This is a genomic window from Flavobacterium endoglycinae, from assembly GCF_017352115.1.
Taxonomy (GTDB): domain Bacteria; phylum Bacteroidota; class Bacteroidia; order Flavobacteriales; family Flavobacteriaceae; genus Flavobacterium; species Flavobacterium endoglycinae.
The window spans coordinates 4,265,001-4,322,671 of the sequence record NZ_CP071448.1; the positions used below are offsets into that span (position 1 = coordinate 4,265,001).

Genomic DNA, 57,671 nt, shown 5'->3' on the forward strand with positions numbered 1-57,671 from the left:
CTTGTCTCTGGTTCCTACTGTAAATGAAACTTTTACTCGTATTCCTATTGGTCATCCTTTAGCTAAGGATATTACTGATCCTGTAATTGGTAAAACGCTTTTAATTCTGCTTTTGCTTTTTATAGCAGGTTCATTTTATCAATTTATCAAGCAAAAAAGAATCAATAAATCAGTTGTAATTTCATAAAGTTATAATACTGCAATTTTACCAGTTTGTACTTCACCTGAATTTGTAACTATTTTATAGATATAAATTCCGGTGGCAGTATTTTTAAGTCTGATGCTGCTGTTTTTTAATAACAATGGAGAAGTAAAAACAGTTTGCCCATTCATATCATACAGATAGAATTTTGCTTCGTGCTCTTTTTGGGTTTCAATATTTAATTCTTCATTTTTGGTTAATATTGTAGGGTATACAAAAAACAAATCATCAGCTAAGTAATTAGTATCAAAAACTAAGGAGCTTATTATATGGTTGTTTTTTAAAATGATGTTTATTTTATATTTGTTCGTGCCTTTTATTGGTGTGGTATCTAGAAAAGAAAGTGTTTTGGAATCGATGTCGTCTATTGTACCAATAACTTCTTCGGAAGTAGTAAGCATTTTTATTATTTCGATTTTGCTGATATTGTACAAGCTGAAAAGACTAGTACTAACCTTTATTTTGTTTTCCTCAAAAACTTCAGCTAAAGCGGTTTCAAAATAACAATTTGAATTATCAGAATATTGTAATGTTGATTCACTTTTTATTCCTTCAGTATTGTTAAAAACAGGAACAACGGTATAGATATTTCCATCGGTGTATACGTAATCAGCGTTTGTTATTTGTTCTTTAAATTCTAAATGATCTCCGACAAGCTGATAAATGTTAAACGCAGTAACATCCGAAGGTTTATACCAATTAATTTCAGTTGTGCCATCGCAAACTAAGGCAGTTGTGATGTCTAAATCATAAGAAACTGTAAAGTCATCAGAAATATAATCAGTGTTATCGATGGTCATTTTCAATTTTGCTTTTGAGAATTTCTTTTCTGACGGTGTGTAAGCAAATTGGCCACTGTTGAGATTTACATTATTCGAGAGAATTTCCCAGTTTTGCCCGTTATCGTAAGTTATTGACAATTTTCCAAGATTTTCGGAAAATGAAGAATTCCATTTGAAAGGCGAAATTGTTTTACCGTCGTATGGGAAATTATCATGGCTTACAGGATAATTCCATTCAAATTGATTTTCTAGTTCGTATTCGTAAACAATACTATAATCCTGAGATGCATTTGCAATGTATGATCCAATAATTGAAATCGTATAAAGTCCAGAGGAAGGATTTTCTACAGTTATTTGTTCAATATTATTAATCTTGTCTTTTCCTTTTGTTGCTTGTTGTTCTGGGGAGTCAGGATTTAAAATCCATGGAAAAAAAACGTGATTTTCAGGCGATATAACTTCTAAATCTAAATCATTCACTAAACTAATATTACTGTTAATAGGAGCTGGTAAATCATTCCATACCAGCGTGATTTTTAAATTTTTTGCATTTGACGGAAGTGTGATATTATGAGAATTCGTTTGACCAGATGCTAGATTATCAGATATAATTCTATTGTCAGTAATCGTCTTGAGACATTTATCTGCATTAATATTTCCATAACCATACTTAAAATCGGGACCAATATTACCTAAGTCTTTTGCACTATTGATTAAAATGGCTTTTACTTGTGAGTTGGTTAAAGCTGTATTGTTTAGATTTTTGTAATGTTGTTTCATTAATGTTATAATTCCTGTAACTAAAGCTGTAGAATTTGAAGTTCCTTGTGTGCTAAATGCTACTAGTTCAGGTTTTATTCTGCCATCATACGCTGGACCTTTTGATGAAAAGGGCATAATTATTTCATTTTGATCAATGCAGCCTATTGTAATGCTGTTTTTGGACTGCTTGAAATTACCTGTAAGTGATTTATAACCTTCGACTCCTAAATTTCCAGAAGAAAAGCAATGTGTCAAATTAGGATTTAAGTGCAATTGTTCATCGTACGCATTAGCTAGCGAACCGTAAAAATTTTCAATTACTGTTCCGTAAGAGTGATTTTGAGTGACAGCACCTTCTAAAGTGGTTATTTCATCAGGATAGATATTCAAAAAATCAGATGATTGCAATTTTGCTCTTGGGGCGACTCCTTTCCCTAAGGCAGAACTATTTCCTAATCCAGAAGCAATTGTAGCCATATCTGTTGCGTGACTTGATACAATAGAAGATTGTGTTGACGAAGAAACGTGCTTATTTACGAGATCAATATCATTTACATTAAAAAGATCATCTTTGATCGAAATTATTTGATTGTCGCCTGTTAAAAGAGGAAAATTAGCATTTGCTTTGTTGATATAGTTGATGGTAAAATTTTGGTCTATTATTTTGGATTCTGCTTTTGGAAGCAATGATTCTAGTGAAATCGAAGAAACACTATTCAAAACTATTACTTTATCTGTAATTTTTTGAGAATCACTTTTTAAGAGTACAAGATTATTATCCAGTATTTTAATATCAGAAATGTTTACTGATTTTAGATCTGCAATTAAAGTCGTAATGCTATCAGAAGCAATTACATATGTGTTTTCTTTTTTGCTATTGGAGAAATTTGAGGGTAATTTCCATAGATTATTTACTTCAAGTAGTTCTGTACTAATGCGTTTCGATTTAAGATTTTCATTTTCAACAATGCAAAAAACAGTATCAAGTTTTTTTATAATCTTGTATTTGTTGTCGTATGCAATTTTTAAAGTGGTTAAATAGTATTTTTCAGATTTTGTTTCACTTTCCTTTTTTAGATACTGTTGCCATTTCTCAGAATTTTGTGAAAAACAGATTGTGCATATCATAAAAAAAAGAAATATAATTCGTGTTTTCATTTATCTGTTTTTACTATTTATAATTTGTGGCTAAATCAAATTTATTAAATTATTTGTAAAAAAAATATGATTTTTCATTTGGCATAGAAGTTGAGTTTTTTTATTGTTCAATTTTAAAGGAAATTTAAAATTTTAAGGTAAATTTTAGAAGTCATTAGACGAAAATCACCTTTTAAATGAAATTTTAACATATAATACAGTTTTTTACGTGAGTTCTTGATTCTAGAGGCTTCATAAGAATTATCGCATAATTATTTAAAAATATTAACACGATTAAATTTAATAAAATGTGTTAAAAATGTTAAATTATTTATTTTGTAAGTATTTTAATATCAAAAATAATATAAATTTGATGTTAAATATTACTAAATATTTTGTAAAGACCCCTATTTATCAAATTACATTTTTAACAATCAAAAAAATTATTATGGAAAAATTTAAATCAATTTTAGCGTTCGTATTTACAGCGCTAGTACTAATGTCATGCAATAAAGAAGATGAGGCAGTTCAGTCAAATGATGCGTCTCTAAAAGTAACACAAGATGTGTTAGATAAAATAAGTTCACTATCACTAAACAACAAAGATGTGCAGGTGATCAAAAATACAAATCTGGATGGTACTACAGAAGATGCATTCTTGATTGAAGGGTGCATTGTTATGACAAAAGATCAATTAAATAAAATGGATCTTCATGGAGGTATTACAACAGAACAATACCGGACCACGAATTTAGTTTCTGCTCCAAGAACGATTAAAGTTGTTGGATTAACAGGAACTGGTACATCAGCATTGAGTACCAATATGCGTGCAGGACTTCAGGCTGCTATTAATAGATACAATAATTTAGGATTGTCTATTAATTTTACGTTGACTTTTAGCTCAAGCACTTCTGGTGCTAATATTGTTGTAAGAAGACAAACCGGTTCTGCCGGTGGAGTAGCCGGATTCCCTTCTGGTGGAGCGCCTTACAATTCAGTTACTTTATATTCTGGTTTAGATACTTATTCAACTGGTGTAAATGCACACGTTGCGGCTCACGAAATTGGTCACTGTATTGGTTTACGTCATACAGACTGGTTCAGCCGTCAAAGCTGTGGACAAAATTCAAATGAAGGAACAGCTGGTGTTGGCGCTGTTCATATTCCAGGTACGCCTACAGGGTATGATTCAACATCTTATATGAGAGCGTGCTTTGGCTCAAATGAGACAGGAGCTTTCAATTCTAACGATGTTACTGCTCTGAATTATTTATATTAAAAAAAACTGAATTGGAGTGCTCTTTACAAAATATAAAAGTGGCTGCTTCATAATTGTGAAGCAGCCTCCTTTTATTGAACATTTGCATTCTTTTTGGTTTCAAGTTGTATTTTAAATTTCCCCCAATATGGATTTTCTGCCATTTGAGAATGCCCAATTACCAAAATGTAAGTGCCTTTCTGCTTAACGTCTATTTTTAATTCCGATCCAAAAGGTCCATCTGAAGTTTTATCAGGAAAAATGATTTGATTAAAACGGATGTTGGCTTTTTCAGTTTCAGGAATAATTTTTCCGTTTAATTCACCATCATATTCATTCTTGAATTTAACATATAGTCTTGGATGGATGGAATCTAATGATGCTTCGGCTTCAAATACCTCTTTATCATTCTTAGAATTCATAAAAATAGTATCACCGTTTTGTGTATTTTCTTCTTTAACTTCCTTTACAACGTTGGGTTCAGTTGTTTTGACAGGAATGCTGGTTTTCTCTTTTTGCTGACATGAAAAAAGAAAAAGTGATGTCAATAATATTACAAGCTTTTTCATAATTAATACTTTTTGTCTAATCCAAATTTACTTTCTATATTCTCTTTTTTGTTATATAATCATTTCAAAAAGTTATCAGTTTATTATTTTAAGAAACAGCTGATAAGGCTAGAAAAATGAAGTAAGGAGATCTTAAGTAATTTAAAAATGAAATTTCTAGTCGCGATTGGCGCTGTTCGCTTGTCTGATTACTTTTGGATCTGTTAGATTAAAACGATACACAAAACTTAAACGATATCTTGCTGCATTTGGAATGCTGTTTTCTTTAATAACATAATCATCTCCGGTGGTAATGCTTTTATTCTGACGAAGATTAAAAGCATTTGTAACGTCAAAAACAATAGTTGCTTTGTCTTTCAGCAATAATTTACTTAATCCAAAATCAATCGATTGTAAAGCTTGGTTTGTAGTTTGTGCATTACGTTTTGCACTGCGGAAGTTATAACGCCCCTGAAAACTAAATTTAGAAGGCAGTTTGATTTGCGAGCTTAAACGTCCTGTAAAATTTTCACTGCTGTAATCGAGGTTTTCTCCCATATAATTTCCTTTTTGTTTGAAATGATAGTAATTTATTTCAGCATTAATCTGAAGCCATTTATACGGATTGTATAACGTCGATAATTCAACACCGCTTCGTATTTCGTAATCAATATTGATAGGTGTTGTTAAGAAGATATCATCTTGACGATACGTAAAATCTTGAATATAACCTTTTTCATATTGATAGTAAACCGAAGGATTCAAAGTAAATGTTTGCCAAGTTTTAAGAAACGCCATTTCAAACGCATCTGTATAAGAAGGATTCAGATCTGGATTTCCAATGTATTGTGCATTTAAATCCGTGATTTCATTAAAGGGATATAAAGCATATAATGAAGGACGTCTTATACGTTTGCTGTAATTTAACTGCAAAGTCGAAGCATCAAACTTATAGCTCAAATTAACTGTTGGAAATAGCTTATTATAATTTTTCTCATCATTATAGGTGTTTTTGAGATCTTTAATGGATATATCAGTAAACTCCGTTCTTAAACCCAGCATATAATTAAATGCGTTGATTTTGTCGCTGAATTGTGCATAAGCTCCTGTTATGGTTTCATTGTAATTTAAGTCATTATCAATATTCTGGTAAATAATCCAGTCATTATTTTGTTGTTCTTCGGCTAAATAATCGCTGGAAACTTTTCGGATTTCAGTCTTAATTCCAAATTCTAAAATAGCAGTGCTGTCAATTGGCTGAATGAAATCACTCTTGGCAAGAAAATCTTTGCTGTTTCCTGTTGATCTGGTTCGTATGCTTGGATAAATGAAGGCCTCTGGGAGCAAACGTTGTGTAGAAAGATTCCATTTTTTATCGCTGTTCCACCAATCATATTGAACATCAATAGTCCATTTTTTTGCTTTATGTATAAACGTTCGGGTATAATTAAATTCAAACTGGCTGTAATCGCGTTTTTCTAATGATTTTCCGTGTCGTGTCAAAAGACTATCTGGTTCAGTATTGTTTGGATTGCTTCTGTAATTGTAAAACAAATCAGTTTTATCATTATCATGTGTAGCATTCTTTAAAAAAGCTGCCGTAATAGTTTGATGTTCATTAATAAAATAATCAGCTCCAAAATAAAGTAATTTGCCATCATCGTGACGATCTTCATTTTGTTTGCGATCCATATAATTTGGAGAACTATTGGTGTTGGTTGACTGATTGGTGGTATACATACCTTCATAATCACTGGAACGAATGCTGAAATTAGAAAAAATATTGATTTTGTTTGATTTGTAGTTAATACTCGGATTCAGCCGGCTATCGTTTGGCGAACCTGCCACTAATCGAACCTGACCGCTAAAACCGCTTTTTTTGTTTTTTTTCAATATAATATTAATGATACCGGCAGAACCTGCAGCATCATATCTCGATGAAGGATTGGTAATCACTTCTATTCGTTCAATTTGGTCAGCGGCAATCTGATCGAGTGCATTGTTTTGGGTAAGACCAGATTGTCTTCCGTTAATTAATACCAAAACATTGCTATTACCTCTTAGACTTATGGCTCCAGCTGGACTTACAGCAACAGAAGGAACTCCGTTTAGGACATCGTGTGCAGAACCATTTTGCGAAAGCACATCTTTACCAACTTCAAAAACCTTTTTATCGAGTTTTAAACTAATGTTCGATTTTTGGCCATTAACTTCGACTGTTTTTAATTGCACGGCATCGGTAATTAAATTAATAGTTCCTAATTCAATTTTAGATTTTCCGGCGATGATTTCCAAAGGTTGAGCATAATTTTGATATCCTGTATAACTAAAAGAGATTGTTGCGGGATGCGTTAAAATCCCTTCCAGATTGAAAACACCGTGATCGTCTGTAACACCTGCAGTGATTGTTTTTGAGGTGTTGTCTTGAACTGTTATCGTTACATATGCCAATGCTTCTTGGGTTGCATGGTCTTGAACTTTACCAGAAATGGAGGTTTGCTGTCCTATTCCCCAAAGAGGAATACATAAAATTAAAAAACTGATGATTGACTGTTTCATTTTTTGATTGATTTGATACTACAAGATTAGCAGATAAAAGAAAGGGCAGTTTCTGAAAACATGCAAACGGCTCTATAGACTTCTCAAATGCATTTTTCAATTGGATATTTATTTTATCTTTATCTTATGTATAAATCTTACTTTTTCAGCGTTTTACTTCTTCTGATTTTTAGCTCGTGTACGTATTACAAGGACTACGTTACATCCGATGTGACCTATGAAGTGGACTACGATCACCAACAGATGGATTGGGGAAAACCTGAGCGTTCCAGCTTTAAATTCCAAACAAATGTGGAGATACAAAAGCGTAAAAAAAATTCTGAATATTTAGGGCTTCAGATTAACGCTTTCGGTGCTTTTGATGTGTATTGGGATGGTGTTTTAGTGGGGAGAAATGGTCAAATGGCAAAATCAGGACATGCAGAAGTGCCCGGAACAGAAACAACCTATTATCAGATACCAAAAAAGTTATCTAATCTGGGAATGCACACTGTTTCTTTAATGGGTACACAAGTTTACAATAGAGAGGCTGAACGTCGTATAGATGTAAAACTTAAGGATTATTTGCTCCTTCATCGTTCACCGCTAGTTGTGGTTTCCTTTATGAATATTATGGCTGGTGGTTTTCTCATTGCCGCTATTTATTATTTTTTTCTGTATGTAAATAGTACTCGAAAAGAATTGGCAGTTTTGCTTTTCGGAATTATTTGTCTGCTCTTCTTCTGTTTGTTAATCATCGAATATGTTAAGTATTATTTAGACATTCCGTATAACCAATTTTATACCCGTTTAAAAATCATCGGCTGGCTCACTTTTTCCATTTCAATGCTTGTGCCGTGGTATTTTATGCTGCAATTTGAATTTAAAAGAAAGAAGCTGATTTTAGGTCTTTTATTTCTTACTCTTTTAGCAGTTTATATTGGTTATTATGGTCATTATGATGTTTCTGCGGCATATTTTACCATTACTGCCCGATTTTTTTCTATTGTAATTGCTTTTGATGCGGCAATTAAAAGGAAAAAAGGCGGGTTAATTGTTGTTGCGGGCTTATTGGCGGGTGTTATGGTAAATTATTTTATGTTTTACGATTTCGGATTGTTTATTGCTTTTACCATTTTAGTGCTTTGCATGCTTTATCTGCACACGATACGTGCAAAGGCGATAGAAGAAGCTCATAATGCATCGTTGCTGCTTTCTTCAAGATTGCAATTAGAATTGGTGAAGAAAAATATCCAGCCTCATTTTCTTCGGAATACTTTAACCTCGTTAATTGACTGGATTGAAGAATCGCCAAAAGAAGGGGTAGTTTTTATTCGTGCTCTTTCAGAAGAATTTGATATTATGAATGATATAGCCGAAGATACCCTTATACCCATTAGGCAAGAAATTGATTTATGCCGAAGACATTTGGAAATAATGTCTTTTCGCAAAGAAATTTGTTACGAATGGCAGGAAGAAGGAATTAATGAAAACGAAACTATTCCGCCAGCTGTTTTTCATACGATTATTGAAAATGGAATCACCCACAGTCTTCCCCCAAAGCAAGGCTGTATTGTATTCTGTTTAAAATTTAGCAAAGAGAAACATTTTAAACAATATACTTTATTGACTTTTGCCCAAAATCGACAGACTAAAAAAAATAAGCAAACGGGAACAGGTTTTAAATATATTAAAGCCAGATTGACTGAAAGTTATGGCGAAAATTGGTCTTTTGAATCTTATGCTGTAGAAAAAGGCTGGGAAACTATCATTAAAATTTTTGATATCAAATGAAGATTCTAATAATTGAAGATGAAGCACGCATTGCGAAAAGAATTGAAAGAATGACACGTGATTTTTTTGATAAAAACGTGCAGATTCTGCTTTCCGATTCTCTTGAAAATGGACTTTCGATTATTGAGCAAAATTCAATTGATCTGCTCTTGTTAGATTTAAATTTGAATGGGGAAGATGGTTTTGAAATTCTGCAGACATTTGTTGCCGGCCCATTTCAAACCATTATTATTTCGGCTTATACAGATAAAGCGATTACTGCTTTTAATTATGGTGTTTTGGATTTTGTACCGAAACCTTTTGATCAAAACAGATTGGCGCAAGCTTTTACACGTTATACTGTTCAAGGAAAACAATCCAGCGGTAATGCGCGTTTTTTAGCCGTAAGAAAAGCAAAGACTTTCAAACTTATTCCTATTTCTGAAATCGTATACATAAAAGGAGCCGGAATTTATACCGAATTGCATTTGGCAAATACTAAAATTGAACTGCATGATAAATCACTTGAAGCGTTAGAAAAACTACTTCCTGAAACCTTTGAAAGAATACATAAATCTTATATACTCTGCTGGGAACAAGCCGAGAAAATTGTAGTAGAAGCAGGCGGGAAGTACAGTATGCAATTGAAGAACGGAGAATTACTGCCAATTGGCCGTTCTAAGTATAAAGAAATTAAAAATAAGTTGGTTTGATGGGGTGATCGTGTTTAAAAGAATCGTAATGCAAAAAACGCATTAACTAATAAAAAAATAGCATTTTTAGACATCAGCTTTTTGCCTAGTTTTATCCCTAGAAAAAAATCAAACTACAACACTGCAAATGATAACAACCCAAAATCTTCTAATAAGACCTTATAAACTCGAAGATTCAGAATACTTTTTTAAAAGCATAACTAATAATCGTGAATATTTGTATGATTACTTTGCCAACATGATAAAAATTAATGACAGTTTGGAGTCAGCAAAAAGATATATGGAGCAGAAAGTTATAGATTGGAAAGAAAACAAAAATTACGCTTGTGGTATATTTTTAAAAGAAAACAACGAATTTATAGGTCATATATCAGTGAGAGAGATTGATTGGAGGATACCCAAAGGTGAACTGGCTTATTTTATTTTTGAAAAACATAGTGGCAATAATTATGGAGCCGAAGCATTAATTGCGTTTAAAAATTGGTGTTTTGCAAAGAAAAAGTTTAACAGACTTTTTATGAAAATTGCCGAAGAAAACATTGCCAGTATTAAAGTTGCTGAACGTTCAGGATTTGTATATGAAGGACTTTTAAAAAAAGACTACAGAAAAAGAGAAGAGAACTTAACAGATATGAAAATATATGGATATACAGAAGATCTTAAACTTATAAGAACGACTTCCCAAAATACAGATTTCGCAAATTTAATTGTAAAATTAGATGAGAACTTAGCAAGCCGAAATGGTGATATGCAGGAGTACTTTAATCAATTTAATAAGGTTGATGCTATAAAGCACGTCATTATTGCTTATATAAACGGTGTTGCAGTAGGTTGCGGGGCAATAAAACAGTTTGACAGCGAATCTGTTGAAGTAAAGCGTATGTTTGTTTCTGACGAATATAGAGGAAGAGGAGTAGCCTATACAATTTTAAAAGAACTCGAAACTTGGGCTAAAGAATTACATTATACATCTGCCGTTTTAGAAACCAGCAATGTGCAGACTGAAGCAGTAGCCTTATACACTAAAAGTGCCTATCGTGTTACGGAAAATTACGGACAATATGCTGGAATAGAAACTAGTATTTGTTTTAAAAAAGAATTATAAGAAAGTTTTAAATTAATCAGAACTTCGATGCTTTTATGAACTATACAGCATCGAAGTTTTGATTATATTGATCTTAAATCTCTAAATGCTATTGTGCATCCCAAGAAGCACTTGGATAATAAATAGAGCTTGTTACAGGAGCTGTCCAGTAACTTTGGCTTCCACCGCGGAAAGTATGAAGGCTTACTGCATTTACATTTCGTTTAGAATCGTTGGTTACCCAGCGAATTTTTTGATTTAATATTTCGGTGCCATTTACATAATATTTTACATATCCATCTGTATTTGAACCCGTATTTAATTTAACCGATATCTGGCAGTTATAAGTAACACCTTCTTGTATGTAGTATTTTTTTCCAAAATCATTTCCATACTGTCCAGGCTGATCTCTATAATACACATAAGGCTGAAGATAAGCGCCGCTTCCTTTAGCAGTATTTGAGCCATTTGGGCAGTACCACATAAATCTCGCACTACCGCCATTACCATCCCATCCCGGATCACCACCCGTATTTTGGTCACCAATTAAAATACCATATCCGCATTTACCGCCTCGGCTCCAGTAAAATCCATTGTTAAATTTCATTTGAAACCAAACGGTGTAAACACCTGTAGACCAAACGCCGTAAGAAGTACATAATCCACCAGGACATGACAATGTATTTGTTTGTAAGGTAATTGTTCTGGCGCCGGCGCTGCCGGCCAAAGCGGCACTAGCCTCAGCGGCTTTGTTGGCGAGTTGTGGTGCTTCTTTTTGAGCAGCACCAGATTGTGGCTCATTTAAATCTTGTTCCTTTTCACAGGAATTAAACACTAATGCTGTAATAAATAGCAAACTTGATAATTTTAAGAATTTCTTCATTTTTAAAATTTTAAAGGTTAGTAAATAATTAATAATTAGTAAATAATAGATATGCAAATAAAATCAGTGGTTTGATTTTAGATGTTCTTACAATTTGACAGAACGTAAGGTTGTGGTTATTTTGTTGTTTATTAATGCTTTAAGTTATGATTGCAGCGATCAATAATTAACGTTACAAAGTTGATTATTAATAGTTTGTAAGAGGAGTAATAAAGTCCGTTTTTACGTACACAAAAATCCTGAGTATGCATTTTACATGGATTTTTAAGACTTTCAAAAAGATATTTGCACAAAAATGTATTGACAAATTAAAGCGTGTTTAAAAAAGATTTAAAGTATTGATCCTTAAATAGAAGTAGTTATTTGCAGAATTGGTCTCATAAAAAAAAGCGAGTTAAACTTACTTAACTCGCTTTTACTTTTTGAATGTCTTAATCTCTTGATTTAATTAACATAAATATTAAATTTTACTCTCGTCCTCAACAGCATCCTGCCATTTATCCCAAACTTTAACGCTTTCATTATAACCATCATAACCAAAGTTTTGGCTTAACTGGCCTTTAATATTAGCCGTTATTGCATAGTTTGGAATTGGCCAGTAATTATTACGTTTGTCCATACTGTAAAACTTTACACCAGGAGCAATAGAAATACCTGATGGATATTTGTTATAAAGGGTGTAGTGAACAATACGCTGCCACCAGTAACTTCCTCCAGCTGCATCTTTTCCAGATTGTTTATCCCAATTGTTTACGCTGTAAGTATGTCCCCATTCATCAGGTTTACCGCTTAGAGCCAGACAGTGCGAAATACGTTTTAATTCTACATTTCTCCATTCTTCTGTATAAAGCTCTCGTCCTCTTTCTGCACAAATATCACCAATAGTTACCGTGCTGTACATTTGCGATGCTTTTGCTCTGGCTCTAACCACATTTACATCTTGAGCCGCTCCAGAAACATTACCTTGATAAAAACGTGCCTCTGCTCGCAATAAATAGGTTTCTGCCAAACGATAAATGTACATGTGTGCACTTGCTCCAGCTGTTGCTCCTTGAAAATCATTTGCTGCTGGATTTCCTTCGGCTACCACATCATGATAAAAGATTTTATAATGAGGAAAATCAAACCAATCCCTAATTGAATCTTTTGCTAATAATGAACCGTTTGCGGCTTTCATTCTAAAATTGGTATTGTAGAATGCAGATGTTTTATCATTGTATTTAAGATCTTCCATATTTACCCAGTTTCCCACTGTGCTGTTATGTCTAAGGTCTATTTTATCCTCAACATTGTTTACCACCCACATAGGAGTCTGTGAATAGTAAGAACCGCTGATAGTACCAATACCACGTCCAAGCGCTCTTTGATAATCAAATCTGGCTTCATATTTAGCATTGTTTAAAGGATAACGTTCTGCTGCTTTTTTACCATCAGGAGTAACTAAATTCGCATCGTTCCAGTTAGGACCATAAATTCGCATAGAAGCAAATGCCAAAAATGATTGTGCTCCGCCATTTGGCGCTACCAATATTGCTTCGGTATTAGCAGCAATAACTTTGTTTTCAGGTCGGTGTAAATCCCATACAACATTTCGGGTAATAGGCCATGCAGTAGGGTTTCCTCCCGGATCAAAAATTCCAAAATTATTCTGCATTAAAGCATAACCTGACTGGTTAATTAAAATATTAGCTTGCGCTTCTGCATCAGCAAATCTGCCAGATGCCAAATAACATTTAATTAAAAGCTGACGACAGGCGCCTTTGCTAATCATACCCACATAACCTAGTTTTGACTGCTCTGGAACCCATTCTACCGCTTTTTCCATATCGGCTGTAATCATTTCTATAATTGCTTCTTTTTTTGTGGAAGAATAATTTTGCTTTGGAACTGATAAAACTTTAGTAATTAATGGAATGTCTCCAAATTGATAAACTAAATGAAGATAACGGAATGCTCTATGAAAATAAGCCTGCCCAATATATTTGTTTTTAACTTCTTCAGATAATCCTTTTACATTGCCAATGTATGTTAATACCGTATTGGCAGATTTAATTCCAGAATATCCTTCATCCCAGAAAAAACCAAGATAAATGGATTCACCGCCTGCATCTCTTCTAAAATCTCCAGTTGGAACAATAGTATTAGCATAATCAGCAATTGTTGGACTCGTATCTGTTTTTCCATATTGTGCCATATCAGAAAAAATATATTCTGTACCCATAGGCACGCTCACGCCTGAAAATCCAAAGTGAACGTAATAATTACGCAGCTGTTTGTCGCACTGTGCTAAAGTTGCCTGAAGTCCAGATTCTGTAGAAAATGTTGTTTCAGGTTCGTAAAATGAAAGCGGATCTTGTTCGAGAAAATCTTTTGAACAAGCACTAAATAAAGCTGTCAATGCAAGTAAAGGCAGCAGTTTTTTATACTTATTTTTTATACTTATTTTCATAATTGATATTTTTTAAAGTGATACGTTAAGTCCTAAATTAAACATTCTGGTAGCCAGTCCACCTGTTTCAGGATCACCAAAATATTTCCATTCTTTAGAAGCAGACCATGTTGCTGCGTTTTGAACCGAAGCATAAATTTTTAGATTTCTGATGTGTATGCGTTCTATTAAATCTTTTGGTAAAGAATACGCCAATGAAATATTGGCAACACGAATAAAACTGCGGTCATACAATCTTTGCGTTCCAGCTCCGGCTGGTCCTTTTGCATCAAGACGAGCCCAATCGTTAGTAGGATTATCTACTGTCCAATACGGATTTACAAATGAATTGAAATTGAATTTATACAAACTGCTTGCGTTAAAATTGTTCATATACGTATTACTAAGCGATTTGTGTCCAAGGTTAGCGTAGGTATCAATCGCTAAATCCCAGTTTTTATAAATCTTAAATTCATTACGTAGCGATGCATTAATAGGAGGAGTTCTTACCCCTAAAAACTGTTTGTCTTTTTCGTTATAAACGGGTGTGCCATCGGCTTTGTCATCTCCCGTATAACTGTTTTCCACTTTTGGATCACCAGGACGCTGTCCATATTTTAAAGCTTCCTGCCATTCATCTTTCTGCCAGATTCCAATTACCTTATAATCCCAGATTTGAGAGATCGGTCTGCCAATAAACCATCCATTAGTTTTGTCATCAGATTCCTTTCTGCCTACTACATTGCCATTAGCATCTTTAACATCTTCCATATTGCCATACAATGACTTAATAGTGTTTTTGTTGTAAGCAAAACCAGCTGTAGTACGCCATTCAAAATTCGGGCGCTTCATGTTTAGAGTGCTAAGACTAATTTCAATACCTTGATTTTGTACTTCTCCAAGATTTGTGGTGATAGATGAAAATCCAGAAAAACCGGGTAAACGCTGATTCATAATCATATCATGAGTAAGCATTTTGTAAACGTCTATGGTACCTGTAATACGATCATTTAAGAAACCAAAATCAAGTCCAATATTCGTTGCTTCGGTTTTTTCCCATTCCAGATTTGGATTTGCCATACGGTCAAGGGCTAAATATTTCACTTCCCAAGGCGTTCCGGTAGTACTTATATATCCCATCGTCGCACCACTTCCTGATCCTAAGTTTGCCAAAGACAGGTATGGGTTTTCAAGTGATCTATTTCCGTTTGTTCCCCACGATAATCGTAACTTTCCAGTACTTAAAGGTTCCCAATTGAGCCATTTTTCATTTTTAAAACTCCATGCAAATGCCAGAGAAGGGAATATCGCATAAGGATTTGAAGCCCCAAATGCTGAATATCCATCACGACGAATACTTGCTGTTAGCATATAACGATTGTCATACGAATAGAAAAGTCTCGCCATTAATGCATCTGCCGTTTCATGAGTATCATTGGCTCTAAGCGAACTATTCGCCATGGTTGCATTTGCGACATTGTGGAATCCTAAAGCATCTGAAGGCTGAATATTGTTTGCAGTCATTCCATCTGACCAATAACGACGTTCTTCGGCTTCCTGAACAAAAGTTGCTACAATATGATGTTTGGCAGCAATTGTATAATCCCACGCTAATGTATTATTTAAGTTGTAATCAAATCGTGTAGAACTATTTCTGTTTACGCCATGCGTAGCTGCCGCCCAGTTTGGATTGGCAGTCGATTCAAAATAACGGTCATGGAAAAATTGATAACGAGGCGCTATATTAAATGAATACGTGATGCCAAGCGGAAGAGTTACCTTTGTAGTAAAAATGGTATTGAAAGTAGTATAACCAGTTTCTTTCTCCATAAACTGGCGATCGTAATAATAGTTATAATTCTGCCCTGAAATATTTTTACCCATTGGCTGCCTCTCATAGTTGCCATTTTCATCTCTAAAATTTCCAAATGGACTCGTTCTCATCATATTATTTTGTCCAGATTCAGTACCTAAAGAAGGCATGATATTTCCATCGGTACGATCTTGAAAATTAATATTGGCTCCAATGTCAAGCCAGCTCGCAATTTTACTATCCACTTTCATATTGGCGCGGACTTGTGAAAAATCATCTCCCACAATAGCTCCTTGTGCATCTAAATATCCAACAGATAAATAATAATTTACGTTGTCGCCAGCTCCAGAAACACTCATATTGCTATCACGATTTATTCCGGTTCTAAAAGTACTGTTACTCCAATCGTGTGTTTTATTATCTAGAAAGTTCGGCATAAGCGCAGTGTCGATACCTAAGCGAAGTCCCCACACTTCTTTTAAACTTTTGCCTTGAGTTAAATTAGCCGGCTGATATGCCAACCATTGTTCTTGCGTAATGCCATATTTTCCTAAATCTTCAGGGTTTGAAAAATAGCCAACTTTACCCACCTGACCTACCATATAAGGTCCGTATTCGCCCGTTGCAGTATTTCCGCCATACGTTGCGGCAGTTTCCCAATCTTCACGAAATTTCAAATATCCTTCAGGAGAATATACGTTGCGGTAAGCACTTTTAGTATTAATCGTAGTGTTAATGCTCACATTGATAACAGGTTTACCTTTCTTTCCTTTTTTGGTTGAAATAACAATAACTCCCGCAGCTGCTTTAGAACCATATACTGATGTTGCCGATGCATCTTTTAAAATATCGATCTGTCCGATATCGTCTGGATTAATTTCTGAAAGTTCACCATAAAACTGCATTCCATCTAAAATAATAAGGGGCGAATTATGATTTGCACCATCAGGATTATAAACAGAAGTCTGCCCGCGGATTTGTAAACTTCCTCCGCCTTTCGCACTCGGATCATAACCAACCCTTACACCCGGAACACCTCTTAAGATATCCTGAACCGTCTGCGGATTTTGATTTGCGAGTTTATCGGGCGTAACCTGAACGATAGATCCTGTTAGGTCTTTTTTCTTCATTTTACCATATCCTACAACCACTACCTCGTCTAGTGAAGCTGTAGCTCTTTGCATTTTTACAGTAATGGAAGATTCTCCTTTTAACGTAATCTCTTTTGTTTCATACCCTAAAAAAGAGATTACAAGTACCGCATTTTCTTGCGCTACTTTTAAAGTAAATTTTCCGTCAAAATCTGTTAAGGCAGCATTTTTACTTCCTTTTTCTAAAATAGTTACACCTGGCAGCGGCATACCATTTTCATCATTAACCTGCCCGTTGATGGTTTTTTGTTCTAGTACATTTTTTGGGCTGGTTGAGCTCTCTGAACTAATTGCATAGACATCAGCCTGAGATAAAGAAAACAATACACAAAGTATGGTTATTTTCTTTTTCAAATTGAAGCGGGATTTGCAATCAGGATCTTTTTTAATCCTAATAAGATTTGTCATTTTTGGTTTTCATTTTTGGTTAAATAATTAGTTAGTGGTGAAAATCACGGCAATTGTGGATAAAATAGATTAGTGATTAACGTCTGCAAAAATGATTAATAATGAGTCTTATAAGGAGTAATAAAATACGATTTATGGGTACCAAAAGTATTGGATGTGAGATTTATTTGTTTTAAATCTTAAAAATTTATATTTTAAAAAATAGAAATCTTAAAAAGATAAATAACCTGTATAATTACTATTGAAGATTAAAAGAGAACTTCAAAACCAAAAAAACTCGCGTACTACAATTAAAAATCAGCAACACATTTATAATTATAAAGAAGCAGTAATTATAGAAATAGAAAGATTCTTTTTATTAAATTTATACGATTAAAATTCCACAATATGAGATTGTTACTTGTTTTTATAGTCTTTCTTTTGTTGTGGCGTAATTATAAATAATTTATGTTGTAAAAAGTTCTTGGTATAGATTTTATCTATTCTGTAAGAAATATTTATGATTCAGATCGTATATCTTCATTTTCATTAGTTTGTAATTTAGTAAAAAATAAAAATTTTCAACTATGGATAATCAATCAAATGACATCAGCAAATGCCCTTTTCATAATGGGAGCATGGACAAGCAAGCAGCTTCAGGCACAAAAAATCGTGACTGGTGGCCTAAACAATTAAAAGTAAATATCCTGAGACAAAATTCGTCATTGTCAAACCCGTTGAATAAGGATTTTGATTATGCAGAAGCTTTCAAAAGTCTAGATCTTGAAGCAGTAAAGAAAGATTTACATGCTCTTATGACTGATTCGCAAGATTGGTGGCCTGCTGATTTTGGTCACTACGGAGGACTTTTTATAAGAATGGCTTGGCATAGTGCCGGTACTTATAGAGTGCACGACGGGCGAGGCGGAGCAGGAGCGGGGCAGCAGCGATTTGCACCTCTTAATAGCTGGCCTGATAATGTCAGTTTGGATAAAGCCAGAAGATTACTTTGGCCAATAAAACAAAAGTATGGACAAAAAATTTCTTGGGCAGATCTAATGATTTTAACTGGAAATGTTGCTTTAGAATCAATGGGTTTTAAAACATTTGGTTTTGCTGGAGGACGTGCCGATGTTTGGGAAGCTGACGAATCTGTATACTGGGGATCTGAAACAACATGGTTAGGAGGCGACGAACGTTATAAAGATGGTTCTGAAGGAGTACCAAAAGATCATGGAGTGGTTTCTTCAGATGATGATGCAGATGGAGATATTCACAGTAGAAATCTTGAAAAACCACTTGCAGCAGTGCAGATGGGACTTATATATGTAAATCCAGAAGGACCAGATGGAAATCCAGATCCTATTGCTGCCGCAAGAGATATTAGAGATACTTTTGGACGAATGGCAATGAATGATGAAGAAACAGTCGCCTTAATTGCTGGAGGGCATACATTTGGTAAAACACACGGAGCAGCTTCTTCTGATCACGTAGATGCAGAGCCTGAAGCAGCTGGATTAGAATTACAAGGATTCGGATGGAAAAATAGTTACGGTTCTGGAAAAGGTCCAGATGCTATTACCAGCGGACTTGAAGTTACTTGGACCAAAACACCAACGCAGTGGAGTAATAACTTTTTTGAAAACTTATTTGGTTTTGAATGGGAACTTTCTAAAAGTCCTGCGGGTGCGCATCAATGGGTCGCAAAAAATGCTGAAGCAATTATTCCAGATGCTTTTGATGCCAACAAAAAACACCTGCCAACAATGCTTACTACGGATTTATCATTACGATTAGATCCAGCTTACGAGAAAATATCCCGTCGCTTTTTAGAAAATCCAGACCAGTTTGCAGATGCCTTTGCTAGAGCATGGTTTAAATTGACACATCGTGATATGGGACCTCGCGCTCTATATTTAGGGCCTGAAGTACCAGCAGAAGAACTATTGTGGCAAGACCCTATTCCAGAAGTAAATCATATACTAGTAGATGCTCAAGATGTTGCTCAATTGAAAGAAAAAATACTAAATACAGGATTAACGATTTCTCAGTTAGTTGCTACAGCATGGGCTTCAGCTTCAACCTTTAGAGGATCTGATAAACGAGGCGGTGCCAATGGAGGACGTATTAGACTTGCGCCTCAGAAAGATTGGGAAGTAAATAATCCTGCTTCATTAAAAATAGTTTTAGATAAGTTAGAAGCAATTCAGAATGAATTTAATGCTTCACAGAGTGGTGGAAAAAAAGTTTCTTTGGCCGACTTGATAGTTCTAGCAGGTTCAGCTGCTGTTGAAAAAGCGGCTAAAGATGCAGGAGCTTCAGTTGAAGTGCCGTTTTCACCTGGACGTATGGATGCATCTCAAGAACAAACAGATGTTGAATCGTTTGGATATTTGGAACCAAAAGTAGATGGTTTCAGAAATTACAGAAAAACAAAATCACCAGTTTTAACCGAAGAACTGCTTATTGACAAAGCTAATTTATTAAAGCTTACTGCACCAGAATTAACCGTGCTTTTAGGAGGACTTCGTGTTTTAGATATTAATGCAGATGGAAGTAAAAATGGTGTATTTACCAATAGACCGGGTCGTTTAACAAATGATTTCTTTATTAATCTTTTGGATATGAACACTCAGTGGCAATCAGTTTCTAATGATAAAGAGCTTTATACAGGAAACGATAGAAACACTGGACAGCCAAAATGGATAGGAACCCGTGCCGATCTAGTTTTTGGTTCAAATTCAGAATTAAGAGCAATAGCAGAAGTATATGCTTCAGCAGATGCACATGAAAAATTTGTAACTGACTTTATTGCCGTATGGACTAAAGTTATGAATCTTGACAGATTTGACTTGAAAGCATAATACGATAACAATTTCATTTTAAAAAAGACGCCATATTGGCGTCTTTTTTTATTATACCGTTTTAACAGCTTGTATGTAATTATAGTATTAATCTTAAATGTGTTCAAGCACATTTTGAAATAATTGAGTCTATATATAAAAACTGTAAGTAAAGTATTTCAAATATCTAAAAATCATGTGTTCGAACACATTTTTTGTTTTTTAAACTTGTTTTTTTGAAAACATTATTTACTTTAGTTTCAAATAAGTTTTCAAAAGCATTTTTTATACCTCGAAAAAAGCAGATTGGAACTTATTCTACATATGTAAATATTGCAATATTTTATATAATTTTTTTTAATGTTAACCCAAAATTTAAAATTATGAAAATTGAAAAAATTACTTTTTTTATTTTGTTTTGCTTTTTACAAGGATTTTCCCAAACCTACGTTTCAACAACCGGAAACGATACAACTGGAACTGGAACAGCTGCTCTTCCGTATAAAACTATTGTAAAAGGAGTTCAGGCTGCGCCATCAGGCGGAACTGTTTTGGTACTTTCGGGAACTTATCCTGTAACAGGGCCAATTTATGTTGGGAAACCATTAACGATCCAAAAAAGCGGATCTGGAGCTGTAACCATCAATGCTTCGGGATGGACAAGTACTGATACCTATGTTTTAGGAATTGTAAATACAAGCGATGTTACCATCGACGGTTTGACTATTATAAATAAAATAGGAAACGGAAGTAAAGGAATCTGGATTTTAGCCAACTCAGGCGCAACGTCTAATTTGAATAATATTACCGTTAAAAACTCTGTAGTTAAGAATATCGGGTGGATCAGTAATAATCTTTCTTCAATCCCAGCCAACAGCGGCATTGTAGCAAATGCAATTAAAGTAGACGGAGGAAACGGAACTTACGCCATTACCAATGTGAAAATTGAGAATAATGAAGTGGCAAATTGTGCCACAGGCTGGGGAGAAGCTGTAACTGTTACCGGGAATGTAAATGGATTTTCAGTTTCAAAAAATACAGTTTACGATATTGCAAACATTGGTATTGTTGCCGCAGGAAATTATTTGTCAACAGGAGCTTCGGCTAACAATCAGGCTAGAAATGGTGTAATTGCATCAAATGAAGTTTTTGATTGCATGAGCGCTGTTGCCAATAGTGCCGGAATTTATATTGATGGTGCTCTTAACTGTACAGTGGAAAGAAATGAGGTTTACAACTGCGGTGTTGGACTTGCAGTTGGTGCCGAGCAGAATACTTCTACAGGAAATGGTGGAGTTTCTACAGGTCATATTATAAACAATAACTCAGTTTACAATAATGTTGTAACAGGAGCCATTTTTGGAGGAGTTATAGGAAGCGGTTATACGACAAGTGTAGCCAATACGAAAATCTACAACAATACTTTTTATAAAAACAGAACTGGAGCCGTTATAAATGGCGTTACGACCATTAATGGCGTTGCAGTAGGAACAATTGCAGATATTTATGGAGGAGAAGTACATTTTCAAAATAGCTCAGGAATAACCTTCAAGAATAATATTCTTTATGCGACAACTGGTAAGAAAGCACTTTTAGCTTCTTACGGATATACAATTTCGAGCTTTGTTTCAGATTACAACTTATTTTACAGAGAAGGAAATACAGACTTTATCATCGATCTAACGGGCACAAGTTTTAACGGAAGCTCAACAACCGGATCGTATAATCCAGCGCAGTTTGCAACAGCAACCGGACAAGATGTAAACTCGGTTGTGGGATTGCCAGGTTTTGTTAATGCATCAATTTTTGATTTTACATTGACTACAGGTGCTTTTGCTGCTGATAAAGGAGATCCTACATACAATTCAACGTATTCTGGAACTTTAGATTTTGATGATGATATTCGAAAAAGAAATGGCCGTATCGATATTGGATGCTCAGAACTTCAGACAGGTTCAACAGCCAAAAAAGCAGCAACTGCTGTAACAGCGGAAGAAAGTGTTACTACTTTCTCAGTTTATCCAAACCCAGCATCTGAAGAGATAAATATCAATTTTGGAAAAGTAGTTAACTATGCAAGTTATTCAATATCAGATTTGAACGGAATTGTTTTGGCAAGAGGACAATTCAATTCGGTTGACAATGCAAAAATTAATATATCAGATTTGAAGGCAAATTCACAATTGGTTATTCTTCAAATTAATGCTGATAATGAAATCAGTAACAATAAAATATACTTTAAATAAAAACTTTAAGAGCAGGAGGTTTATAGTCTTCTGCTCTTTTTAATAAAATATGTTTCCAGAATGAAGAATTACAATGTGAATTTTGTTGATAAAAATACTTTGCAAATCAATGGTTTAGGAGATGATCCGCTTTGGGAAAAAGCAAATGTATTAACTGATTTTATTTCGCCTTGGGATAATCAGGAAATCAAGAAAATAGAGCTTCGTTCAATATGGGATTCCGAAAGGATCTTTTTTTGTTATAAAGTATATGATAATGAAGTGCATATCGAAAGAAAAAAAGATACAATTGACAGTATAAATAATTCGGATCGTGTTGAGATTTTTTTCAGAGAAAATGCCTCACTCAATCCATATTATTGTTTAGAAATCGATCCTGATCCCAGAATTATGGATTTCATTGCTTATGCTGAAAAGAAATTTGATTTCGGATGGAATTGGCCTGAAAACCATTTAATGGTGAAATCGAATATAAATGAACATTATTTTACAGTCGAAATCGCCATAACTATTCAATCTTTAAAAGAATTGAACCTGCTGAACAACAGCGTAATTGAAACTGGATTTTACAGAGCAAAATACATAAAACAAGAAGATGAAACGTACGAACCTATTTGGATTTCTTGGGTAAACCCTAATACCGAAACTCCAAATTTTCACATCGCAAGTTCTTTTGGAACTTTAACATTACTTGAGCCTTAATTATAGAATGTAATCTTTTGCGTTTTCAGTATTGATAATGTCAATGGGAAGCAGTTTTTCCGCACTAATTTCTTTCTCAAAAATAAAATGTTCAATCAAATTGGTAACTCCCAGATAAGCCTGTCTTTTTGGATTTTGATGAATTAAAAAATCAATCGTTTTATTGTTCAAGTATTCAAGATTGTTTTCTAACAAATCATAACCTACAAGTGCGATTTTATTTTCGGGTTTCTTGGCAATAATTTTAGCGACCTGATACGCTTTTGAAGTCGTCACAAAAAGCCCTTTAATAGCAGGGTTTTCTTCCAAGAACTCTTTTAAAGTGCTTTTAAATTGCGGATGTTTTACTTTAAAAGTCTTGATTTCAAACTTTCCTTTTTCAATCGTATCAAAATAATTTCTAAAACCTCTTTCTTTTTCCTGCATGTGAATGGCATTCTCGTAATCTTCATCAATATGAACAATTGCGATTGTACCTTTTTGAATCAGCAAATCCAGTAATCTCGCAGCGATTCTTCCGCTTTGAAACAAATCCTGTCCCACAAAGCTTTTTATAGCGCTGGACTTAAGCTGGTTATTAAAAATACTCGAAATAATACCTTTAGAATTATAAGTTTCGATAGCATCGATAGCTTCTTTATGAAATAGCGGAACCAATAAAACAGCATCTGGAGCACTGTTTAGCACATTTTGGTTCGTTTCTACAAACGAAGAAGTACTTGTGGGATCAAAAAGAAAAATCTCAACTTTTACATTAAAAGATTTAAACTCTTTTTTGGCTTCATTTATACCATCAATACAAGGCTGCCAATATGGGTCGTTAGCAGAATCAGGAAGCAAAACACAAATCGAGTAAATCTGGGTTTTCTTTAAACTACGTGCCAATACATTAGGCTGATAGTCAATCTTATCCAACACTTCATTTACTCTTTTTAAGGCATCTTCAGATACTTTTCCTCTTTTGTGCAAAACGCGGTCTACAGTTCCTTTTGAAACACCTGCAAGTTCTGCTATATCCTTAATTGTATAAATCTTTTCCATATAAAAACAAATATATATAAAAATCGAATATCAGAAAATAATAAATGATATGTGTTCGAAAACATTTTTATTGTGTTCGAGCACATTTTAACAGTTTTTTCTTTTTTTATATGATATTAATATATACTTTAGCCGAATATTAATCATATAGTCTATTATATTAACTTAAAAATTGTCAGATTAATATTTATTTTTCGATTTATAAGAGAAATTTCTAAAATATTAAGTTTTGAAATTTTTAGAGTTTTTTTCAGAGGTCGGAAAAAAAGAAAAATAACCAAAAACAAAAAATAATAATCAATTTAATATACAATTTAAATGAGCAAAAGTAAACCTACACTCGTGATCTTGGCGGCAGGTATTGGAAGTCGATATGGTGGATTAAAACAATTAGATACATTTACCCCAGAAGGAGATACAATTATGGATTTTTCGATATATGATGCATTGCAGGCAGGTTTTGGAAAATTTGTATTTATCATCAGTAAAAATATAGAAGAAGAATGCAAAGAGATTTTTAATAAAAAATTAGAAGGCAAAGCCGAAGTGGGTTATGTTTTTCAGGAAATAGAAAATGTGCCGCCTCAATACTTAAATCCTGAAAGAAAAAAACCTTGGGGAACTGGCCACGCACTTTTGATGGCAAAAGATGAGGTAACCGAAAATTTCGCCATCATCAACGCCGATGATTTTTACGGAAAAGAAGCCTTTGAAATCATGGCAAAAGCCTTAACGGAAATGGACAAAGAATCATACAACTTTAATATGATGGCATATCTGCTTAAAAACACCGTTTCAGATCACGGTTTTGTTTCAAGAGGAGAATGTCAGGTGGATGAAAACAATTATCTGACCGATGTTACGGAACGCACCCATATCGAAAAAATTGACGGAAGATTGATGCGTAAAGACGATAAAGGAGAATTTATTCCAATTGATGAAAATACAATTGTTTCAATGAACTTCTGGGGCTTTACTCCAAAATGTTTTGAGTTTGGAGGTGCTCTTTTTGAAGAATTTTTAAAAGAAAATGAAAACGATTTAAAAGCGGAATTCTTTATTACATCTGTCGTAAATGAAATTTTAAAATCAGATAATGCCTCTGTAGAAGTACTTCAGTCCAATGCAAAATGGTTTGGAGTAACGTATAAAGAAGACAAAGAAATAGTAAAAAAAGAAATTGAAAAGTTAAGAGCTCAAAACGTTTATCCAACTAATCTTTGGTAATATGACAGCGGAACAATTACAATTTATTTTCGAAAAGTTTGACCATATAGAGGTCTTTAGAACTTTTGAAGAACTGTCTTCCGGTCATATTAATGACACGTATCTCGTAACCACCGAAAGTGATAGACAGTTCATTTTACAGCGAATTAACGACGGCGTTTTTAAAGATGTTCCAGGTCTTATCGCGAATAAAGTAAGTGTAAGTAAACATTTGCTTCGAAAATTAAAAGATTTACCCGAAGACGAACTCAAACGTCGTGTTTTAACCTTTGTTGGAACCAAAAAAGGTATTTTTTATTATCAGGATCAAGAAGGGAATTTCTGGAACGTAATGGTTTATATTGAAGGAAGTTTGACTTTTGAAACCGTAAACAATGAAGAAATTGCATACGAAGGCGGAAAATTATTTGGCGAATTTCTAAATCTTACCAGTGATTTTGATGCCAGAAAACTAACAGAAGTAATTCCTAATTTTCATAACATGGCTTTTCGTTATTCTCAGTTTGATACCGCAATGAAAGAAGCTTCTGGACAAAGAATTGAGCAGGCAAAAGACCTCATTAAACTCGTAGTAGATTTAAAAGAAGAAATGCATATTTTACAAAACTTAAAAGATGCCAAAAAAATCAAACTGAGAGTTACGCATAATGACACCAAAATTTCAAACGCACTTTTTGACACTAACAAAAAAGGACTTTGTGTAATTGATACTGATACGGTTATGCCGGGAATTATTCATTATGATTTTGGTGATGCCATCAGAACCATTTGTAACACAGCGGCAGAAGATGAAAAAAATCTAGAAAAGGTAAATTTCAACCTGCAATTTTACAAAGCCTATGTAAAAGGATTTTTGGAGAAAACGAATTCTTCACTTTCTACGCTCGAAATTAAATATTTACCACTTGGCGCCAAAACAATGACTTTTATAATGGCACTTCGTTTTCTAACAGATTTCTTAAACGACGATGTGTATTATAAAACAGAATATCCAGAACACAATCTGGATCGTTCAAAAAATCAGTTTAAGCTAATTGAAAGTCTTTCGGAACAATTTACAGAAATGGAAGATTACAATTTGAATTTCATTGGAACATTAAAATAAAAAGAATGAAAAAATATGTAATTACCGGAGGTGCCGGTTTTATAGGAAGTCATATTGCAGAACATTTATCAAATCAAGGACATCAGGTTATGGTATATGATAGCCTTAGAACGGGATTTGAACATAATCTCGAAAATTTGAATGTAGAATTTGTAAAAGGAGACATCCGCGATGAGAATTTAGTCAATGAAGTAATCAGTGGAGCAAGTGGTGTTTTTCATCTTGCAGCTTTGGTAAGTGTTCCAGAATCGTTATTGAAAATTAAAGAATGTATCGAAATCAATACAATTGGAACCATTAATATTTTGGAAGCAGCAAAAAACAATCCACACTGTAAAGTTGTGCTTTCTACTTCGGCGGCGAATTATGGCAATAATCCTGTTTTACCAAAAGTGGAAACCATGTTTCCAGAACCTATGACGCCTTATGCGATTACAAAACTGGACGGCGAATATTATTTAAAAATGTATCTCGATCAATATCAGCTTCAAACCGCCTCTTTGCGATATTTTAATGTCTTTGGTCCGCGTCAGAATCCAGAATCAGCTTATGCGGCGGCAGTGCCTATTTTTATTAATAAAGCACTTCAAAACGAACCCATTACCATTTATGGAGACGGTTCGCAAACCAGAGATTTTATTTATGTGAAAGATGTTGTAAAAGCAAATATTCTGGCTTCGCAAAAAGGAAATGAAACCTACAATGTCGCTTTAGGACACAGTACATCGGTTTTAGAATTAGCCGAAAAAATCATAAAAATTACCAATTCAAAATCTCAGATAAAATTTCTAGAGGAAAGACCCGGAGATATCAAACACTCTAAAGCAGATCCTGAAAAATTCAATCAATTAGGTTTTAAACCCGATTACTCGATTGATGCTGCTTTAGAAGAAACCATCACCTTTTATCATCAGCAATTAATCAGCAAATAAAATTCAACAGTAACCAAAAACCAACCAGATTATGTCACAAATAGATTTTACATTAAAAAAAGAGCAAAACAGCACTTTGATTCCGATGGTTATTTTAACCTCATTGTTTTTTATTTTTGGATTCGTAACCTGGTTAAACGGACCGCTGATTCCATTTTTTAAATTAGCCTGCGAACTAACCGAATCGCAATCTTACTTTGTAACTTTTGCTTTTTACATTGCTTATTTTGTAATGGCAATTCCATCTTCATTTTTAATTGAAAAAGTAGGATACAAAAACGGTATTTCGTTAGGTTTATTAGTAATTGCAGCAGGAGCATTGCTTTTTTATCCTGCAGCCGCAGCAAGAACTTTTCCACTGTTTTTAGCCGCTTTATTTGTTATGGGAACCGGTTTAGCTGTTTTACAAACCGCTTCAAATCCGTATGTAGTGGTTATTGGTCCTCGCGAAAGTGCAGCCGCCAGAATCAGTGTTTTAGGAATTGCAAATAAATTGGCAGGATTTCTGGCTCCGTTATTATTAACCTCTTTGGTTTTATCCAATATCGGCGATTATTCAGCAGATAAAATTGCTGTAATGACTTCTGTAGAAAAAGAAACCGCTTTAGATTCGCTGGCTTTACAATTACAGACGCCTTATATTTATATGGCAGCAATTATGCTCTTTCTGGCAGTTTTGGTAAAATATTCACCACTTCCTGAAATTAATTTAGATGATGAAGGTCAGGCAGAACATTTGAGTATTTTCAAACAAATCAAAAAAGCATTCCAGCATCCGCAGTTGGTTTTTGGAGTAATTACTTTGATGGTCTATATCGCGGCTGAGGTTTTAGCTGGAGATTCTATTGGAGGTTTCGGAAAACAATTGGGAGTTTATGGTGAAAGCGGATCTTTTTATTTAAAACTGACTTCGTTTACAATGACTTTTATGGTTATTGGTTATATATTGGGAATTACTCTGATTCCAAAATACGTTTCACAGGTTTTTGCTTTAAAAGTTTCGGGATTTTTAGGACTCATTTTGGTGGGCTTAATCGTTATTCTCTCTCCAAAAATTATGATCGAACTGCCGGGACTTCCGCAATTACCACTAGTGATTATTTTAGTGGCCTTACTCGGATTAGCAAATGCACTTTGCTGGCCTGCAATCTGGCCGATGGCACTTCAGGATTTGGGTGGATTTACAAAAATTGGAGGCGCAATTCTAATTATGGGAATCATTGGCGGAGCTGTTTTTCCTTTATTATACGGAATGCTTGCAGATACTATTAATGCATCAAATGAAGCCTCCGGAATTGTTGAAACAGCAAAAAGCGGTAATCAATTGGCATATTCAATATTAATTCCCGCTTATCTCGTAATTATCTTTTTTGCATTCAAAGGACATAAATACAGAAGCTGGTAAAGCTACAAATTGACAACGTTTATATAAAATAACATTTCATTTATAAAACAATTTTAAAGCATTCAAATCTGGTATTTGAACATGCTCAACTCAACTTATGCCTTTTTCAAACGCATAAAAACATTAAAATAAAAAACTATATCATGTTAAAAAGTAAAATAGACAAAGCGACAGGATTTGAAAAACGCTTCGAAAACATCAATACGGTTGTATTTGAAAATTCGGGTGAGGCTTCAAAAGCTGTTGCGCAGGAAATTGCCGCTTTAATCCAGTCAAAACAAAAAGAAAACAAACCGTGTATTTTAGGTCTGGCAACAGGATCTTCCCCAAAAGGACTCTATGCCGAACTGGTTCGTCTTCATAAAGAAGAAGGCCTTAGTTTCAAAAACGTAATCAGTTTTAATCTGGACGAATACTATCCGATGGAGCCGAACTCAATCAACAGCTACGTCCGTTTTATGAAAGAGCTTCTGTTTGACCATGTCGATATTTTACCTGAAAACTGCCATATCCCGGACGGACTTTTAACCAAAGAACAGATCGCGGATTACTGCCATGAGTACGAAGCCAAAATCGAAGAACTGGGCGGAATCGATCTGCAGATTCTGGGAATCGGAGGAAACGGGCACATTGGTTTTAATGAGTCGGGATCGCTCCAGAACTCAAAAACACGTCTGGTGGCTCTGGACCATATCACAAGAGTGGCGGCAAGCAAAGATTTCTTCGGATTGAACAATACGCCGAGAACGGCAATCACACTCGGCGTGAAAAAAATCATGGAAGCGAAAAGAGTGATTTTACTAGCCTGGGGAGAAGGAAAAGCGAATATTGTTAAAAGATCAGTTGAAGATGAAGTAACGAACAGAGTTCCGGCTTCATTTTTACAGGAACATGATAATGCTGTTTTTATTCTGGATAAAGAAGCTTCTTCAAAACTTACCAGAATCAACAAACCGTGGCTGGTGGAGAAAATTGTCTGGACGGATAAACTGACCAGAAAAGCGGTTTTAGGTCTGGCATTAGACCTTAAAAAACCAATTTTAATGCTTACCGATGCCGATTATATCGAAAACGGAATGAGCGATCTGCTGGCAGATTCAGGTCCGGCTTACGATATCAATATCAAAATATTCAATAAACTGCAGAATACCATTACGGGCTGGCCGGGCGGAAAACCCAATGCAGACGATACCAACCGTCCTGAAAGAGCAGAGCCTGCAAAAAAACGTGTTCTGATTTTCAGTCCGCACCCAGATGATGATATTATCAGCATGGGAGGAACCTTTATGCGTCTGCAGGAGCAGGGGCATGAAGTGCATGTAGCGTACCAGACATCTGGAAATATTGCAGTTGCCGATGATGAAGCGCTCCGTTTTGCCAGATTCGTGATTGACTACAACGAAAAATTCGGGATTAAAAGCGGGGAAGCCGACAATATCTACAAAAAAGCACAGACTTTTTTAGAAAACAAAAAGAACAGCGAGATTGATATTCCTGAAGTCCGCTATATAAAAGGACTGATCAGAAAAGGAGAGGCTAGGGCAACGAGCCATTTTGTGGGGCTTCCTGATGAACAGATCCATTTTATGGAACTTCCTTTTTATGAAACAGGAACCATCGAGAAGAAACCAATCGGGCAGGAAGATATCCAGATTACGATGGATCTGATTGAAAAAATCAAACCGCACCAGATTTATGCGGCAGGAGATTTAGCAGATCCGCACGGCACGCATAAAGTCTGCCTTGATGCGGTTTTTGAGTCGGTTAAAAAACTGAAGCCGAAAGAATTCATGAATGACTGCTGGTTATGGTTATACCGAGGTGCTTGGCAGGAATGGGGGATTGACGAAGTTGAAATGGCAGTTCCGATGAGTCCCGACCAGGTTCTGGCAAAACGCCACGGAATCTTCAAACACCAGTCTCAGAAAGACGGTGTTGTTTTCCAGGGAACTGATTCAAGAGAGTTCTGGCAGAGAGCCGAAGACAGAAACCGCGAAACCGCAATTGTTTACCAGCAAATGGGACTATCGAGCTATGCAGCAATGGAAGCATTTGTGAGATGGCATTACTAAGAAGGTTCTAAGGTTCTGAGATGCTAAGATTCTAAGTTTAATAAAAAGGGGTTAGAGTTTTTGCCACAGATTAAAAGGATTAGATAGATTTTTAAAAACTGTACTTAGCTTACATATCGATTTGCGGACTTTGAATTGAAAATTAAACTAGAAAAAAACTACTTAGCGAGCTTTGCGTAAAGACTTTGCGCACTTTGCGGTTAAATTTTTCACAGCATAAATATTATACAAAAATGGCATTAATAAAATCAATTTCAGGAATACGAGGCACAATTGGCGGGGTTGTCAATGAAAATTTAACTCCGGTAAATGCGGTGAAATTTGCCGCAGCTTATGGAATGTGGCTTAAAAGCGAAAACTCAAATGAATCATTAACCGTAATTATTGGTAGAGATGCCCGAATTTCTGGTGAAATGATCAGCAATCTGGTTGCCAATACACTTACCGGATTAGGAATAAACGTAATCGATATTGGTTTGTCGACAACTCCAACTGTTGAAGTTGCCGTAACTCTTGACAAAGCCGATGGCGGCATTATAATTACAGCAAGTCATAATCCCAAACAATGGAATGCTTTAAAATTATTAAATGAGAAAGGCGAGTTTTTGAACGCAGTTGAAGGTGAGAAAATCCTAAATATTGCCGAAGATGAAAATTTCTTATTTGCTGAAGTTGATGATTTAGGGAAATATGAAAAGAAAGAAGGATATATAAACCGACACATTGATGAAGTTTTAAAACTGCCTTTGGTTGATAACGAAGCCATTAAAAAAGCAGGTTTTAAAGTTGTTGTTGATGCCGTTAATTCAACGGGAGGTATTGCAGTTCCTGCTTTGCTTGAAAAATTGGGAGTAGAATGCATACAATTATATTGTGAACCAAATGGACATTTTCCACATAATCCAGAGCCTTTAAAAGAACATTTAACGGATATTTCAGAATTGGTCGTTACAGAAAAAGCTGATTTTGGAATCGTGGTAGATCCAGATGTAGACCGCTTGGCCATAATTTGCGAAGATGGTTCTATGTTTGGCGAAGAATATACATTGGTTGCCTGCGCTGATTATGTTTTAGGAAAAACAAAAGGAAATACCGTTTCAAATTTATCATCATCGCGCGCTTTACGCGATATTACTCAAAAACATGGCGGAGCTTATGAAGCCAGTGCAGTTGGAGAAGTAAATGTGGTTGAATTAATGAAAACTACCAATGCCATTATTGGAGGAGAAGGAAACGGCGGAATCATTTATCCAGAATCGCATTATGGAAGGGATTCGTTGGTTGGTATTGCCTTATTTTTATCTCATTTAGCGAATCTTAAAATTTCGTGTAAAAAACTTAGAGAAAGTTACCCAGAATATTTTATGAGTAAAAGTAAAATTGAACTGACTCCAGATATAAACGTTGATGAGATCTTGACAAAATTAACTGAGAAATTCAGCAATGAAAAACCAAATTGTATCGATGGCGTTAAGATTGATTTTGAAAACGAATGGGTGCATTTGCGTAAGTCGAATACCGAACCAATCGTGAGGATTTATACCGAAAGTATTTCGCAGAAAAAAGCAGATGATTTAGCCTCAAAATTCATAGTTGAAATAGAAGCATTATTGTAAGATTTGACGAAGAATTTCTATTAAAAATATATTTAAAAATCGAAGCAAAAGATCAATAAAATCTACTAAAAAGGATACTTTGTTGATTTTTATAATTAAATGAATATCAAATATTTTCAATTGATTTTAAAAATATAATTAATTTTTTTTGATAAATGTTTGAATTCTTACAGGTTATAATTTTAAAATAGGTATGAATTTAGTAATACTTTTTTTAAAAAATGTGCTCGAAAACACTTTTTTCATGTGCACGAACACATTTTTTCGGTTTTGCCATTGTTTATTAAAAATTATTATTTAGTTTAGCCATAAGTAAGTAGAAAAAAAGCTTTTTTTTATCCGTTTTCGAAGTACAAAACATGACACTTTAAAAGCCAAAAAACGGAAGTGAGATTTTAAAACAAAAAGAAAATAATCAGTTGATTTTAAGTGAGAAAAAGAAACTGAAAAAAGAATATCAAAAAAAATAACCGAACAAAAACAAAAACCAATGAAAAAAATTATGACATCAAAAAAGACATAAACCGAACTCTTCACTTTGTGAATGAAATAAAAAATCTAACCAATTTTTTAGACACACAAAGTTTGTTTTTCATTAATCATTTAACTAACCAAAATAATATGAAAAAAAATAACAAGTTACTGTACGGTAACTATCAGGAAATAAAATTCAGTTTAAAAGCAATCATAACTATTTTATGTCTGGTAGTTTCTGTTTTCAAAGTAAACGCCGCATCATCGTCAGACAGCAGCGAAAAATCAGAAATTATAAATAAAAAATCAGAAGCCGATATCATTATAAAAGGTGTTGTTTTAGACGAATTAGGACAGCCAATGATTGGAGTAACTATTTTACCAAAAGGTTCTCCAAGAGGTACAACAACAGATTTTGACGGAACTTTTACCATTGTGGTTCCTTCTACAACAGAAGCTTTAGTGTTTTCATATGTAGGATATGACAATAAAGAAGTTTTGATTGCCAATCAAACCAATATTAAAGTTTCGATGGTTCCAGCATCAAAAACGTTGAATGAGGTGGTAATAGTAGGTTATGGAACTCAGAAAAAGAAAAACGTATTAGGAGCTATTTCTTCTGTAAAAGGAGAAACACTTACTTTATCTTCGGCACCATCTGTTTTAACGGGACTTCAAGGTAAAGTTGCCGGTTTGCAGATAGCCCAAAATAGTGCACAGCCAGGAGGTGGATTTAACATTCAAATTCGTGGTGCAGGTTCTATTAATGCCAGTAATGATCCTTTAATTGTTATTGACGGATTTCCAGTTACCAACTTGCAGCAGCCGGGAACAGGAAATCGTTATACAGGAGGAACCCAAAGTATTTTAAATTCTTTTAACCCTAATGATATCGAATCGATTGAGGTTTTAAAAGATGCCAGTTCTACAGCCATTTATGGAGCTAGAGCAGCAAATGGTGTTATTTTAATTACCACTAAAAAAGGAAAAGAAGGCGATGTGAGAGTAGATTATTCAGGTTCATATTCGTATCAAAAATACAATGACAGCTATGAAGTTTTGGATTTAAAAGAATGGATGCAGCTTAGAAATGATGCTGCCAGAGAAAACTGGGAATTCATTAATAAAGTGTATCCTTATTCGCCAAAAACCTTAGAAGAAGCTAATGCAGCGCCGGTAAACGGAATTCCATACAAAAGAATTTACTCTGACGAGCAGATTAGAAATGCCGGAAAAGGAACTGACTGGCTTGGATTAGTAACAAGAGACGGAATGATTGAGCAAAATAACCTTTCATTGCGCGGAGGAACAAAATCGACAAAATACTTTTTATCAGGAAATTTATTTAACCAAGAAGGAGTTATTCGAAATTCAGGTTTAAAAAGAAGCACCGTTCATTTCAGCATCGATCAAAAATTAACTGATTTTATCAATTTTGGTATGAACATGACCAAAAGCCGAATCAAAAATCAAAACTCACAATTAGGAGGACAATTTGATCCTGTGACAGGACAAGATTTGGCTCAGTTTGAAAATTCAGGAATTATACGAGCAGCTATTCAGCAAGGTCCTCATATTGCTGCAATTGATGAATTTGGAAACTATCCTATAAACCCAGATAGTGCCTTAGAACCTAATCCTTATTCTTTATTGACCATTTCAGATGAAGGTGTTATCGACAGATCGTTAACGAACTTTTACGCAGAAATAAAACCAATTGCAGGACTTACAGCAAGATTTCAGGCTGGATTTGATCAGGGAAATTCTAAAAGAAGTACGTATCTGCCAAGAACAACTTTGTATGGCGCTTTGGAAAACGGAAAAGCCTCCATAAATTCACAAGAAAAAAATGATGATTTGTTCGACTTCACATTAAACTATACCACAAAATTAATGGAAGATAATACTTTCGGTTTAATGGTTGGATATTCTCAGCAGACGTATAGAACAGAAGCGGCTACATTAGGAAACAGTAACTTTATTACAGATGCTTTCCTTTGGAATAATATGAATGCTGGTGCTGGAACTAAAGTTACAGCATCTTCAAAATCCGAAAATAACTTTATCTCTTATTTTACTAGATTTAATTATTCGTACAAAGACAAATACATGCTGACTTCGACAATTCGTCGTGATGGAGCGAGTGTTTTTGCAAAAAATAATAAATACGGTTTATTCCCTTCAATTGCATTGGGTTGGGATGTTTCTCAAGAATCTTTCATGAAATCAATAAACAATTATGTTTCGCAGATGAAAGTTAGATTTGGTTATGGACAAACAGGTAATGCCTCAATTGGAGGAAGCGCATTTGGAGCTTTCTACGCACAGCCAGCGTACTTAAATCCAGATGAATCCATTTTAATTGGTGTTTTTCCTTCAAGACTTGAAAACCCTGATTTAAAATGGGAAACTACTACAGAGAAAAACTTAGGAGTTGATTTTGAGTTGTTTAATAGAAGAGTTTCGGGATCATTCGAAATATACGATAGAGTGGTTTCTGATTTATTAACTTTAAAACCAATTAATAGTTACCAAGAAATAAACACTGTTTGGGCCAATATAGGAAGTACACAAAGTAAAGGTTTAGAGTTGACTGTCAGTACAGTGAACATAAACAATCCTAATCTTACTTGGAAAAGTACATTTACATATTCTAGATTTAGAACCAACTGGAAAGAAAGAGCTCCAGACTGGAAACCATCAGTTTATATGAGCTATAATGATCCAGTACGTGCACAATACAGCCAAATTGCCGATGGCGTAATGCAGATTGGAGAAGTAGTTCCTGCACAACCGGATTTATATCCTGGACAAATAAAAATTAAAGACCTTAATGGTTTTGTGAGAGATGCGGCAGGAAATCCTGTAACAGATGAAAATGGTGTATTCTTGAGAACAGGAGCACCTGATGGTAAAATTGACGATGCCGATTATGTATTACTTGGATCATCTGACCCTGATTTTGTAGCTGGTTTAGGAAATACAATTACTTGGAAAAACTTCCAGCTTAATTTTCAATTCAATGGAATGTTTGGAAGAAAAATTGTCGATCAAACGGATTTCGCTTACGGCGTAACAGCTGTTGGAGTAGCACAAAACGGACGAAATGCACTTAGAAGCATTTACAATAGATGGACACCGGATAATCCAACAAATACTCGTCCGGGTTCGCATTTTGGATATACACAATACGGTTCTGGAGATTTCTTTATGCAGGATGCTTCATTTGTTCGTTTACAAAGCGTTTCGTTGAGTTATAATCTTCCAAAAAAATGGTTTGGAAAATACATGCAGGGTGCTGCGATTCGATTAGACGGACAAAATCTTTTTACCATTACCAAATATGATGGTATAGATCCTGAAACAGACGGATATGCTGCTGCCTATCCAAACGTAAAAACATATACAGTAGGAATTGATCTTAAGTTTTAATAAAGAAGATATGAAAAATTTTAAATATTATACAATAGTTTTACTGCTGCTTGTTTTTTCAGGATGCAGTGATGATTTAGAATCTATCAATTACGATGAGATTAATCCGAGTATATTTCCAAGTTCAGAGGCAGATATTCAAGCTATTGTGGCTTCAGCATACTATCCGCTTAGAGGTTCTTATGGAAACGGAATTCACAGCACATCTGAAAATGGATTGATGTTTATGCTCGATGCTACAACAGAAATCCTTCAAGGACCTTATGGAGTACAGCAAGAAGCATCTTTACACAGTTATAAAGCTACGACAACTGCCGTGACACGTTTTTACGATACTTTTTATAATAAAATCAGCGGAATGACTTTGAGTATCGACAGAATCGAAAAGTCTAAAGTAAATGAGCTGGTTAAAAAACAAGCTATTGCCGAAATTAAATGCGCAAGAGGATTATTGGCGTACGAACTTTTTGATATGTACGGTCCGCTTGTAGTGGCACCTTTGGAAATCCTTCAAAATCCTTTGAAAGAAGAACCTTTGGCAAGACTTTCCAATACTCAAATGGTAAGTTTTATTGAAAACGATCTTAAAGATGCCGCAGCAGATTTAAAATCTCCTTCTGAAACAGCGTATGGAAGATTCAGCAGCGGATTGGCTAGAATGATTTTGATACGATTATACCTTCATGAAAAAAGATGGGCGGAAGTTGAAGAACAAGCCAATGCAATTATCGGTATGAATTATTATGCTCTTGAAGAAGATTACGCTGGAATGTGGGATATTAAAGCGCCAGTTGATAGTAAAGAAGTAATATGGGCAGTTCCAGCAGATTATGCAGGAACAAGCGAAAACCAATGGCAGTTAATGGTTTTACCAGCTAACTTTCCAGGACGCGGCGGTTATGGAACGATTCAGAGTTCATGGACTTTTTATGATTCTTTTGAAGCAACAGATATTCGTAAAGAAGCACTTATTGCCGAATTTACAGGAACCGACGGCGTAACATACAACAGACAAAATCCCGCAAATTACATGCAGTTAGGACCAATTCCGTTAAAAATTGATCCAGATGCAGCCAGAACAACAGCTTTGACAACCGTAGACATAATTGTGTACCGTTATGCAGATGTTTTATTATCGAAAGCAGAAGCTATTGCCAACAAAACAGGAACGCCAACACAAGAAGCCATTGATTTAGTTAATATCGTGAGAAAGAGAGCAAAAATCAGCGAAATTACATTGGCGAACTATGCATCACTAGCTAAGTTTAACGAAATGATTCTTTTAGAAAGATCTCACGAATATTGGTGTGAAAACGGGCAATACCGTTCCGATTTAATCAGACACGGGAAATTTACAGAACACGCACTTGCCTTAAATGGATCAGCAAGCCAAAGCGCGCCTTATAAAGCATTATTTCCTTTTTCATTAGAAAGAATAAGCGAAGGAAAAGGGAAATTTATTCAGAACCAAGGATATAATTAATTTCTTTTTAAGAAAGATTTTAAAAGTATTAATCAGATAATTTAATTATAAAGGATATGAAACATTTATTAATAGCATTTTTTCTTTTTTTAAATTTTGCTTCCAGCTGTCAGAGTGATGGAGGTGATAACAAAGAAGAAACAAGTGGAGACGAAAAAGTAACTTATACAGTTTCTAATGAAGTTTTTACAAATCCAGAACGTGGATTTATGCACACTTGGCAGGTAAATTCTGAAGGATCAGCCATGACAGCGGCGTCTTTGAATAATCTGAAAAAAGAAAATGTAAGCCTCATTCTGCGTTTGTATTATTTAGAAAAATTCAAAACCTCAGCTTTAAGCCAGACTCAGTTAGACCTTATCAAAACCGACTTTACTCGTTTGAGAGAGTCAGGATTAAAATGTGTTTTGCGTTTTGCTTATACAGATGCTCAAGATGGTACAGATGCTTCGGCTGCCGTTATTTCGGGACATTTAGACCAATTAAAACCAATTCTTGAAGATAACAAAGACGTAATTGCCTTTGTACAGGCTGGTTTTGTGGGTGCGTGGGGCGAATGGTATTACACGACCAATCAGCTTACTACACCAGCAAATAAAAAATTGATCTTGGATAAACTTTTGGCTACGTTTCCAAAAGAAATTAAAATTCAAGTAAGAACGCCAAAAATAAAACAAGATTTTGTGGCCACAACAACCGCAATGGATGCCACTGTGGGTTACGGAACGACAAATACAGCACGTTTAGGTTTTCATAACGATTGTTTTATGGCAAGTGTCGATGATTACGGAACGTACGTAAATGTAACTGCCGAAAAAACATACGTAAGCAACGAGGCGCTTTTCGTTCCAACTGGAGGAGAAACCTGTCCGCCAACTGATGTTCCAATTGCAAGCTGCAGCATAGCAGAAAAAGAAATGACACTTTTAAAATGGACGTATTTGAATCTGGATTATTATGGACCAGTTTTACAAGAATGGAGAAATAACAACTGTTTTACAGATTTTGAAAGAAAGCTTGGTTATAGACTAGCATTAGCATCTTCCAGTGTTACAAAACAAGCATCGGTTAACGGAACATTGGCATTAAATGCGATAGTAAATAATACTGGATTTGCGCCAGTGTATAATCCTAAAAATGCCTATCTAATTTTAAGATCGACTGCAAATGGAACAGTTTATAAGAAAAAATTAGACTTTGATGTTCGAAAAGTAGTTCCAAGAGTTTCTTTTAATTTAAAAGAATCGGTGAGTTTGTCCAGTATTCCAGCAGGAACCTACGAATTACTTTTAAAAATTGAAGACAGTTCTTCAAAACTATCCGAAAGACCAGACTATTGCATTCGTTTTGCTAATACAGGGGTTTGGGAAAGTACAACTGGATTCAACAAATTATCACAAACGGTTATCATTAAATAGTTCGTAAAACATTTAAATTAAAAACCATGAAAAAAATACAACTAACCAAGTTTCTAGCAATACTGTCGGCTTTTTTACTGCTTACAGCTTGTTCTAGCGATAATAATGCTTCTGATTCGGCAAATAAACCAGTCGCAGATTTTTCATTTACCAATGACGGAAGTACCTTTACTTTTACGAATCTTTCCACAAATGGAACCAAATACAGATGGGATTTTGGTGATCTGTATTATGTTTCTAATGAAAAAGATCCTGTTTATACCTATAAAATTGGAGGAGAAATCAGAGTTTCTTTAACAGTAACCAATGATGCTGGAGAAGAATCTTTTGTGACAAAAGTGATAAATGCTCCAAAAATTATAATAGTAGATATTAAAATAGATGGAAAATTTGCGGATTGGAATGATGTTCCCGTAACCGATGAAAATACTTCTGGTAACGGTTCTATTCAGAAAATTAAAATCTGGGCAGGCGGTCCAAATGTCAATGTTTATTTAGAAGGAAACAAAAAAATGCTGATGGAACTGGTAGATATGTATATCAATACTGATGGCAATACGCAGACTGGATTTTTACACGGCAATTGGCCTCAAGGTTCTGGAGCAGAATTTTTATTTGAAGGGCCTTTAGTAACGAACGGCTGGGGATCATTTTATAACCATACAGATCCAAATGGAGGCTGGGGCTGGAGCGCCATTGCAGGTTCTGGATCAAGCTTAACAGCTTCTGGAATTGTCAGCTTATCTGCAACTACAAATGCAATTGAATTTAGTATTCCAAAATCACAGTTAGGAACTTTAGGAAGCTCAATTGGTATTGCGATTACAGAAATGACGTCGGGATGGGCGGCAGTTGCTAATTTCCCCGAAGCACCTAAGTTTTCAACTTTAGAATTGTAGTTTGTCATCGATAGCCGGTCAAAATACGCCATTAAGTAAAAGTTTTTTGGAGAGATAATTTTCTGAATTTAATGGCGTAAGCTATCGAGTTACAATATTAAAAATGATCCGCGGTATTTTGACTTTTCAAAAAACAGAAAAATACGCGGATTATTTCTTAAAAAGTTTCAACTGAAAAGAATATAGACAAAATGAATAAAATCATAACCAACAACCGATTAATGTCTGTAGATGTTTTGCGAGGATTTGATCTATTAATGATAATCGTTGCAGACCGATTCTTTTATAATTTAAATGCAGCAGCTAAAATCGATTTTACAAAATCATTGGCAGATCAGTTTGAACATCCGGAATGGCTTGGATTTCATTTTTATGATGTTATAATGCCCTTGTTTTTGTTTGTAGTTGGCGTTGTAATTCCATTTTCATTAGGAAAAAGAAATGCAGCATCAAATCAGAATGTCTATGCTCATATTTTTAGACGATTTATAATTCTGTTTATTTTAGGATGGATCGTTCAAGGAAATTTATTATTTCTTGACATTTCAAAATTTCACATATTTAGCAATACATTACAAGCCATTGCAGTTGGATATTTGTTTTCATGTATTGCCTATCTGAATTTGTCCAAAAAAGGAAGGTATATATTCTTTGCCGTTTGTCTTATTTTATATGCCGTTTTGTTAAGCGTTCCTGATTTTTTTGGACATCATTTTGAGCTTCTTCCCAATAAAAATCTTTCAATTTATATCGATCAACAGGTTTTTGGACGTTTTTATGATCAAACACAATATTCGTGGCTTTTAACCGGACTCGGATTTACAGCAACCACTTTATCAGGATTATTTGCAGGAGAATTACTTTTGTCCTCAATGCCAAGACCCAAAATAGCGTTGTATCTTGCAGTAATCGGAATAATCACTTTTTCTATTTCGTTGCTTATAGGAATCTGGCATCCCATTATCAAAAAAATATGGACAAGTTCCTTTGTATTATTCTCATCAGGAATCAGCTTTGTTTTACTAGCACTTTTTTACTGGATTATCGATGTAAAAGGATATACAAAATGGGCTTATCCTTTTAAAGTTATCGGAGTAAATGCAATTGCAGCTTATGTTGGTTCACATGTTTTTAATTTCTCATTAATTGCCAAACAAGTTTTTTATGGTTTTGAACAATTTACAGGTTCTTATTATGATGCATTTTGCGATTTAGCAGGTTTTGGAATTTTATATTTCATACTCTGGTACATGCATAAAAACAAAACGTATATAAAAGTCTAAAAAAATAAACGATTACAATTAAAACGTCTAACCCTATTATACCATTAAATACATAAAAATGAAAAGTTCAAGTTTAAAAATTTTATTGATAGCATTTATGCTGTTAAAGGTTTGTGATATCTCTGCTCAGCTTATCAAAACGAAAGCTCCTAAAAGAGCCAAAGGCCAGACAGATGTTCTTCGTTTGGCTGCTCCGGCAATTCCTGTGGTACGAGTAGGAATCGTTGGTTTAGGAATGCGCGGAACAGGTGCTGTCGAAAGAATAACACACATACCAGGAGTCGAAATCGTAGCGCTTTGTGATATGCTTGAAGAAAGAACAAAAGGGGCTAACGATACTTTGGTAAAACACGGAAAACCAAAAGCACAAGAATTCTTTGGTGAAGACGGCTGGAAACAAGTGACAAAACTTCCCAACGTAGATTTAGTATATATTGTTACTGATTGGAAGCATCACGCCAGTATTGCCATACAGGCCATGAATGACGGAAAACACGTTGCCGTTGAAGTTCCGGGTGCTTTAACCATGAAAGAAATCTGGGATATTATCGATACTTCCGAAAAAACAAGAAAACATTGTATGATGCTTGAAAACTGTGTTTATGATTTCTTCGAATTAACCACCTTAAATATGGCACAGCAAGGTGTTTTTGGAGAAATTCTGCATGCAGAAGGTTCTTATATACACGGACTTCAGCCCTATTGGGGAGAATATTGGAACAACTGGCGTATGGATTATAACCGTAAACATAGAGGAGATATTTATCCAACACACGGAATGGGGCCAGCTTGTTTAGCCTTAAATATTCACCGTGGTGATAAAATGAATTTCTTGGTTTCGATGGATACAAAAGCAGTAGGAAATCCAGCTTTTATAAAAGAAAAGACAGGCGAAGAAGTAAAAGATTTTAGAAATGGAGATCATACCATGACTATGATTCGTACCGAAATGGGTAAAACAATCCAGATTCAGCATGATGTTACAAGTCCAAGACCTTACAGCAGAATGTATCAATTATCAGGAACAAAAGGTTTTGCAAACAAATATCCAGTTGAAGGTTATGCAATTGATGCGAAAGAAGCCGGAGCCGAAATTGCCAAAAATTATCAAAACCTAAATGCAGAAGAATTTGTTTCTGAAGATGTTAAAAAACTTTTGATGGAAAAATATAAAAACCCAATTGTAAAAGATATAGAAGAGATGGCTAAAAAAGTTGGTGGACACGGCGGTATGGATTTTATTATGGATTATCGTATGTTTTATTGCCTTCAAAAAGGACTTCCTTTAGACATGGATGTTTACGATTTAGCCGAATGGTCTTGCCTAAGTCCATTAACAGAAATTTCTTTGGATAATAATTCAGCACCAGTTGAAATTCCAGATTTTACACGCGGAAGCTGGAAAAAACTAAACAAATTTGAATTTTCAAAATAAGTAATAAGAGTAATTTTTAGTGTTAATAATGTTAGTTATAATTTTGAAAAACCTGTAAATCTTACAGGTTTTTTTTATGTCATTTTTGATTCTTTTTATAACCGAAGGATGGAATAAGCAATTTCATCCTCATTTAGCGGAACCTATTTTGCCTCGTTTAGGTTACAAAATTCCGCATTTTGACTAAAATTTTGAAATTGGTATTCCTCAATTTTGTCTTATTAATTTTTAGTAGAAAAATAGTATGACAAAAGTAAAAATAGACGAACCAAAAGTATGGTTTATAACAGGTACTTCCAGAGGTTTTGGAAGAGTTTGGACAGAAGCGGCACTCGAAAGAGGCGATAAAGTAGCCGCTACAGCAAGGAATGTTGAGAGTATTTCAGATTTTAAAGATAAATATGGTGACAACGTTTTGATTCTGCCTTTAGATGTTACTCAACCAGCACAAGTTGAGAATGCTGTAAAAAACGCACATGAATATTTCGGAAGATTAGATATTGTCATTAACAATGCAGGATATTCATTAGTTGGAACAGTTGAAGAAGCCAAAACAGATGAAATTCGTGCGATGTATGAAACCAATATATTAGGTCCGGTTTCGGTTATTCAAGCCGTTTTGCCCATTATGAGAGAACAAGGTTTTGGACATATTTTAGGAACTTCAAGCAGTTTAGGACATTATGTAGTTCCACTAATTGGATATTATTGTTCTTCTAAATGGGCATTTGAAGCCATCTACGAAAGTTTAGCTGTTGAGGTCAAGTCTTTCGGAATTAATGTTACAATTATTGAACCGGGAGCGTACGCAACAGAATTTGGAAGTGAAAATTCACTTAAATTTTCAGAAAACCTTCCTCAATATGAATCAATACGAAATATGGTTTTCGAAAATCTGAGCAAGCTGGAAAGAGGAAATCCCAATGCTACTGCCGCAGCTGTATTAAAGCTTGTAGACGCAGAACAGCCGCCATTAAGAATGTTTTTGGGAAGCCATAATCTGGATGAAATCCGCCAGGCATATTCAGATCGCATCAAAGTTTGGGAAGAATGGCAGGATATTGCGGCAGCTGCACAAGGCTAAATAAAATTAAATTTAAGCAGCAGAGATTCTGCTGCTTTTTTATTTCCTAAATTGTAACAGAAAAAAAAGCACCATGGCGAAAAAAAATAATGCTCCAAGTAAATTTACTTCACTAGCAGAAGGTCTGAAAGCTTTCGGTGGACCGCCTCCATTGCATCCTTTAATTACGGTACTGAACGGTATTGATTCAAATCTGGGATTTACTCCTCCAACAGAAAGCCATGTTTTAAGCTATTATAAAATATCTTTTCGTCCCAATCTTGGAGGCTCACTTCGTTATGGACAAACCCATTTTGATTTTAATGAAGGAGGTCTTTTTTTTGCAGCTCCTAATCAAATTGTAGCGCAACATGAAAATGAACCAAGAGAATCGGGATGCAGCGGGAGAGAAGCCGCTATTTTAATTCATCCGGATTTTTTATTGAATTCTCCTTTGGCCTTAAAAATCAAAAAATATGAATTTTCTCTTATTCAGTGAACGAAGCTCTTCATTTATCTGAAAAAGAAAAAGAAATTATCTTAAGCCTTTTTAGAAATATCGAAGATGAATTAATGAACAGAATAGATGAATTAAGTCAGGATGTGGTTTTGGCTCAGGTTGAGTTATTATTAAATTATGCCCAACGATTTTATAAGCGACAATTCATTACTCGGAAAACAATAAATAATACTCTTCTTGATAAATTTGAACAATTATTGAATGATCATTTTGATAATGAAAAAAAATCGTATCAAGGAATTCCAACTGTACAAAACTTAGCAGATAGTCTGGCAATATCGTCTGGTTATCTCAGCGATATGCTGCGAACTTTGACAGGACAAAATGCACAACAGCACATTCACGAAAAATTGATTGAAAAAGCAAAGGAAAAGCTTTCAAATACTAATTTATCAGTTTCCGAAATAGCGTATGAATTAGGTTTTGAGCATCTGCAAAGTTTTAGCAAATTGTTTCGAAACAAAACAAATGAAACACCTTTAAAGTTTAGAGCAAGGTTTAATTAAAATCTATTGTAAAACACTTCGATTGCTTATTTTTGCGATACATGCAATAACTAGTTTATTATACAACAAAATGAATACTACATTTTCTACCAGCAATCAAATTGGCATCGTATCTTCTTTTTCTGAGCTTGTGCATACTGATTTTGAGGGTGAACAAAATGCCCTTTGCTGGTATAGAAATTTGGATGGCGATTTTGCAGAGATCACCGCTAAATTATCTTTAAAGGAAAATATCACAGAAGTTTATCCTGAAGATTTAATGGCACTCGAACTCTCAGAAAAGGGAAATGCAGCAAGGGAAATAATCTTAAAGGATTTGCAATTATTAACTGATTTTGGCGCTTCGCCCTCTCTTAATTTATTGAAGTGTTATGAGCGCGATGATGAATTTGATTTCATATCGACTGATGTTTATTCTTTTCATGTGGACCGTTCACCTATTGCGACGGATACTTTTTTATGTACCTATCACGGAGCGGCAAGTGATATTATTCCCAATTCTCAGGCACAGCAAAAAATTCTAATTCCAGAAATCAGGCAGAAACTAAAAGAACTGCATGATGGAACAGAAGAAGAATTCGAAAACTTTTTGAAGGAGAATTATTTTGATCTGCATTACCAGCAGCATGAGGATGCAGTACCTATTAATTTAGGGGTAAAACATCTTTGGCGTTTAGCTGTAGATCATCCAAAACAAAAAGTACTACCTTGTGTTCATAGAGCACCAATAGAAAACGAAGGAGAATATCGGTTGTTGCTAATTTGCTAAAATTGCTGTTTATAAAAAAAAGTCCTAATCAGAGATTAAGACTTTTATACGGATAAAAGGAATTACACTTAATAATACAAAATCCTATTGTATTTGTTATTTTTTTTCTGAACTCGTGGAGATTTTATCTACTATATACCATCTGTCATTTAATTTCATCATGTTAAAATAATCCACAAATAATCTTTCAGGAGTTTCTATCTCACATTTTGCAGATGCAATGTTTTTGGTAATGTTAATATCAATTATTCGGCCTTCAGTATTAGGCAGTTTTGTACGAAGTTTAAATCTGCTTAAATAAGTTTTTCGGTCTATTACTAAGACTTCATTGTCTTTAATAAGTTTTAAATGGCAGGAAGCATGCATTGCTTTTCCAAGTTTAAGCGTATCTCCTGTCATCCAGCCGTCAAAATAGGTTTGAATGGTTTCAGTAACTAAAGCTTTTTCTTCCTTTTGGGCTGTTGCATTAAGAGAAAGAAAAAAAGCCATAATGGGGAATAGAAATTTTATTGTTCTCATTTTATGTTTGTTTATGGATTATACATTATATCAGGCCTAATTTTCGTGCTTTATCTATTAAATCTTTATCACCGCCCCTTCCTTCTAAAAGCTGATCTTTTATATTGGCTTTTCGTTTTTCAATAGCACTCATTGAAAGAGGAATATAATTGGGAAGATTAACAGTTTTTACCCCTTCAGATATTAAAATCAAAATCTGGCTGTCATGATCGTCCCAGTTTATATTTTTTTTAAATAATTCCCTTTGAGATTCTATAATAGTGGGACTTTTAAAATAATCCCCGTTTAAAACTTTTTGACATATCACAGGAAATAACTCAAAATTGATATCACTTTTTGAGATAAAACCTTCTGGATTAATTTGTTTAATTATTTTATCTACAGTTAGTGCTTCACTATGCATAGTGAGCAGAACCACTTTACACATATTGAATTTTTTTCTTATGAGCTGGGCGAGATCTACTCCATTATTTATATTCAATTCTTTATAGGCAGGAATACTTATATCCAATAAAGCAAAATGTATGGGGGTATTCTGTTTCACATACATGTTTATTTTATTGTAAGCTTCCTGACAATTATAACCTTTTATGAAATGCAAATTATGTTTATTTAACTCGCTGTTAGATAGTAGGTTAATGTAGCTGTCGACTGTCATGGGATGATCGTCGACTATCAAAATATTTAAATTCATATATAGACATTCAATTTGAACCAAATCTAATTAAAATTTTACGGAAATACCGTACAATTTAAACAAATCAATGTTTTTTTTTTACAAATAATTCACAGTTAATAAAAAATTAATATTCTATGAAAAATAATTTGTATAAAATCGGACTTGTTTTTATGATTTCTTTATTTACTTCTTTCTTGTTTGTTTCGTGCTCAAACGACGATTTTGAGAATGAAGAAAATGCTATTAGTAAGATTAAAATTCAAGCAGAGTCAGGGACTCAGGTATTAGACTCAACTAAGGTAAAATCAGTATTGAGTACAGAAAGCGATGGTGATCCAAGTAATCCAAAACCACCAAGGCGCTAATTGTTAATTAATAGATGATTATAAAGGATTTGGTTTATTTCAAAGTGTTATATTTGGAATACCAAAACAAATATAATTTTGAATATTTCAAACCAAATTCCTTTTTTAATCCTCTTTTTCCTTTTTTTATCTTGTAAGAAAAGTGATTCAGCTAGCTCTGAAAATGATTCAATCATTTTCTTTGATAAGAATTACGCAGATAATTTAAAAGGAGACAAGAAAGAGAAATATCTGGACTCTACAGTATTGGTATTAAAAGCTCAGAGAAATAATCTGCAGATAAGAAATACTTATTTAAAAGTTGCGTCTGAATATTACTATATCAATAATCCCAAAAAATCTTTAAACGTTAGTTTGAAGGCTTTAAAATTATCTAAAATGGCTCACGATAGTGTTAGAATGGCAAAAGCATCTTATTTTGTAGGTGACTGCTATGAAAATACTAAAAAAGACAGTGCTTATTTTTATTATCTGCAGGCAGAAAAGATTTATTTTAAACTGCATGATGATGATAACGTAGCTAGAATGCTATTTAATAAAGGGTATGTTTTATTTTATGATGGAAATTATATAGAATGTAATGTTGAAATTTCTAAAGCTTTACAATATTTAAAAGGTTCGAAAGATTACGAATTAATTTATACTTGTAATACTTTAATGGGGAACTGTCTTGAAAAGCTGCTTCAATATGAAGAAGCTTTAAAGTATCATAATATGGCTTTGGAAGTTTTAGATAAAATGAAAGGTAATGAGAAGGATCAAATAAATAATTATAATATTACTTCTATTATTAATGTATGCAATCTTTATGATCTGCAGGGAGAATATTCTAAATCTATTGAAAAGCTTAAACCATTACTGACGGATGAACTAAAAGAAGGGTGGCCAAGGCTATATGCCAATGTTCTAAGTAATCTGGCTTATTCTAAAATGAAAAGCAAAGACTATAAATACGTAGGACCTATGTTATTTGAGTCATTAAGGATAGTCGATAGTATTGGACTGGAACCGGATATTATTTATAAAAAAATACATATAGGAGAGTATTATTTGACTCAAAATGATACCGTAAATTCTATTAAAGTTTTAAATGAGGCAAATCATCTAGCTATTAAAATTAAAAGCAGCAATGAAATTTTGACCACTTTAAGGCTTCTTTATAAAGTAGACAAAAAAAATAGTTTGTTTTATACTAGTGAATATATTAAGGTAAGCGATAGTATAAACACAATTCAAAGAAATGCGCATGACAAGTATTCACGAATAGAATATGAAACATCAAGAATTGAGGATGAAAATAAAGTTTTAACCAAGACAAATTTTTATATTTTGATTACATCGTTTGTATTAATTCTGGGGTTATTAATAATTATTGTTTTAAGGTATTTTAAATATAAAAATCAGGAACTGAAGTTTTTTAAAAAAGAACAACAGGCGAATGAAGAAATTTATCAGCTGCTTACAGATCAGCATGAAAAAATTATTAATGCCAAAGAAAATGAAAAAACAAAAATTGCCAAAGAGCTACACGATGGTATTATGAATAAAATTTACAGTGTAAGAATGAATTTAGGTTTTTTTAATGCTAATAATGATGTAGAAATAATCGAAAAAAGAAAAGGGTATATATATGAACTTCAGAATATTGAAAATGAAATACGTACAATATCCCATGGGTTAAGCAATAGTTCGCTATTAGAACAAAGCGATTTTAATATTTTACTGCTCACATTAATTGAAAATCAGAAAGAGATAAGTCAAACTAAGTTTACTTATTTAGATGATGATAATATCGACTGGCGAAATACTCAGATTATCTATAAAATTAATCTTTACAGAATCATTCAGGAAGCGGTTTTGAATGTTAATAAATATGCAAATGCAAAAAAATGTGAAGTAAAAATTTATAGAAAAAAACATAATATATTAAAGCTGACTATTGTAGATGATGGAGTAGGATTTGATGTTAAAAGCAGGAAAGGCGGTATTGGAATTAACAATATGAGAGACAGGGCAATATCATTAAATGGAAAATTCAATATAACATCAAAACCAAATGAAGGAACGAAAATTGAAGTCACCTTAAATCTTTCCTCTTTAAATGAAGTAAATTAAATTTTAGTTGGATTCATTTCTTTGTTTTCTGGTGAATCTGCTTGTGCAAAAAAAACATCTTTTTACATAATTTTAGTAAAACTGACTCTCTATTCTTCGAAAATAGAGAGTCAGTTTTTTATTTCTCTTTCCATGCTTAAATCTTCTTTTTAAGCATTTCTATAACCCGTAATTTTTACTTTAAAAACCCGTAATTTTTACTGCTTCTTTCCTCTTATTTTCGTCATATATATTATAACTGAAAATGTTAAAAAGAAATATTTGTGACAGAAAATATTATAATGCTAATCAAAATATAGATTTAGATAGTGTTTTTTTATGAAGAGTTAATAAAATTATGTCTACATATTAGATAGAATTTGTAGATATAAAAAGCACTTCCAAAATTATTTTAGGCATTCTAATAACTACTGTCTTGTAGATTATCAGTTTTTAAATAAAAATACCACACAATGCATCAAATAAATCAAAAAATTGCCAAAGAGTATTGGCATAAAAAAACAAGTAATATTGTTCCTCAGATAGAAAATTATTCTGATGTTTCTTCTATAAATCACATTAGTATTGATGCACACGATCTTTCCTATTTTTATAAACTCACAGCAGAAAATACAATCGCTGAATATACCGTTCTGATTGCATTATATAATATGCTTCTTCAGCGTTATTTTGAAGATTGCAATACAGTTGGTTCTAATATGATAATAGATTCAAAATCTCTAAATGTGTATTTTGAATTTGAATTAATTGAGAAAAAAACAATAAAAGAATTTCTTCAAGAAACTAGAGAAGAAATTCAGACCGTTTATAAATACGTTAGTTATTCTGAAGATCATTCTATTTTTTTAAATCCAGATGTAAATTATATTCCGTTTCAATTTCATTATGGGATTTACGAGAAACAACATGATATTGCATTTGGAATAATGTTTCATGTTGAAAAAGAGCTAAATAAGAATCTAAAAATATCTCTTGAATATTCTCAGCAAATTACTGATAGTAAAATTGCGACTCATTTTTTAACGAAATTTAAAGAATGGCTGATAAACTTAGAAATCAACATCGATATTCCAATTTTTGAAATTCCAGTTGTTTCAAATCTTGAAAGAGAAAATCTTTTAAATAAGTTCAGTTCTGAAAATTATGAGAATACTATTTCTTTAGCAGAAATAATTGAAAAACAAACCTATAAAACACCGGAAAATATTGCTGTTGTTTATAAAGAAACCGTTTTAACTTACCAAGAGCTTAATGATCAGGTTAATCAGTTTTCAGATTATCTCAGAAAAGAATATTTTATTGTAAAAGGTGATTTCGTTGGAATAAAAGTTGAAAGAACCGAAAAACTGCTTATTTCTATTCTGGCTGTTTTAAAAGCGGGTGGAATATATGTGCCAATTGATATAAATTATCCTGAAGACCGAATAGATTATATTGAGAAAGACAGTAATTGCAAATTAGTAATTGATGCTCAGGTTTATAATCAGTTTCTGGACAATCAAAATTGGTATTCAAAAGAAAACAATACACTCCATAGAGAATCATCTGATCCAGTTTACATCATTTACACTTCAGGAACAACCGGACGTCCTAAAGGAGTGGTAATTACCAATAAAAATGCAGGAACTTTTATCAATTGGGCTTCTCAGGAATTCAATAGCGAATCATTTGATATTGTTTTTGCTGCAACTTCACATTGTTTTGATCTTTCTGTTTATGAAATGTTCTACACCTTGTATGAAGGCAGAACGATAAAAATTTTAAACAATGCTTTAGAGATAGGTTCTGAACTGGAAAAGCATAAAAAGATTTTATTAAATACGGTTCCTTCCAGTATGCGTAGTATTCTGGAAGCCGGATATTCTTTGGAAAATGTAACTGTGATCAATTTGGCAGGTGAACCTTTTCCGGTAGACATCGCTAATAAATTAGTACTGACAAATGCTGAAATCCGAAATTTATATGGTCCTTCAGAAGATACTACGTATAGCACATATTATCAATTATCCAAAGAAAAAAAATATACATCATCAATTCCTATAGGAAAACCAATTACCAATACACAAGCTTATATATTAGATGACAATTTACAATTAGTACCAGAGGGCATTATTGGACGATTATATCTTTCAGGCGATGGTATTGCAGATGGGTACCTTAATCAAGCAGCACTTACTTCTCAAAAATTCATAGACAATCCTTTTTGCCTTGGTCAAAAAATGTACGATACTGGTGACTTGGCTAAATGGCAAGAGGACGGAAATCTAGCATATTTTGGGAGAAAAGACCATCAAGTAAAACTAAGAGGATATCGTATTGAACTAGCAGAAATAGAAAATGCATTATTGTCATTTTCGGATACGATTAAGCAAGCTGTCGCGGCTGTAAAGAAAAATAATGAAGAAGATGTTCTCGCTGTTTATTATATAGAGAGCGAAAAAAACAACAGAGTAGCGCTAAGAGAATATTTGGCAAAACAACTTCCTGCCTATATGGTTCCGTCTTATTTTGTTAAAATAGAGAGCGTTCCTCTAACGCCAAATGGAAAAGTAAATAAAGAAGCGCTTCCAGAAATTACAGACTCACTAATCGTTAAAAGAGATTATAAAGCGCCTGGAGATGAAATCGAAAAAGCACTTACAGAAATCTGGGAACAGGTTCTTGGAGTTGCTCCAATTGGTGTAAACGATCATTTCTTTGAATTGGGCGGACATAGTTTAATGATTTCACAAATCATTAATTTAATGTATAAAAAGCTCAATAAGAGTGTTTCGTATAAAATATTTTATACCAATCCTACAATTGAAGGTTTAAGAAAAGTATTGAAAACGGAAGTGTATTCACCAATTCCATCGGCAGATTTTAGAAACAGTTATCCTTTAACCGCTTCACAGCAGAGATTATGGATATTAAGTCAGTTAGAAGGTGGATCATTGGCCTATAATATGCCGTTTGTTGTGAAATTAACGGGTAATATTGATAAATATAAATTTCAAGAATCATTTCGATTATTAATAGAGAGGCACGAAATATTAAGGACTTATTTTAAAGCTGGTGAATCGGGAGAAATTAATCAGTTTATTAAGTCAGCTGCTTCTTCGTCTGATTTTGTGATTACTGAAGAAGATTTTTCTTCTGTACATAATCAGGAAGAAAAAATTCTGGAATATTTTCAGGAAAGAAATAACATAGCTTTCAATTTAGAAAAGTCTCCACTAATCAGAGCGTCATTAGTAAAATCAAAAGAAAACGAACATTTGTTTTTCCTTTCAATGCACCATATTATTGGCGATGGCTGGTCAATGGAATTATTGGTTTCTGAAATAGTAAAAACGTATAATGCTTTAACAGCAGGAAGTTTAATCGAATTACCAGAGCTCAAAATTCAATATAAAGATTATACTTTATGGCAGATTAATCAGAAACAGAATGAAAAGTATCTGGAATCTGAAAAATTTTGGCTAGAACAATTTCAAGGAGATATACCAATATTAAATCTACCAGGATTTAAGAAACGTCCGTTAATTCAAACTTACAACGGTACTACTATTAATCATAGTTTTTCAAAAGATTTTCTAAATAGATTAAAAATATTTTCTGCCCAGAATGATGTTACTCTTTTTATGACATTAATAACTGGTATAAAGTCTTTATTATATAAATATACAGGACAGCAGGATATTATAATTGGTACTCCAGTGGCAGGCCGAGATCATTATGATCTGGAGAATCAAATAGGATTGTATCTGAACACAATAGCCGTAAGAACATCTTTTTTAGAAAGAAATCCTTTTTTAGAAGCCTTAAATAGAGAAAAAGAAGTTTTGGCTTTGGCTTATGAACATCAGAACTATCCTTTTTTTGATTTGGTAAATAATCTGAGTTTAAGACGCGACCGAAGCAGATCAGCTTTATTTGATGTAATGATCGTTTTGCAAAATCAGAGACAAATTAAAAATCTTGCTCATGAGGAAAAAATAGCAGCATTAAAAGTTGAAAATTATCCGTTTGAAAGTAAAACGGCACAATTTGATATTAGTTATGCCTTTACAGAAAACGAAGAAGGATTGTCACTTAGTATTCAGTACAATACTGATGTTTATGATGAATTTCTGATTCAAAGGATGTTTCCCCATTTTGAAAAATTGATGGTGGAAGCAGTCGAGAATCCTGCCAAAACTATTGAAGAAATAAAATATATAACTCCTGAAGAAAATTACTTAGTAACTGCACAATTTAATGCATCTGATATTGAATATCCACAAGGCAAAACAATAACAGATCTATTTGAAGACCAAGTACTAAAAACACCAAATGCAACAGCTGTAGTATTTGAAAATCAAAATAATACATATTTAGAAGTTAATATTGATTCTAATAAACTAGCTGATTACTTAAGAAAAGAATATGATATTAAGCCAAATGATTTGGTGGGCATTAAGTTAGACAGAAATGAAAGATTGCCGGCTGTTTTATTGGCTGTATTAAAAGCGGGTGGAGCTTATGTGCCAATTGATAAAAATTACCCTAAAGAGCGAATAGAATATATTGAGAAAGATAGTAATAGTAAGGTAATTATCGACAACGATTTTTTACAACGTTATGATCTTGTAAAAGAAAATTTCAGTTCAGAAAATCTGCCAATTGTAAACAAAGAAACAGATTTAGCATACATTATTTACACTTCTGGAACAACGGGAAATCCAAAAGGAGTAATGATAGAGCACAGAAATGCGGTTGAATTAATTAACTGGTCTAAAAGAGAATATGATTTATCAAAATTCGAAATTGTATATGCAGTTACTTCATACTGCTTTGACCTTTCGGTTTATGAATTTTTCTTTACGCTTACAACTGGTAAAACGCTTCGTGTTTTAAAAAATGCATTGGAAATCGAGAACTATCTAAATGTTGATAAAAATGTATTACTAAACACAGTTCCATCTGTAGTTAGAAAATTACTGACAGATAAGGTTTCGCTGGATAATGTAAATGTTATCAATATGGCTGGTGAAGCACTTTCTGTAGATATTGTCAATCAACTTCCTTTAGAATCCATTGAAGTTAGGAATTTATATGGTCCATCTGAAGATACTACTTACAGCACTTGTTATTTAGTAACATCAAAAAAAGATCAGTCAGTTTCTATAGGCCGTCCTATATCCAATACAAAAATATGGATTTTGGATGAATTTTATTCTCCGGTTCCAGTGGGAGTATCTGGAAGTATTTATATATCAGGAAACGGACTTGCAAGAGGATATCTTGATAAACCAGATTTAACTTCGGCTAAATTCATAAACAATCCTTTTGCTGAAGGAGAAAGAATGTATGATACCGGCGATTTAGGGTATTGGCTTCCAGATGGAAATATTGAATTTCTAAAAAGAAAAGACGACCAGGTTAAAATTCGCGGTTACCGAATCGAATTGGGAGAAATTGAAACAGCAATTGCCAATTTTTCAGCATTGATTACTGCCGCTGCAGTTTTGGTAAAGGAAGAAAACAATGAGAAAACTTTAGCAGCTTATTATACAACATCAGGTTTGGTTGATAAAGCCGAAATAAGAAATTATCTAGGCAGCAAACTTCCTGAATATATGATTCCTAATTATTATATAGAATTAGAATCTTTTCCATTAACACCAAATGGAAAATTAAATAAAAATGCCTTTCCGTCTATATCTGGAAATGATGTGATTCACAAACAATATACTGCTCCAAAAAATCAAATCGAACAAGAATTGGTTGAAATCTGGCAGCAAATTCTAGGAGTTAATAACATTGGAACAACCGATGACTTTTTTCAGCTTGGAGGACACAGTTTAAAAGCCATGGAGCTGCTGTCAATCATTCATAAAAAATTTGATTTAACCATTAAGCTTGATACGCTTTTTTCAACACCAACAATTGAAAATCTTGCTGTTACCATTGAGAATACAAAATGGCTTCAAGAAGTAGATGATGATCAATCTGTAAACCACTTAATTATTTAATTTATGGAAACAATTGCATTACTTAAAGAATTAAGAGCAGAAGGAATTGCCGTAAAAATTGTTGATGATCAATTGAAAGTATCTCTTTTAAAAGAAGGGATAGCTAATGATATTGTCGAAAAAGTAAAAAATAATAAGTTCCAGATTATTGATTATTTGAAATCTATTGAGCAAGACAAATTTCAACATATTCCGCAGATACATAGTGCGGAAAACTATTCGGTATCAAATGCCCAATTTAGAATTTGGTTTGAATCACAGTCAAAAAGCGCTTCTCTGGCTTATAATATTCCGTTTGAATTAAAACTAAAAGGAGATTATGACAAAGTAATTTTAGAAAACAGCTTATTGTCTGTAATTAAAAGACATGAAATATTACGAACGGTATTTAAAGTCAACAAAGACAATGAATTAAAGCAGTACGTATTGTCTGCAGATGCAATAAAATTCAATCTGGAGTATAAAGACTTTTCTACTAGCGATAAGTTTTCTGAAGAAATAGAACAATATATCATTGCCTTAAATAATGAAGTTTTCGATCTGGAAAATGGTCCTTTGATTAAAGCTGCTCTTTTAAAATATCAAAGCGATGGTTATTATTTCTATTGTAATATGCACCACATAATTTGTGATGCATGGTCTATTCCTATTCTTAAAAATGAAATAGCAATTACCTATAATGCATTAAAAAATAACAATGAACCTTTATTACCAACATTACGAATTCAGTATAAAGATTACGCATCTTGGAGCATCGAAAACTTAAAACAAGCAGCTTTACTAAAACAGAAAGAGTATTGGCTTGATAAATTTTCAGATACAATTCCTGTTTTAGATTTGCCTCTTAAAAATATTCGTCCTGCTGTAAAAACGCATAATGGAAGTACTTTAAAAACCTATTTCGATAATCATACTGCCGAATTAATACAAGCTTATAAAAAGAATAGTACAGGTTCACTGCATATGATTATTGCAGCATCACTTCATGTAATGCTTTCTAAATATTCTGGAAATAACGATACGGTAATTGGAAGTCCTTTTGCAGCAAGAGAGAATATTGATTTGAATAATCAAATAGGTTTTTATACCAACACATTAGCAGTCAGAAATAATGTAGAAAAACAGGACTCTTTTACTACCTTTTTTAAGAAAGTAAAAAAATCATTGTTAGAAGCACATGCCAATCAACAGTATCCGTTTGAAGAATTGGTAAAGGAATTAAAATTGAAAAAAGATCCTTCTAGAACTCCTCTTTTTGATGTTATGCTGGTTGTTTTGTCTCAAGATAATACCGATGAAGAAATAAATGAGAACGCTTCAGATTATATAACGAAGGGAAAAAACAACACTAGTAAATTTGATTTATTACTATCTGTAGAGGAAATTGGAAATCATTTACAACTTACAATAGAATATAATACAGATCTATTTGAAGAAAAATTTATTAAGCAATTTATCGTAAACTATAAAAAGCTGATTAGTCTTCTTTTACAAAATCCTGACAAAAAAATAAATGAAGTAAATTACCTTGAAGGATATTCAGGAATTCAGAATTATGATATAAATACAGCTCGATACAAAAAGGACACGGTTATTGCATTTTTCGAAAATCAAGTAAAAATAACCCCAGATAAAACGGCTTTACGATATAATGATGTTGTAATTACGTATCGCCAGTTAAATAACTATTCCAATCAGATTGCGGCACATTTACGAGAAAATCATAATGCTGGACCAGGAAAAAACATTGGTGTTTTATTAAACCGTTCTCATTACAATGTTATTGCCATGATTGGTGTTATTAAATCAGGAGCATGTTACGTACCTATTGATAACAAATACCAAGATGACCGTAAAAATTATATTTTAAACGATGCTTCGATTAATCTTATACTTACTAGTTCAGATATTACATTTACTGCAAGTGCTGCTGCTGATTTAATATATCTGGATCAATTTAAATATTCAGAGGATATCGCTGAAAACCTACCCGTTTTAAATACACTAGAAGATGCCTCGTTTATTATATATACTTCAGGATCAACTGGAAACCCAAAAGGCGTAATT

37 protein-coding genes (2 of these 37 cut by a window edge) are annotated in these 57,671 nt (G+C 33.7%); 28 read left to right on the top strand and 9 right to left on the bottom strand.

The window, feature by feature from the left end:
* On the top strand, window positions 1–187 hold the 3' portion of the coding sequence (locus J0383_RS19005; RefSeq protein WP_239023099.1) for a hypothetical protein. Its footprint begins 353 nt before the window's first position; only the last 187 of its 540 coding nucleotides appear in the window; its start codon lies beyond the left edge, outside the window; the stop codon is at window positions 185–187.
* Between the two features lie 2 nt (window positions 188–189).
* On the opposite strand, the gene J0383_RS19010 is transcribed toward J0383_RS19005, so the two are convergent.
* Window positions 190–2,874, bottom strand: a complete 2,685-nt coding sequence (locus J0383_RS19010; protein ID WP_239023100.1) for a S8 family serine peptidase — start codon at window positions 2,872–2,874, stop codon at window positions 190–192.
* 457 nt (window positions 2,875–3,331) lie between these two features.
* On the opposite strand from J0383_RS19010, the gene J0383_RS19015 reads away from it, so the two are divergent.
* Window positions 3,332–4,162 (top strand): M57 family metalloprotease, encoded by an 831-nt coding sequence (locus tag J0383_RS19015; protein WP_207295538.1) that lies wholly within the window; start codon window positions 3,332–3,334, stop codon window positions 4,160–4,162.
* A 71-nt stretch (window positions 4,163–4,233) separates the two neighbouring features.
* On the opposite strand, the gene J0383_RS19020 is transcribed toward J0383_RS19015, so the two are convergent.
* Window positions 4,234–4,710 carry a hypothetical protein gene (locus J0383_RS19020; protein WP_207295539.1) on the bottom strand — a complete coding sequence of 159 codons (477 nt, stop codon included), beginning with the start codon at window positions 4,708–4,710 and terminating at the stop codon, window positions 4,234–4,236.
* 156 nt (window positions 4,711–4,866) lie between these two features.
* Window positions 4,867–7,248, bottom strand: a complete 2,382-nt coding sequence (locus J0383_RS19025) for an outer membrane beta-barrel family protein (RefSeq protein ID WP_207295540.1) — start codon at window positions 7,246–7,248, stop codon at window positions 4,867–4,869.
* Window positions 7,249–7,374: 126 nt separating this feature from the next.
* Here J0383_RS19025 and J0383_RS19030 point away from each other — a divergent pair, with 126 nt between their 5' ends.
* From J0383_RS19030 to J0383_RS23805, 3 genes are all read left to right on the top strand, one after another.
* A complete protein-coding gene (locus J0383_RS19030; protein WP_239023101.1) occupies window positions 7,375–9,021 on the top strand; it encodes a histidine kinase in 1,647 nt (548 codons plus the stop codon).
* Entirely contained in the window at window positions 9,018–9,713 is a 696-nt protein-coding gene (locus J0383_RS19035) for a LytR/AlgR family response regulator transcription factor (protein ID WP_207295542.1), read from the top strand. The genes J0383_RS19030 and J0383_RS19035 overlap by 4 nt, the downstream gene beginning before the upstream one ends.
* A 127-nt stretch (window positions 9,714–9,840) precedes the next feature.
* Window positions 9,841–10,818, top strand: a complete 978-nt coding sequence (locus tag J0383_RS23805; RefSeq protein ID WP_207295543.1) for a GNAT family N-acetyltransferase — start codon at window positions 9,841–9,843, stop codon at window positions 10,816–10,818.
* 88 nt (window positions 10,819–10,906) lie between these two features.
* Here the strand turns inward: J0383_RS23805 and J0383_RS19045 are convergent, their stop codons facing one another.
* From J0383_RS19045 to J0383_RS19055, 3 genes are all read right to left on the bottom strand, one after another.
* On the bottom strand, window positions 10,907–11,680 hold the full coding sequence (locus J0383_RS19045) for a polysaccharide lyase (protein ID WP_207295544.1): 774 nt from the start codon (window positions 11,678–11,680) through the stop codon (window positions 10,907–10,909).
* 460 nt (window positions 11,681–12,140) lie between these two features.
* Window positions 12,141–14,129 (bottom strand): RagB/SusD family nutrient uptake outer membrane protein, encoded by a 1,989-nt coding sequence (locus J0383_RS19050; RefSeq protein ID WP_207295545.1) that lies wholly within the window; start codon window positions 14,127–14,129, stop codon window positions 12,141–12,143.
* Window positions 14,130–14,141: 12 nt separating this feature from the next.
* Complete coding sequence (locus J0383_RS19055; RefSeq protein ID WP_207295546.1) at window positions 14,142–17,480, bottom strand: SusC/RagA family TonB-linked outer membrane protein; 3,339 nt, start codon at window positions 17,478–17,480, stop codon at window positions 14,142–14,144.
* 566 nt (window positions 17,481–18,046) lie between these two features.
* Here J0383_RS19055 and katG point away from each other — a divergent pair.
* The 3 genes from katG (at window position 18,047) to J0383_RS19070 (ending at window position 23,250) form a co-directional block, all read left to right on the top strand.
* Window positions 18,047–20,323 (top strand): catalase/peroxidase HPI, encoded by a 2,277-nt coding sequence (gene katG / locus J0383_RS19060; protein ID WP_207295547.1) that lies wholly within the window; start codon window positions 18,047–18,049, stop codon window positions 20,321–20,323.
* Between the two features lie 362 nt (window positions 20,324–20,685).
* Complete coding sequence (locus J0383_RS19065) at window positions 20,686–22,548, top strand: right-handed parallel beta-helix repeat-containing protein (protein WP_207295548.1); 1,863 nt, start codon at window positions 20,686–20,688, stop codon at window positions 22,546–22,548.
* 60 nt (window positions 22,549–22,608) lie between these two features.
* Window positions 22,609–23,250: a sugar-binding protein gene (locus J0383_RS19070; protein ID WP_207295549.1), complete on the top strand. Its 642-nt coding sequence runs from the start codon at window positions 22,609–22,611 to the stop codon at window positions 23,248–23,250.
* Here the strand turns inward: J0383_RS19070 and J0383_RS19075 are convergent, their stop codons facing one another.
* Window positions 23,251–24,291, bottom strand: a complete 1,041-nt coding sequence (locus tag J0383_RS19075) for a LacI family DNA-binding transcriptional regulator (protein ID WP_207295550.1) — start codon at window positions 24,289–24,291, stop codon at window positions 23,251–23,253. It lies immediately after the preceding gene.
* 318 nt (window positions 24,292–24,609) lie between these two features.
* Here J0383_RS19075 and J0383_RS19080 point away from each other — a divergent pair, with 318 nt between their 5' ends.
* The 16 genes from J0383_RS19080 (at window position 24,610) to J0383_RS19150 (ending at window position 45,930) form a co-directional block, all read left to right on the top strand.
* The gene (locus tag J0383_RS19080) at window positions 24,610–25,518 is read left to right on the top strand and encodes a sugar phosphate nucleotidyltransferase (RefSeq protein ID WP_207295551.1); all 909 of its coding nucleotides are present in this window, start codon (window positions 24,610–24,612) and stop codon (window positions 25,516–25,518) included.
* Between the two features lies 1 nt (window position 25,519).
* Complete coding sequence (locus tag J0383_RS19085) at window positions 25,520–26,623, top strand: phosphotransferase enzyme family protein (protein ID WP_207295552.1); 1,104 nt, start codon at window positions 25,520–25,522, stop codon at window positions 26,621–26,623.
* 5 nt (window positions 26,624–26,628) lie between these two features.
* Window positions 26,629–27,555 carry an NAD-dependent epimerase/dehydratase family protein gene (locus J0383_RS19090; RefSeq protein WP_207295553.1) on the top strand — a complete coding sequence of 309 codons (927 nt, stop codon included), beginning with the start codon at window positions 26,629–26,631 and terminating at the stop codon, window positions 27,553–27,555.
* A 31-nt stretch (window positions 27,556–27,586) separates the two neighbouring features.
* On the top strand, window positions 27,587–28,960 hold the full coding sequence (locus tag J0383_RS19095; RefSeq protein WP_239023102.1) for a sugar MFS transporter: 1,374 nt from the start codon (window positions 27,587–27,589) through the stop codon (window positions 28,958–28,960).
* A 143-nt stretch (window positions 28,961–29,103) separates the two neighbouring features.
* Window positions 29,104–31,032 (top strand): glucosamine-6-phosphate deaminase, encoded by a 1,929-nt coding sequence (nagB, locus tag J0383_RS19100; RefSeq protein ID WP_207295554.1) that lies wholly within the window; start codon window positions 29,104–29,106, stop codon window positions 31,030–31,032.
* Between the two features lie 233 nt (window positions 31,033–31,265).
* Complete coding sequence (gene glmM / locus J0383_RS19105) at window positions 31,266–32,648, top strand: phosphoglucosamine mutase (RefSeq protein WP_207295555.1); 1,383 nt, start codon at window positions 31,266–31,268, stop codon at window positions 32,646–32,648.
* 621 nt (window positions 32,649–33,269) lie between these two features.
* Entirely contained in the window at window positions 33,270–36,554 is a 3,285-nt protein-coding gene (locus tag J0383_RS19110) for a SusC/RagA family TonB-linked outer membrane protein (protein ID WP_207295556.1), read from the top strand.
* Between the two features lie 10 nt (window positions 36,555–36,564).
* Complete coding sequence (locus tag J0383_RS19115; RefSeq protein ID WP_207295557.1) at window positions 36,565–38,037, top strand: RagB/SusD family nutrient uptake outer membrane protein; 1,473 nt, start codon at window positions 36,565–36,567, stop codon at window positions 38,035–38,037.
* Window positions 38,038–38,093: 56 nt separating this feature from the next.
* Entirely contained in the window at window positions 38,094–39,455 is a 1,362-nt protein-coding gene (locus J0383_RS19120; protein ID WP_207295558.1) for a DUF4832 domain-containing protein, read from the top strand.
* Between the two features lie 26 nt (window positions 39,456–39,481).
* On the top strand, window positions 39,482–40,354 hold the full coding sequence (locus J0383_RS19125; protein ID WP_207295559.1) for a PKD domain-containing protein: 873 nt from the start codon (window positions 39,482–39,484) through the stop codon (window positions 40,352–40,354).
* Between the two features lie 191 nt (window positions 40,355–40,545).
* Complete coding sequence (locus tag J0383_RS19130) at window positions 40,546–41,637, top strand: acyltransferase family protein (RefSeq protein WP_207295560.1); 1,092 nt, start codon at window positions 40,546–40,548, stop codon at window positions 41,635–41,637.
* Between the two features lie 97 nt (window positions 41,638–41,734).
* Entirely contained in the window at window positions 41,735–43,072 is a 1,338-nt protein-coding gene (locus tag J0383_RS19135) for a Gfo/Idh/MocA family protein (protein WP_394369554.1), read from the top strand.
* Window positions 43,073–43,316: 244 nt separating this feature from the next.
* A complete protein-coding gene (locus tag J0383_RS19140) occupies window positions 43,317–44,156 on the top strand; it encodes an SDR family NAD(P)-dependent oxidoreductase (RefSeq protein WP_207295562.1) in 840 nt (279 codons plus the stop codon).
* Window positions 44,157–44,229: 73 nt separating this feature from the next.
* Complete coding sequence (locus tag J0383_RS23810) at window positions 44,230–44,634, top strand: hypothetical protein (RefSeq protein ID WP_317196713.1); 405 nt, start codon at window positions 44,230–44,232, stop codon at window positions 44,632–44,634.
* On the top strand, window positions 44,631–45,161 hold the full coding sequence (locus J0383_RS23815) for a helix-turn-helix domain-containing protein (RefSeq protein WP_317196714.1): 531 nt from the start codon (window positions 44,631–44,633) through the stop codon (window positions 45,159–45,161). The genes J0383_RS23810 and J0383_RS23815 overlap by 4 nt, the downstream gene beginning before the upstream one ends.
* 70 nt (window positions 45,162–45,231) lie before the next feature.
* Window positions 45,232–45,930 carry a DUF1826 domain-containing protein gene (locus J0383_RS19150; protein WP_207295563.1) on the top strand — a complete coding sequence of 233 codons (699 nt, stop codon included), beginning with the start codon at window positions 45,232–45,234 and terminating at the stop codon, window positions 45,928–45,930.
* A gap of 96 nt (window positions 45,931–46,026) precedes the next feature.
* Here J0383_RS19150 and J0383_RS19155 read toward each other — a convergent pair whose 3' ends face one another.
* Window positions 46,027–46,449 carry a nuclear transport factor 2 family protein gene (locus J0383_RS19155; protein ID WP_207295564.1) on the bottom strand — a complete coding sequence of 141 codons (423 nt, stop codon included), beginning with the start codon at window positions 46,447–46,449 and terminating at the stop codon, window positions 46,027–46,029.
* 25 nt (window positions 46,450–46,474) lie between these two features.
* Entirely contained in the window at window positions 46,475–47,143 is a 669-nt protein-coding gene (locus J0383_RS19160) for a response regulator (RefSeq protein WP_207295565.1), read from the bottom strand.
* Window positions 47,144–47,262: 119 nt separating this feature from the next.
* Here J0383_RS19160 and J0383_RS19165 point away from each other — a divergent pair, with 119 nt between their 5' ends.
* From J0383_RS19165 to J0383_RS19180, 4 genes are all read left to right on the top strand, one after another.
* Window positions 47,263–47,493 carry a hypothetical protein gene (locus J0383_RS19165; protein ID WP_207295566.1) on the top strand — a complete coding sequence of 77 codons (231 nt, stop codon included), beginning with the start codon at window positions 47,263–47,265 and terminating at the stop codon, window positions 47,491–47,493.
* Window positions 47,494–47,571: 78 nt separating this feature from the next.
* Entirely contained in the window at window positions 47,572–49,608 is a 2,037-nt protein-coding gene (locus tag J0383_RS19170; protein ID WP_239023103.1) for a tetratricopeptide repeat-containing sensor histidine kinase, read from the top strand.
* Window positions 49,609–50,060: 452 nt separating this feature from the next.
* A complete protein-coding gene (locus J0383_RS19175) occupies window positions 50,061–55,604 on the top strand; it encodes a non-ribosomal peptide synthetase (RefSeq protein WP_207295567.1) in 5,544 nt (1,847 codons plus the stop codon).
* Between the two features lie 3 nt (window positions 55,605–55,607).
* A protein-coding gene (locus J0383_RS19180) for a non-ribosomal peptide synthetase (protein WP_207295568.1) crosses the window boundary here: on the top strand, window positions 55,608–57,671 show its 5' portion. It continues 1,347 nt past the right edge of the window; the window shows 2,064 of its 3,411 coding nt (coding positions 1–2,064); the start codon lies at window positions 55,608–55,610; the stop codon falls past the right edge of the window.

Coding starts and splice junctions, on each gene's coding strand:
- J0383_RS19140 (WP_207295562.1), top strand. CDS start 43,317: ATGACAAAAGTAAAAATAGACGAACCAAAAGTATGGTTTATAACAGGT.
- J0383_RS19065 (WP_207295548.1), top strand. CDS start 20,686: ATGAAAATTGAAAAAATTACTTTTTTTATTTTGTTTTGCTTTTTACAA.
- J0383_RS19085 (WP_207295552.1), top strand. CDS start 25,520: ATGACAGCGGAACAATTACAATTTATTTTCGAAAAGTTTGACCATATA.
- J0383_RS19155 (WP_207295564.1), bottom strand. CDS start 46,449: ATGAGAACAATAAAATTTCTATTCCCCATTATGGCTTTTTTTCTTTCT.
- J0383_RS19130 (WP_207295560.1), top strand. CDS start 40,546: ATGAATAAAATCATAACCAACAACCGATTAATGTCTGTAGATGTTTTG.
- J0383_RS19125 (WP_207295559.1), top strand. CDS start 39,482: ATGAAAAAAATACAACTAACCAAGTTTCTAGCAATACTGTCGGCTTTT.
- J0383_RS19090 (WP_207295553.1), top strand. CDS start 26,629: ATGAAAAAATATGTAATTACCGGAGGTGCCGGTTTTATAGGAAGTCAT.
- J0383_RS19080 (WP_207295551.1), top strand. CDS start 24,610: ATGAGCAAAAGTAAACCTACACTCGTGATCTTGGCGGCAGGTATTGGA.
- J0383_RS19025 (WP_207295540.1), bottom strand. CDS start 7,248: ATGAAACAGTCAATCATCAGTTTTTTAATTTTATGTATTCCTCTTTGG.
- J0383_RS19030 (WP_239023101.1), top strand. CDS start 7,375: ATGTATAAATCTTACTTTTTCAGCGTTTTACTTCTTCTGATTTTTAGC.
- J0383_RS19010 (WP_239023100.1), bottom strand. CDS start 2,874: ATGATATGCACAATCTGTTTTTCACAAAATTCTGAGAAATGGCAACAG.
- J0383_RS23805 (WP_207295543.1), top strand. CDS start 9,841: ATGATAACAACCCAAAATCTTCTAATAAGACCTTATAAACTCGAAGAT.
- J0383_RS19075 (WP_207295550.1), bottom strand. CDS start 24,291: ATGGAAAAGATTTATACAATTAAGGATATAGCAGAACTTGCAGGTGTT.
- J0383_RS19175 (WP_207295567.1), top strand. CDS start 50,061: ATGCATCAAATAAATCAAAAAATTGCCAAAGAGTATTGGCATAAAAAA.
- J0383_RS19050 (WP_207295545.1), bottom strand. CDS start 14,129: ATGAAAATAAGTATAAAAAATAAGTATAAAAAACTGCTGCCTTTACTT.
- J0383_RS19045 (WP_207295544.1), bottom strand. CDS start 11,680: ATGAAGAAATTCTTAAAATTATCAAGTTTGCTATTTATTACAGCATTA.
- J0383_RS19020 (WP_207295539.1), bottom strand. CDS start 4,710: ATGAAAAAGCTTGTAATATTATTGACATCACTTTTTCTTTTTTCATGT.
- J0383_RS19035 (WP_207295542.1), top strand. CDS start 9,018: ATGAAGATTCTAATAATTGAAGATGAAGCACGCATTGCGAAAAGAATT.
- J0383_RS19135 (WP_394369554.1), top strand. CDS start 41,735: ATGCTGTTAAAGGTTTGTGATATCTCTGCTCAGCTTATCAAAACGAAA.
- J0383_RS19015 (WP_207295538.1), top strand. CDS start 3,332: ATGGAAAAATTTAAATCAATTTTAGCGTTCGTATTTACAGCGCTAGTA.
- nagB (WP_207295554.1), top strand. CDS start 29,104: ATGTTAAAAAGTAAAATAGACAAAGCGACAGGATTTGAAAAACGCTTC.
- J0383_RS23810 (WP_317196713.1), top strand. CDS start 44,230: ATGGCGAAAAAAAATAATGCTCCAAGTAAATTTACTTCACTAGCAGAA.
- katG (WP_207295547.1), top strand. CDS start 18,047: ATGGATAATCAATCAAATGACATCAGCAAATGCCCTTTTCATAATGGG.
- J0383_RS19095 (WP_239023102.1), top strand. CDS start 27,587: ATGTCACAAATAGATTTTACATTAAAAAAAGAGCAAAACAGCACTTTG.
- J0383_RS19165 (WP_207295566.1), top strand. CDS start 47,263: ATGAAAAATAATTTGTATAAAATCGGACTTGTTTTTATGATTTCTTTA.
- J0383_RS19115 (WP_207295557.1), top strand. CDS start 36,565: ATGAAAAATTTTAAATATTATACAATAGTTTTACTGCTGCTTGTTTTT.
- J0383_RS19160 (WP_207295565.1), bottom strand. CDS start 47,143: ATGAATTTAAATATTTTGATAGTCGACGATCATCCCATGACAGTCGAC.
- glmM (WP_207295555.1), top strand. CDS start 31,266: ATGGCATTAATAAAATCAATTTCAGGAATACGAGGCACAATTGGCGGG.
- J0383_RS19070 (WP_207295549.1), top strand. CDS start 22,609: ATGAAGAATTACAATGTGAATTTTGTTGATAAAAATACTTTGCAAATC.
- J0383_RS19120 (WP_207295558.1), top strand. CDS start 38,094: ATGAAACATTTATTAATAGCATTTTTTCTTTTTTTAAATTTTGCTTCC.
- J0383_RS19110 (WP_207295556.1), top strand. CDS start 33,270: ATGAAAAAAAATAACAAGTTACTGTACGGTAACTATCAGGAAATAAAA.
- J0383_RS19055 (WP_207295546.1), bottom strand. CDS start 17,480: ATGACAAATCTTATTAGGATTAAAAAAGATCCTGATTGCAAATCCCGC.
- J0383_RS19150 (WP_207295563.1), top strand. CDS start 45,232: ATGAATACTACATTTTCTACCAGCAATCAAATTGGCATCGTATCTTCT.